The following is a 57,671-nucleotide window of genomic DNA, read 5'->3' as shown; positions in this document are numbered from 1 at the left end:
CAATCAAAAGTACACGTCCATACGTTCCCTTATGAGAATTAGCCTGACGTTTGGTAACAACTTGACGCGCTAACTGTTCATCAATAATCATGCTTTCACACTTCTAAGAGCTGATTGATAGGTTTGCTCCATAAGCATCGTAATTGTCATCGGTCCAACACCTCCAGGGACTGGAGTGATGAGACTAGCTACAGGTTCTACTTCATCGAATTTAACGTCACCAATTAACTTGCCATTTTCATCACGGTTCATGCCGACATCGATAACCACAGCACCTTCTTTGACAAATTCCTTAGTCACAAAATGTCCTTGCCCAATAGCCACAATCAAAACATCTGCTTGTTTGGTTACACGCGCTAAATCACGTGTTCGTGAGTGTGCTAAGGTTACTGTTGCATTTTTATCAAGCAACAACTGAGCCATTGGTTTTCCAACGATATTTGAGCGTCCGATGATAACTGCAGTTTTACCTTCTAAATCGACTTCATAAGCGCGCAACAACTCCATAATACCAGCTGGTGTACATGGCACCATCACAGGTCGACCATTCCAAAGATGACCAGTATTGATTGGATGGAAACCATCCACATCTTTTTTAGGATCAATTGCCAGAATCACACGTTTATCGTTGATATGAGCAGGAAGCGGCAATTGCACCAAAATACCGTGGAAACGATCATCGTTATTATATTGCTCAATAACTTGAATCAATTCTTCTTCACTTGTTGATTCAGACAAACGAACTGTTTCGCTCAAAAATCCAGCTTTCTTTGCCGAACGCTCCTTATTTCGTACATAAACTTGGCTAGCCGGATCATCACCAACCAAAATAACCACCAAACCAGGCACAATACCAGCTTCAGCTTTTAATTTTTCAACCTTCTCAACTAGTTCATTTTGCATTTTAGCAGCTAAAGCTTTTCCATCTATAAGTGTTGCCATGAAATTCTCCTGAAAATATATTTCTTTTATTATACCAGAAAGCGACTTCATAATAAAATATTTTTTAATGAATTATCAGAATATTCTATAAAAAATACAATAAAAAGAAATACCTGCTCAGCCGAGCAAGTATTCTTCTGTTATTTCATTTTCACACTTTTATGTTGGCTATCTTTTACAGGACAAGAACAATTGCAATCACCACAAGAGCCTTTACCCTTGATGAAACTACGTAAGCCCATAAAGACAGCAAATGCAATTAGCAATGCAATAATAATAGTCGCCATAAAAATTATTCTCCAACTTTTTCTAGATTATCTAATGTAATCACTTCTTCTTTTTCTTGTGCTGGTTTTCTAACGATAAAGTAAATAATCGCAATGAACAATGCCAAAGCAACAATTGTCCAGAAGTTCACACCTTTTCCATAGAAAAGAACAAGACCAAATTGATAGATAATCAAACTAACAACATAAGCAAGACCTGTTTGGAAACCAATAGCTCCAAGTGTCCACTTAGTATCACCCATTTCACGTTTGATTGCTCCCATTGCAGCAAAACATGGTGCGCAAAGGAGGTTGAAAATCAAGAATGAGAAGGCTGCAAGTGATGTATAATCCAATTGCAAAGCATGGTACAAACCATGAGTTGTACTATCATTATACAAAATACCAAAAGTACCGACAACAGCTTCTTTAGCAGCAAGACCTGTTGCTGCAGCAACTGTAGCCTTCCAGTTACCAAATCCAAGTGGTTCAAAGAGCCAAGAAATCAATTTACCAAGTGAAGCCAAGATAGAATGATCAGTATCAACCGCTTGGAAAGTGAAATTATATGTAGACATGAACCAAATAATAACTGTCAAACTAAAGATAACTGTACCTGCGCGTTTAACAAAGCTGAGAGCTTTTCCAAAAGCATAACGAAGAACACTCATCATTTTTGGCATGTGATAAGCTGGTAATTCCATGATAAACGGACTAACATAACTTCCAAGTAATTTTGTTTTCTTAAGAGCAATACCTGAAAGAATAATAGTAATAACGCCGATGAAGTATGTTGATGGCGCAACAAATGGATTATCTGGGAAGAAAGCACCTGCAATCAAGGCGATAATAGCTAATTTAGCAGAACATGGCATAAATGTCGCTGTCATGATTGTGATACGACGGTCACGTTCATTTTCAATGGTACGACTTGCCATAACCGCTGGCACACCACATCCAGTAGCAATCAACATTGGAATGAATGATTTACCTGACAAACCAAAACGTCTGAAGACACGGTCCATGACAAAAGCGATACGACTCATGTAACCAATATCTTCCAAAATTCCTAAACAGATGAATAAAACAAAGATTTGTGGCAAAAATCCAAGAACTGTACCAACACCAGCTACGATACCATCAATGATAAGAGATTCAAGCCAACCAGAAACATGAAGAGCATCAAGTCCAGATTGAACCCAACCAGGTACCAATTCACCAAAGAGCACATCATTAACCCAGTCAGTACCCATTGTACCAACAGTTTGAATTGAAAGATAGTAAACCAAGAACATAGCTACTGCAAAAATTGGCAAAGCCAAGATACGGTTTGTAACAATTCGGTCAATCTTATCAGAAGCTGTCATCTTGAAATCGCTAGTTTGGTTTTGAGCCATTTTAGCAACTTTTTCAATAAAGGCATAACGCTCATTGATAACGATAGATTCAGAATCCTCTGTAAAGATTTCTTCTGTAATCTTAATCACTTGGTTAATTTCACCTTTTTGGAAATCAGACAAAGTAATTTCTTCTTGTACCAAAGTGTCACGTTCAAATAATTTAATGGCATAAAAACGTGCTGAACGTTCTGGAACAACATCTCCCAGAATATCAATAATTTGTTTGATAGCAGCTTCAAACTGATTGCTGTAAGTTGGGAACTGAATAAGATCAGTACTAGCTTTTGTCGTATTAGCTGCTTTTTTGATAGCTTTATCAACACCAGTATTTTTAATCGCACTTGTTGAAATAACTGGCACACCCAATTGATAAGAAAGTTTATCAATGTTAATTGTTTTTCCTTGAGCTTTCAAAGTATCACTCATATTAAGAGCAACAGTTACAGGAATTCCTGTTTCAATCAATTGAGTAGTCAAGTAAAGATTACGTTCCAAGTTTGTCGCATCAACAACGTTAAGAATGCTGTCAGCATCATTACTCAATAAATAATCACGCGCAACTTTTTCTTCAGGCGTGTAAGGTGACATTGAATATATCCCTGGTAAATCTTGGACTTTCCAATCAGCGTGTTTTTTGACTGTTCCGCTTTTACGCTCAACCGTAACACCAGGCCAGTTACCAACACGTTGACTTGTTCCTGTCAATAAGTTAAATAGACTTGTTTTACCACTATTCGGATTACCGATTAAGGCTATCTCTGTCATTTTTCCTCCTCGCTATCTACTTTAACGACACTAATCATTTGCGCTTCAGACTTACGAAGTGTCAATTCGTAACCGCGTAAACTAATTTCAATTGGGTCTCCTAAAGGAGCAACTTTACGCAAGTAAACTTTTGTGTGACGTGTCAAGCCCATATCCATAAGGCGACGTTTAGCTTCATTCATTGCATAAATACCGTCAACGTAAGCATACTCACCAACTTTTAGTTCTGAAAGAGGAAGTGATAAAAGAGCACCTTCTTCTTCTGTGACATCAATTTGACTTAAAATCGATTGATCAAAAGCCAAACGGCTTGATTTAAGCATAACAATCGCACTAGTTGGCGTTTTAGAAATCACTTTAAGTGAGGCACCAACCTTTAGCCCCAAATCTGACAAGTGTCTAACACTCTCATCAGGTAAATTAATACTGACAATAGTGTAAGGAATACCAACTTTCGCATTCTGCAAAATCAAATTTCTTGACCTCCCCAATTTTTTTTGATAAAATATTTAATCTTCCGTCCGAATCATTATATCATAAAGATGAAAGAAAAAAAAACATAAAAATTAATTTTTTCTTTATTTATACACTAATTAGAATCATTCTAAATAAATATAATTATTATTTATAATCGTTATAATATAGCCGTTTTCACAACCTTTTCAACAACTTTCTAACTCTTAAAAATAACTAAAGCATAAAAATTAAGTGTACTTAATGTATAAAAATAGCCATAAAACTTTTATTTTTCTCTCATTTTTAAGAGGGGTTAATTTTATATTCTTTATAATCAAAAAACCTCAGCTGAGTTTTTAGACTCAACTGAGGTATTTTTTACTATAAAACTTTACTCAAGAAATCTTTTGTACGAGCTTCTTTGGTTTGTTCAAAAACTTCTTCTGGCGTTCCTTGTTCAACAATGACACCTCCGTCCATGAAGATAACACGGTCAGCTACTTCACGTGCAAATCCCATTTCATGGGTAACAATCGCCATTGTCATCCCAGATTTCGCCAAATCTTGCATAACACCAAGCACTTCACCAACCATTTCTGGGTCAAGCGCTGATGTAGGTTCGTCAAAGAGCAAGACATCTGGATCCATAGCAAGTCCACGCGCAATCGCAATACGTTGTTGTTGACCACCTGACAAACTAGCTGGATAAGCATTTGCTTTGTCGCGAAGCCCAACTTTATCTAGCAAATCATAGGCTTTTGCTTCTGCTTCTGCCTTAGCTATACCTTTTGTCTTAATTGGTGACAAAGTAATATTTTCAAGAACTGTCATATTTGGGAAAAGATTAAATTGTTGGAAAACCATTCCCATTTTTTCACGCATTTTGAAAATGTCGTTCTTCTTATCTGTAATATCAACACCTTCAAAGGTAATCACACCTTTCGTAGGTGTTTCAAGCAAATTCATTGTACGAAGGAAAGTTGATTTTCCTGATCCAGAAGGTCCGATGATAACAACAACTTCACCAGCTTTAATATCAAGATCAATTCCTTTTAATACTTCATTTTTACCGAAATACTTATGAAGTCCCTTAATTGAAATAAGTGTTTCTGACATTAGTTGTTACCTCCATTTCCCATACGTTTTTCAAGTCGTTTTACTAAAAATGACATTACAGTGGTTACCATGAGGTAATAGAAAGCAGCAAACAACAATGGCGTGATTGGTAGATAAGTAGCTGTTACGACTGATTGTGCACCATTCCACAATTCCATAACACCGATTGTTTGAAGAAGTGAACTATCTTTAATAATCGTGATAAACTCGTTACCAAGGGCAGGTAAGATATTTTTTAGTGCTTGTGGCAAGATAACGTAACGCATAGCATTTACAGGACGAATTCCTAGTGAATAAGCTGCTTCAAGTTGACCTTCTGGCACAGCTTCGATACCCGCACGAACAATTTCAGAAATATATGCACCACTGTTTAGTGAAATAATAATGATACCTGGAAGTAAACGTGAGAAGTCAAGATCCAAAACACCAAAACCAACAATTGGTGCATTACTAAAATGCATCCAAGCAAAGGCAATCATGATTTGAACAACCATCGGAGTCCCACGAAAGACCCAAACATAAAAACTTGCAATCCAATTTAAAATTTTAATATTTGTACGTTTAACTAAAGCAACCAAGATACCAATGATTGTCCCAAAAAAGACAACACATGCTGAAATCATAATGGTTACAAGGACACCATAGTTAAAATAAGCCCAATACTTTGGTAAAAATGAAAAATCCATTTGTGTCTCCTATAAGCAATAATCAATTAATTATAACATATGTTGAATAAAAATACCAACCATTCAAGAAGCTGTAAACTAGCGTAAAAGATTGATACAACAACATCTATGATACTTCGCTTAAAAGCAAATAAAAATAAAAAGCCTAGGAATACCTAGACTCTTATCAATTCAAAATAGCAATATAAGAAAGCATAGAAACCACACTTCAAAATAGGATGGAAAGGACTTTATATCTAACAATGTCCTTTGCCCTTATACTGTGTCTGAATTTTTCTTTATCTTAGTAAAGAAGGTCGTAAATTTCCATTGCGATCAAATCAATGCTGTCAAATGAGTAAGACTCACGTGCTTCAACATCACGCAAAGTGAAAACTGGACCATTTTCAGGGTCATTGCTGAAAGACACTTCTGCCACAACGACACCATCACGTTCAAAATTACGTTTAAGATTGCTACCATCAGTCGTCATTAATTCAAGACGGTTGATAATTCTCACCAAATGTGATTCCATGACTATTCTCCTCTTCGTTTATTGTCTTTACTATTTTAACATAATTTCTACTAAACAAACAACAATGGAGTGCATTTTCTCACATTTATAACAATTTCTCGTCAAAAAAGAACGCCTTTAAATTTCATTAAGAGAATTATACATGATAGCCTTGATAGAATGCATACGGTTTTCTGCTTCTTGGAAGATAACTGTGCTGTATTTTTGGAAGACTTCATCAGTAATTTCAAGTTCAGCTAAACCATATTTTTCATAGATTTCTTGACCAATTTCAGTATTCAAATCATGGAAAGCTGGTAAGCAATGCATGACAATAACATCTGGATTTCCTGTCTTTTCAACTAAATCAGCATTAATTTGATAAGGTAACAAAAGATCAATACGTTCTTTAAAATCAACTTTTTCACCCATTGACACCCAAACATCTGTATACAGCATATCAACACCTTTAACAGCATCAAGGTCATCCGTAATGGTCAACTCAGCTCCATTATTGTGTTGTTCAGCAATTTCGATGATTTCTTTTTCAGGTTGCAAACTGTTTGGAGCAATAATTTTAACATTAACACCAAGAATAGCTGACGTCACTAGCAAAGAGTTGGCCATATTGTTACGTCCATCACCGACATAAGCAATAGTAAGGCCTTCAAGTTTTCCAAAGACTTCTTTTAATGTCATAAAGTCAGCAATCATCTGAGTTGGATGCCAAGTATCAGTCAAGCCATTCCAGACAGGCACACCAGAGAATTCTGCCAAAGCTTCCACATCCTCTTGTTTGAAACCACGGTATTCAATACCATCAAACATTGAGCCTAGAACTTTTGCTGTATCAATAACTGATTCTTTTTTGCCAAGTTGAATTTCACTGCTACCAAGATAAGTTACATTCATTCCCAAATCTTGTCCAGCAACTGTAAAAGCAGAGCGTGTTCTTGTACTTGTCTTTTCAAAAATAAGTGCGATATTGAGATCTTCTAAATATTTATGAGTTATTTTTTTCTTTTTTAAATCTTTAAATTTCAATCCTAAATCAATTAGATTAACAAGCTCATCCTTAGTAAAATCAATCTCTTTCAAAAACGAATTATTAAAAACCATACGCTAATCCATCCTTTTCTCCTTGAATAATATACTTAATTTTAGCATAATTATACACTTTGTCAAGCCTATTTTGAATAAAAATAAATTTTATTTCTTATTGTGTCATTTATAATTGAAACGAAGAATTGGACGAATACCGTGAATAAGAGATTAACCGAATTGGAAATAAATTATTTATTTCTTTACTTCTCTTTGAATTTTTGGCAACGTTCTTAGCAATCTTATTCAGCGATAAAGGAACCGTACCTCTTCTGATTTACCTCTACTGCAATGCCTTTATCATTATCTTTGTCACGCCAATTCTTATCATGACAATGCTGACCAATAGAGACTTACAGGGACCTCTTGAAGTCCCTAGAGATAAGCTTGAGAAAGAGCGTCAAAAAGCTAAGAAAAAAGGCTGGCTTAGTGGAGTTATTTTTGCCATTTTTATGCTTGTTTTTAACATGTTTAGCAAATGGCAAGAAGGTGAAAATCCTTTTGAAATCTTGTTCAATCCTCTCTTCTTAAGTATCTTCATTTTTTCTGGTTTTATCTTTGGAGCTATTATGGGGTCTATGGCTGCTAGTCAAATTGACCCTGAAAAAAAATTAGCACTCTTTTTATAAGAGTGCTAATTTTTTAATGCTTTTTACTTGATTTCCTAATAGCTAGTGCTATAATGGAAGTATGAAATCTGACTATCTTTGACCTTTAGTCTTTTAGTCAGACATTACGAAAGGAGGGTATTTTATATGCTCTGTCAAAATTGTCATTTAAATGAATCTACCATTCACCTGTATACAAATGTCAATGGGCAGCAAAGACAAATTGATTTGTGCCAAAACTGCTATCAAATCATGAAAACTGACCCAAATAATGCTATCTTAGGAGGATTAGGAGGTAATCCTCAAACTTCTTCAAACCAAACTAACCAATCAACGAATCCTTTTGATGATTTCTTTAACAATCTTAGTGGCTTCCCAGCATTTGGTAGCCAAGGATTCCAAAATACTCCTCCAACTCAATCTGGTGGAGGCAATAATAACGGACGCGGTGGCAATGGCAACAACAATTTCCGCCCAAACGGACCAGCACAGCAAGAGCCTAAGGGCTTGCTAGAAGAATTTGGTATCAATGTTACTGATATCGCACGTCGTGGTGATATCGACCCTGTCATCGGACGTGATTCTGAAATTGTACGCGTTATCGAAATTCTTAACCGCCGTACAAAGAACAATCCTGTCCTTATCGGTGAACCTGGTGTCGGTAAAACTGCCGTTGTTGAAGGTTTGGCCCAAAAAATCGTTGACGGAAATGTTCCGCAAAAACTTCAAAATAAACAAGTTATCCGTCTCGATGTTGTCAGTCTTGTTCAAGGTACTGGAATTCGCGGACAATTCGAAGAACGTATGCAAAAACTCATGGAAGAAATCCGTGAACGTAAAGATGTTATCCTCTTCATCGATGAAATCCATGAAATCGTTGGTGCTGGTAACGCCGGAGATGGCAACATGGATGCCGGTAACATTTTGAAACCAGCTCTTGCTCGTGGAGAACTTCAATTAGTCGGTGCTACTACTCTTAACGAATACCGTATCATCGAAAAAGATGCTGCACTTGAACGCCGTATGCAACCCGTTAAAGTTGACGAACCAAGCGTTGAAGAAACAATCACTATTCTTCGCGGTATCCAAAAGAAATATGAAGATTACCATCACGTAAAATACAGCGACGATGCTATCGAAGCTGCAGCTAATCTGTCAAACCGTTACATCCAAGATCGTTTCCTTCCAGATAAAGCCATTGATTTACTAGATGAAGCCGGTTCTAAGATGAACTTGACACTCAACTTTGTTGATCCAAAAGAAATTGACAAACGTTTGGTTCAAGCCGAAAACCTAAAAACTCAAGCTACTCGTGAAGAAGATTATGAACGCGCAGCTTATTTCCGAGATCAAATTGCTAAATACAAGGAAATGCAAAAACAAACCATCAACGAAGATGACATTCCAGTAATTACTGAAAAAACCATTGAAGCTATCGTTGAAGAAAAAACAAATATTCCTGTTGGTGATTTGAAAGAAAAAGAACAATCACAATTAATTCACCTTGCTGATGACTTGAAAGAACACGTTATTGGTCAAGATGAAGCTGTCGATAAGATTGCTAAAGCTATCCGTCGTAACCGTGTTGGTCTTGGTACACCAAATCGACCAATTGGTTCATTCCTCTTTGTCGGACCAACTGGTGTTGGTAAAACAGAATTGTCTAAACAGCTAGCTATTGAACTTTTTGGTTCAGCAGATAGCATGATTCGCTTTGACATGTCTGAATACATGGAAAAACACGCTGTCGCTAAACTTGTTGGTGCCCCTCCAGGATATGTTGGTTACGAAGAAGCTGGTCAGTTGACTGAAAAAGTTCGTCGTAATCCATACTCACTCATTCTTCTTGACGAAGTTGAAAAAGCACATCCTGACGTTATGCACATGTTCTTGCAAGTTCTTGATGATGGTCGCTTGACTGACGGTCAAGGACGTACCGTAAGCTTTAAAGATACTATTATCATCATGACATCTAATGCTGGTACTGGTAAAACAGAAGCTTCAGTTGGTTTCGGTGCTGCACGCGAAGGACGTACTAATTCTGTTCTTGGACAACTTGGTGACTTCTTCAGTCCTGAATTCATGAACCGTTTTGATGGTATTATTGAATTTAAGGCATTAAGCAAAGATAACCTCCTTCATATCGTTAACCTTATGCTTGACGATGTCAATAACCGTTTAGCAACTAACGATATTCATCTTGAAGTAACTGATAAAGTTAAAGAAAAACTTGTCGACCTTGGTTACGATCCTAAGATGGGAGCTCGTCCATTACGTCGTACTATCCAAGATTATATCGAAGATGCTATTACCGACTTCTACCTTGAACACCCAACTGAAAAAGATTTGAAGGCAGTGATGACAAGTAACGGTAAAATTGTCATTAAATCAGCTAAAAAAGTTGAAAAAGAAGAAACTGTCTCAGCAGAATAATAAATTTAGCCTAGAAAATCAGATTTTCTAGGCTTTTTTATATCAACCAATTATCAAAATCAAAATATTCCGACAATTTTCTAGCAAAAGACAACTTTTTTTAGTATAATAACAACAATAGCCACTCTTACAAATCTACTTTAGAGATTAATCATTCCATCTCCACTCATTCGGACACTTGTTTTATAGGAGAATATTATGTCAAATCCAACTTTTGGTGAAAAACTTGATAATGTTGAATACAAGGCACGCTATGGAGTGTATGCTATCATTCCAAATGCGACTAAAGACCAAATCATTTTAGTTCAAGCCCCTAACGGCTCTTGGTTCCTACCAGGTGGAGAAATCGAGGCAGGTGAGGATCATTTTTCAGCTTTAAAACGAGAATTAATTGAAGAACTAGGCTTCTCTGCTGAACTAGGTTATTATTACGGACAAGCTGATGAGTACTTCTACTCACGCCACCGCAATACTTATTTTTATAATCCAGCTTATATTTATGAAGTAACTCATTTTGAAAAACTTGGTGACCCACTTGAAGATTTTAATAATTTAGCTTGGTTTTCAATTGATGAGGCCATCGTAAAATTAAAACGTGGTAGTCATAAATGGGGTGTTGATGCTTGGAAAAAAAATCATCATTAAAATTTCATATTCTAAGTTTTTCACCTAAAATAGTGTTATAATAATGGTAGAAAGTTCATAGGAGGAAATTTATGAGGTTAATCAACACAACAAGTAGTCATTCCGAGCTAGTCCGTAACCAGCTTCGTAACACGGACGCTAAACTCGTTGAGACCTACTCTGCAGGAAATACCGATGTTGTTTTCACACAAGCACCAAGTCACTACGAGCTGTTGATTTCAAACAAGTATCGTGCTATTAAAGACAGTGAAATTGAAGCCATTCGAGAATTTTTCCTCAAACGCAAAATTGACAAGTCAACCGTTCAATTAGATCAATTAAAAACACTACATACTGCTAATCTAATTGAAATTTCCTTCCCAACAGCTCTTTAATCAGGTTTTCATAACCTGATTTTTTATTTTCTTTACATACAAAAAACGAACTCAATATGAGTTCGTTTTTTATCATGCAAATTATGATATTATTTTGCTTTAACTTCAAAACCTTCTGCAACTGCTTCTGGGAAGTTTGCTTCAACGATTTCAGCACAGTGATCACAAATTGTAACACCGTATGAACGTTCTTTAGCTGTTGGATCAACACGACGGCAACGATCACAAACTTGTCCTTCAGCATGCGCTACTGTAAAGGCTACACCATCAAAGGCTACTGCATCGGCTGGTGCTGCTTCATCAGTAATAGTTAATTGTGATACGATCAACAATTGAGCAATATCGCTGTCAAGCGCTGTTAGAAGAGTTTTCACTTCTTCACCTGCGTAAATTGTCAAGTGAGCTTCTAATGATTTACCGATAACTTTAGCATTACGAGCTTCTTCCAATGCTTTTTGAGCTTGGTTACGAAGTGTCATGAAGGCATCCCATTCTTCAAGAATATTGTCTTGACCTTCAAAGACTTCAGCATCTGGTAATTCAGACAATTGAACAAATTCTTCTGGTTCAAATTCAAGGTATGACCAGATTTCTTCAGCTGTGTGTGGAAGAATTGGAGTCAACAATTTAGTGATTTTAACCAAGATATCGTAGAAGACTGTTTGCATTTGACGACGAGCAAGGTTATCTGCTGCTTCAATGTAAACAACATCTTTGGCAAAATCAAGATAGAAGGCTGACAAATCAACTGTGATGAAGTTAACAACTGCCTTGTAGATAGCCATGAAATCATAGTCTTCATAAGCTTTACGAATTGTTGCTACCAATTGGTTGAATTTAACAGTCATGTATTTATCAACTGAGCGCAAATCTTCGTAGGCAACAGCATCTTTATTTGGATTGAAATCTGTTGTGTTAGCAATCAAGAAACGAAGTGTGTTACGGATTTTACGGTAAGTTTCTGAAACTTGACCAAGAATTTCCATAGAAACACGAACGTCAGCGTCAGTATCCACTGAAGCTACCCACAAACGAAGGATTTCAGCACCGTATTGTTTAGCAACGTCGTTTGGTGAAATGATGTTACCTTTTGATTTAGACATTTTTTCACCTTTACCATCAAGAACGAATCCTTGAGAAAGCACTGCTTTGTAAGGAGCATGTCCATTGACAGCAACTGAAGTGATCAATGATGAGTTAAACCAACCACGGTATTGGTCAGAACCTTCAAGGTAAAGATCTGCTGGATATTCCAAACCTTCACGAGCATTCATAACACCGTTCCATGAAGAACCTGAATCGAACCATACGTCCATGATATCAGTTTCTTTAGTGAATTCACCATTTGGTGAACCTGGGTGAGTGAATCCTTCTGGAAGAAGATCTTTAGCATCACGTTCCCACCATACGATTGAACCAAATTCTTCGAACAAGTCAGCAACGTGGTCACTAACTTCTTTAGTCATGATTGCTGTACCATCTTCAGCGTAGAAGATTGGAAGTGGAACACCCCATGCACGTTGACGTGAGATAACCCAGTCACCACGGTCACGAATCATGTTGTAAAGACGAGTACGACCCCATTCAGGGTAGAATGTTGTACGATCAATTTCATCAAGGATATCTTGACGGAATTTAGAAACAGATGCAAACCATTGTGGAACTGCACGCCAGATGATAGGTTTTTTTGTACGCCAGTCAAATGGGTATGAGTGAGTGATAACTTCGCTAGCAAGCAAAAGATTACCAAGTTTTTCTTTAACAGTTGGAACTACTTTATCATAGAATTGACCTTGGAATTCAGGGCCAGCATTTTCCATCATGATACCGCGTTCGTCAACAGTAACGGCAACTTCAAGATTGTATTTAACACCTACGTTATAGTCATCTTCACCAAAACCAGGGGCAGTGTGGACAACACCAGTACCTGAATCAAGTGTAACGTGATCACCCAAGATAACAAGTTCATCTACTTCTGTATCCCATGGGTGTTCTGTAACGATGTATTCAAGTTCAGTACCTTTATGTTTTGCTACTACTTCAAATGATTCCCAACCGAATTTTTCAGCAAGACTATCCAAAAGTGCTTCAGCAACCACAAATTTACGATCATCGTTAGCAGGTTTAACAACAACATAATCCATATCAGGACCAACAGTCAAACCACGTGAAGCTGTTACTGTAAATGGAGTTGTTGTCCAAACAACGATGTATGTATCAGTATCAAGAACACCTTTACCATCTTTAACTTTGTTAGCATAGTAAAGTGATGTTGAATCAATATCGTGATATTCAATTTCTGCTTCGGCAAGGGCAGATTCAGATGACCATGACCAGTAGACAGGTTTTGCACCACGGTAGATGTATCCTTTATCAGCCATTGCACCAAATACGCGGATTTGTGCAGCTTCATATGCAGGAATAAGTGTTACATATGGATTTTCCCAATCCGCAGACACACCAAGACGTTTGAAGTCTTCACGTTGTTTATCTACTTGGCTAAGAGCATATTCACGACACATTTCAAGGTATTCAGTCAAAGGAATTTCTTTGCGTTTTACACCTTTTTTAGCCAATACTTGTTCAATTGGAAGTCCATGTGTATCCCAACCAGGAACATAAGGAGCACGGAAACCAGACATTGATTTTGAACGCACAATAATGTCTTTAGAAATTTTGTTCATGGCGTGACCAACGTGGATGTTACCATTAGCATATGGAGGTCCATCGTGGAGGTTAAATGAAGGTTTTCCTTCGTTTAATTGTTGACGTTTAGCATAGATGTCTGCTTCTTCCCATTCCTTTTGCCATTTAGGCTCTTTATTTGGGAGTCCAGCACGCATTGGAAAAGCAGTTTTTCCAAGATTAAGCGTTTCTTTTAATTTCATGACTACTCCTTATAGTAAATAATATTCAACTGCCTATGATGAATCATCGACAGAAAAATGACAATTTTTAAATGGTAAAACAAAACGAGCTCTCGCCTCAATAAGGACGAAAGCTCGTGGTACCACCTTAGTTTAGAAATTTAGCTACACTAAATAATAGGGTAGAAATCTAAATTTCCCTCTGTAACTCGTAAGGTGAGTTTATCCCTTTTATCCTACTTTATTCAGATAAAATCTTAGAAAAGGATAATTGATATCCCAGTGATTGCAGACCTCGCACCATCGTCCGCTCGCTGTAAATATAGCATATCAATCGCGTTTTTCTTATTCTTCAATATTTAGTTTAAATGTTTGTGTTTCGTTAAGGTTGATGTCGTCATCATCAATAACAGGAAGTTTTTGTGTTTCTTCAAGGTGTTTATTTCCTGCTTCAACACGGCGTTGCAATTCTTCCATTTCTTCTGGAGTGAATTGACGTGTAGCATCCATTGACAATTCGTCATCAGTTTCAGGCATTTCTTCTTCCAAAACTTTTTCAACAACTTCACGGAAAGCTGCATCAGAATTTTGGAGGTAAACAGCAGTTGGTTGCAACAACTCTGCCCATTCTGGTGAATTTGTCAAACCAAGTTGGCCTTCGATAGCAGCAACCAAACGTTGATGGAAGACACGTGTTTGACGTTTCAAATCTTCAGTTTCAACCGCAACACGTTTAGCTTCATCAGTTGCATCACGCAAAATTTGGTTTGCTTTTGATTTTGCTTCATCAATAAGATGTTGCGCATCGTAATTTGCTTTGCTAACAAGATTAGCAGCTTCATCATTAGCTGAAGTTTTTACTTTTTCAGCAGTTTCTTGAGCAAGAATAACAGATTGGCTCAAAGATTCTTTCATTTCATCGAAGTAAGCAAGCTTATCTTCCAAATCTTTAATTCTGTTTTCTTGTTCATGGTTACGACGAACCAAATCTTCGTAATCATCTACAACGATATCAAGAAATTCATTAACTTCTTCTTCGTCATATCCACGAAATTTTAATTTAAATGTTTTATCTTTAATATCAAGTGCTGTAAGTGCCATTGATTTCTCCTTATTTGTGTATCATCTTATCTACGGTCAATTTATATTTCCCATTCTTGGTAAGCCCATTCTCACTTAGAATTGAAAAACGACCAAATCCTCTAACACTAATCAAATCTCCAACTTGAAGCATTTCTGAAGTTCTATCAAGTGTTTGATAATTAAGTTTTACCTTCTCAGCATTAATAAGCTGAATCGCTTGACTTCGCGAAAGCTTCAAAACTGTTGCTAGAACTTTATCCAAACGCATACTTGAAACCATGATATCAAGTTGATGTGATTCTTTTTCACCAGTAATCAAATGATCAAGTGAAACTTCTTTTAGGCTCACGCTCGCTTTAGCAATCTTAGTCACATTAGCTCTAAAATAATCAACCATATTTTTAGTGACTAAGAGCTGTGCGTAGCCAGTTTCAACTAAAATATCTCCAATAATCGTACGCTTTACCCCAAGTTTGTGAAGTAAAGTTCCCATTATCTGAGCATGAGTCAATTGATTAAATTTGGAATTATAATTCACTTCTAGCAGTGCTAATTCAAAATCTTTCAAATCCAACTCATAATAATCAGGAGCAATCAGTATACGTGCGTACTCTGCTGGATAATAATCACTTGAAACAAAGTAGCGCGAATCTCGATTTCCAAGAATACTTTTAGCAATCTCAATTTGCCGAGGATTTAGAAAATCTGTTAATGAATAAGCGTATGTCTCTTCCACCCTCTGAGCAACATCATCCATTTTTTCAATGAACTCATACTCATCAGGTCTAAAATGTTGATAAATTCCTTTTTTCATCGAACTAATAACATAATGAGAATACGACTTAGTAGATTCAAGGCAATAACTGCAGCCCAAATCGTAAAGTCTAATCCCATAAATTGAAGATTTAAACGTTGGAAAGGTTTAATGACTGGTTCAACTACTTGAACCAGTAGACGACCCAAACCAGTGTTGTAGGCGCCTGGGAACCACGATAGAAGCGCATACGCAATTAGCAGATAAGAGTAAAATTGAATGGTTTTTAATAGTACAATTAATACAAAAATCATATATTAGCGTCTCTTCATGTCAAAGTCGAATCCGACATCTTGTCCTGCATTTGGGATTGGAAGTTCCTCGAGATTGACGATGACATTTGATGGAGTCAACAAATACATTGAACTACCAACTTTTTGAAGACTTCCATAAAGAACTTTACTTGCACCATCAATAAAATCAAGACAACGACGTGCTTGTGCATCAAGCATATATTGGAAATCAATCAAAATACATTCATTAACAATCAATAAATCAACGATTTCTTGAGCATCCTCGTATTTACGTGGGTATTTCAAAGCAATAGTCGTTGTCGTTTGATTGTTACGAACTTGCAATTGTTCTTCACGACGTTGATTCAATGAATGAACGTGTTGATTTTCATCAACTGCTCGTCTTTGTTGAGGTTGTACGCGTTGGCGAACAGCTCCACCAGCCTGAACTTGTTGAGCACGTGCAGACGAATATTGCTGCTCTACTCTTCTAGGGGCTTGCTGTGGCTTTGCCTCAACTTGTTGTTGAATTCGAGGTTGCTGAACCTCTTCCTCAACAGTTTCTTCAACATCACTTACCTCATCAGTATCGAAATAAGAGATTAGTTTGTCAAATTTATCTTTAAAAGCCATGTTTTTCTCCCGTTATTTAAAGAATGATGAACCAATTCTGACAAAAGTTGCCCCATTGCGAATAGCAATTGGGAAATCACCACTCATCCCCATACTTAATTCTGTAAAAGGCATATGAGGTAATTGTCGTGCATGCAATTCTTGTCTAAGCTGATCGGCTTTTCCAAAAATGTCATCAATTTCACCTTCAGAGGCATTCTTAGGCGCCATCGTCATCAATCCTACAATTTCCACTTTATCAAAGTCAGAGATTTTGGCTAAAGCTTCATCAATTTCTGAAACTTTAAAGCCATGTTTGCTCTCTTCTTCGGAAATATTAATCTGTAGGAAGCATTTAATGGGATGCTCTGCTCTTTTCTGGAATTCAGCAGCTAATTTAACAGAATCTAAAGCGTGAAAGTAATCAACATAATTAATTACATTTTTTACTTTACGACGCTGAAGTGTACCAATCAGGTGCCATGTTAAATTTCTATCTTTTAACGCTTCATACTTATCCAGAAACATATCGACCCTATTTTCACCAATATGTTCAATACCTGTGTCAATAAGACGAGCAGCAACACCACTATCAACATACTTCGTCACAGCAATAATTTTGACACTTTCTTGTGAACGATTGGCTGCTTTTGTTGCTTGCGCAACCTGTTCAAAAACAAGGTCTTTATTTTTTTGAAAATCGGTCATTAACGATTTTTAAAGAATGGTGGTGTTTCAAGTTCATCATCAGCATCTTCGTTTGCTGTGAATGTTGACATAGTTAATTTACTATCTAACTCACCTTCAGTTGGACGTGCGATGTTATCGCGACGAAGATCCCAATTTCCAAATGAATTATCTTTTTGTTGTGATTGGTTAGCTGTTGGTTGTTGTGAAGCTGGCATTGCGTGGTTTTCGCTCATATCGTAGTCAAAGTTTGAACGACGTTCAAATGTTGTTTGACTAGGTTGTTGAGCACGTTCTGAAGCATATTGTGCGCCTGCTGCTTGTTGTGCATTGTTTTTAGCAAATGAACGAGTTGGTTGTGTACGGAAACCAGCTGCTTGTTCAGCACGATCTTGATGAACACCAGTAGCAACTACAGTTACGCGGATTTCATCTTTCATTGTGTCATCAATAGATGTACCAAGCCAAATGTTAACGCCTTTACCAGCTGCTTGACTGATGATTTCTGAAGCTTCTTCTGCTTCAGTAAGAGTCATATCAAGACCACCAGTTACGTTAACGATAACATCTTCAGCACCATCGATTGTTGTTTCAAGAAGTGGAGAGAAGATTGCTTTACGAGCTGCTTCAGTAATACGTTCTTCACCAGAACCAATACCGATACCCATAAGAGCATTACCTTTATTAGCCATAACTGTTTTAACATCGGCAAAGTCAAGGTTGATAAGACCTGGATTTGTAATCAAATCAGTGATACCTTGAACACCTTGACGGAGAACGTTATCAGCTTCGCTAAGAGCTTCAAGAAGTGGAGTTTTCTTATCAACGATTTCAAGAAGGTTGTTGTTTGAGATGATAAGTAATGTATCAACTTGTTCACGAAGTTCTTGAATACCTTCTGCTGCAAAGTTCCCACGTTTGTTACCTTCAAAACCGAATGGACGTGTTACAACTGCAACTGTAAGAGCTCCTAGACTTTTTGCGATACGTGCGATAACTGGTGCAGCACCTGTACCAGATCCACCACCCATACCAGCAGTGATGAAGACCATATCAGCACCTGTAAGAGCTTCTGTCAATACTTCTTCGCTTTCTTCGGCAGCTTTACGACCAACCTCAGGTTGTCCTCCAGCACCGAGTCCACGAGTTAATTTAGGGCCTAACTGAATAACAGTTTCAGCTTTTGAAGAGCTCAATGCTTGGATATCAGTGTTTGCTGCGATAAATTCAACACCAGCAACACCTTCATCAATCATACGGTTGATGGCGTTACCTCCGCCACCACCGACACCAATAACTTTAATAACTGCACCTTGTACTGATGCTGTGTCAAATGAAAATGCCATTTTTATTCCTCACTTATTGTTTAGTCAAACATACTTCCGAAAATACCACGAACACGTTCACTAAGTTTTGATTTTGGTTCTTCGTGTCTTTGTACCGGTTGAACTGGAGCTGGTTGTGGTACCATGTTTTCGTTAACTGGCACAGCTGGTTCATTATTGTACGCAACTCGTGGTTGTACTTGTAGCTGTGGTTCGAAATCAACTGGCTTACGACGAAGCAATTCTTCACCAGATACCGCACGTTGAGCAATAACATCAACTTCACTCATTGTACCAACGTATTCAACTAAGCTAATAACGTTAGCAAACATTGGGTTACGGATACCAACTTGATTTGGAACATGGAGTTTGACAGTTGTTCCAAAGATTTCTTGAGCAACTTCAACCACACCTGGCATAATTGCTCCACCACCAACAAGAATAATTCCTCCAGGTAGGTCAAGTAGACGTCCACGTTCTAAATCTTGTTTAACACGATCTAGAATGTGACGAACGCGTGCAGAAATGATTTCTGACAAGTAGCGTTCACTAACTGAAATTGGTGATTCACTACCAACAACATCAACTTGAACAGTTTCTGAAAGGCTTGCTTCTTCTAAGTTTGCTTGACCAAAGTTAAATTTAAGGGCTTCAGCAATTTCCATAGAAGTTTTCAAGACTTTTGAAATGTCTTTAGTGACATATTCGCCACCTTCCGGGTAGATGTTTGTGTATTGTAATTCTTGTGCTCGCATAGAGGCAACAGTTGTTTGACCACCACCCATATCAATCACAGTAGCACCAAATTCACGTTCACCTTCGTTAAGCACTGATTTTGCTAAAGCAAGTGGTGAAATAATAACATTTTCAACACTGATACCAGCACGTTCTACTGTTTTACGAAGGTTATGAAGAATTGTTGTTGGTCCAGTATAAATCAAACCACGCATTTCCAAGCGAATCCCCATCATACCACGTGGATCACGAATACCTTGGAAACCATCAACGATAAATTCTTCTGGAATCAAAGAGATAACTTCACGTTCTGGAGTGATACTCTTTGTTAATGCTGATTTAACGACGCTATCAACGTCTTCATCTTTAATTTCCTTTGATTCACTAGGAACCGGAATCATACCTTGAGTCGGTTCGATTTGAAGCAAGTTTGCAGGAAGACCAACATTAATCTTATCGATTGTCATTCCGGCTTTTTCTTCTGCTTGTTCAACCGCTGTTTTGATTGCTTCTGCAGCTGCTTCAATATCTATAATAATACCGTCTTTTACTCCCGTACTGGGAACGTTACTCACACCAATCACGTTCATTTCGCCAGAAACAAATTCTGCTACTAGAACTTTAATCGAGCTTGTTCCTATATCCAATCCTGTAAAAAAGCCATTTCTAGCCATTCACTCGACCTCACTATCTTTCCAATCATTTACTATTCTAAAATCTGCATAAAATCAGAATTATTCAGAAAATATTATATCATAAAAAAACGTAAAATGTTATCATTTTACGTTTTTTGTTATAGAAACTTAATTTTATTGTTGAGCGGCTTGTTCAGCGGCTGGATCGTTATCTGTCTGTTCTTCGTTAATCGCTTCAGATGCTTGATTCTCACCGTTTTCAGGCTCAGTAGATTCAGTTACCGTGGCATCCTCACTTGATTCCATTTGAGAGTTCTGCTCTTCATCAGTTTTGTCATCTGATTCCGGTTTATTCTCGTTTTTAGCTTTTTCTTTGTCTGCCGCAACAGATGCTTCGATAGACTCAGAAGTTGCATAAATTCCAACTTCCATATCGACGATACTATTTTCAGGCAAGCCATCCTTAATTTTTAGATAATAAGGCAATTTTTTAGCTAATTCAGACAAAGGAACACGGATAACATTTCCGTCATGCATCTCCAATTTTAGCAAATCTGATGTTGTCGCAGAATCAGCTGAACTAACAATTTGAATTTGATTAACCAAATCTTTGTCCAACTTTGAAAAAGCTTTGACTAGTTTTTGAATATCTTTTTCTGATGATAGATTAATCGTTAGGAAACTATCTGGTAATTCAGAAGCCCCTACAAGACCGATTCGTGTCCCGTTTTCAAGGATTGGTTGGTAACCATCGTCGGTCTGAGCATAGGCAATAATATTATACTCTTTGACATCTATGTTTAGCTTATTTGGAAAACGATAAGCAAAACTAGCACTTTTCACCATTTTATTTTTAGTGATGATATTCTTTTCATAAGCTGAATGGTGGAAAATCAATGAGAAGAGGTAATTAGATGGTTTGATTCCTGAGTCTTTAATAACTTCTTCTTGACTGATAGTAGACGCCCCTGTAACAGTAATGATTTTCTTTTTACTAAATGGCGTTACCAAAAAAATCGATACCAACAAAAGCACGGCTGAAGTGATGATAACTGGTAATGCATGGTGAATAGCTTTTTGAAGAGGTGTTCTTTCTTTTTTAGCATCAAGTTTTTGTAGTTTTTTAGCTTCCTTAACCTTTTTCTTATCTTCAGCACTTAATGCTTTATCTTCTGCTTTTTCAGCCTCAGCAGATTTTGCATCTTTTTTAGTTTTTGGTGTACGTTCTAAACGCAATTTTTCTTGGCGTTTTTTCTTTTCCGCTTTTTCAGCTTCCTTTTTCTTTAGAAACTCAATATTGCGTTTTTGCCATTCCGTCAAGGCCGATTTTTTTTCTGATTTATCTTTTTGACCTTTTTTAGGCTCTTTCTTTTTTGTCATTTAAATTCCTTTTGCAGTCTTAGAAATATCTTGCTTAAGCAGATTATAAAACTCTTCTTGTGACTTGATTTCAGTGGAATTTTTCATTTGTGTGTGATAGCTATTTTCTTGTTCAAAAAGTTGTGTTAACTCTTCTTCTAAATTTGAAAATGTTAGCTCGTCTTCAGAAAGTTGGCGAGCATAGCCTTTTTTCTCAAAATAAGCAGCATTTTCCAGCTGGTCTCCTCGACTAGCTTCTTTTCCAAGAGGCACAATCAAGTGTAATTTATTCATGGCAACCAACTCAAAAATAGTATTTGAACCACCGCGTGTCACAACAACATCTGCCATGTCCATCAAAGGCTGATAAAGGTCTGTGACATAATCAACTCGATAGAGATTTTGACTCAATCCGTTTAAACTTTTATCTCCTGAAATATTGATAACATTGTAATGTTCAACCAATTCAGGGGTATTTGTAATAAAGTCATTAAAAACACGTGCCCCCGCAGAACCACCGATGAAAAGAAGTGTTTTCAAGTCAGGGTTAAAGTGTTTTTTAATATCTTCAATTTTGCTTTCATCATAAGCAACTTTACTACCAACTTTTGTAATCGCACCAACATGTTTTGCTTTCACCAAGCCTTCAGCTTGTTCAAATGTTGTGTACATTGTCGTCGCAAATTTATAAGCGATTTTATTAGCAAGTCCCATTGATAAGTCAGATTCATGGACAAAAACAGGAACACCTAGTGTTTTCGCTGCAATAACTGGTGGGACTGACACAAAGCCACCTTTTGAAAAGAGGGCTTGTGGACGAATTTTAGCAATAATAGCAATTGATTGAAGAATACCAAATGAAACTTTAAACACATCAAGCATATTTTGCCATGAGAAATAACGTCTTAGTTTTCCTGTTGCAATAGAATGGAAAGTGACATCTAGACCTGATTTTTCAATTTGTTCATGCTCGATTCCGTGTTTATCACCGATATAGTGAACTTCCCAACCATCTTTGATGAATTTCGGGATAAGAATCAAATTCAAGGTAACATGACCTACGGTACCACCACCGGTAAAGACAATTTTCTTAGCCATGCTTATTCTCCTTTAATGGCTTCAAAAGTTGCGATGAATTCATCACCACGAACTTCAAAACTCTTGTACATATCCCAGCTTGCGTTAGCAGGACTTAGGAGAACGACATCTCCAGCTTCAGCTTTACCATAAGCAATACGAGCTGCATCAGCAACGTCTTTAGCATCAACATAAGGAACATTAGCTTTATCTGCTGCACGTTTCACACGAGGTGCCGATTCACCAAGAATAACCATTAATTTAACGCCAGTAATATCTGGAACAAGTCCATCAAATTCGTTTCCGCGATCAAGTCCACCAGCAATCAAGATAACTTTTGAATTATCAAAACCAGAAAGAGCTTTTTGAGTAGCTAGAATGTTAGTTGATTTAGAATCGTTATAGAATTTAATACCATTAACTTCACCAAGGGATTGAAGACGGTGTTTAACACCACCAAAGTGAGCTAATGTTTCCTTAATGGCATCATTTGCAATTCCTGACAATTTAGCTACTGCAATTGTTGCCAAAGCATTTTCAACATTGTGGCTACCAGGAACTCCGATTTCTGAGGCTTTCATAATGACTTCGCCTTTAAAGTACAAAGTATCGCCATCAAGGTATGCACCATCAACTTTTTCAGTTGTAGAAAACGGCACCACTTGCGCTGCTGTTTTTTGAGCCAATTCTTTTGCCAAATCTTGGTTAAAATTAAGCACTACAAAATCATCAGCAGTCATGTTTTTTTGAATATTCCATTTTGCTGCAACGTAGTCTTCAAAAGTACCGTGATAATCAATATGAGTTGGCATAAGGTTCGTGATAACAGCGATATGTGGGTGGAAAGTATCAGTTCCCATTAATTGGAAAGAAGACAATTCCATAACCAAAGTATCTTTATCTGTCGCTGTTTGAGCCACTTCAGAAGCAGGAAAACCAATATTTCCTGAAAGAAGACCTGATTTACCACCATTATTAAGTGTTTCAGCAATCATAGTTGTTGTTGTTGTTTTTCCATTTGAACCTGTAATCCCAATAATTGGAGCATCAGAAATCATATAGGCTAATTCAACTTCTGTGATGACTGGAATATTTTTTTCAATCGCACGAGCTACCATCGGATTGTCGTAACGAATACCTGGGTTTTTAACCATTAATTCGAAATTTTCATCCAAAAGTTCCAATGGGTGGCTACCGCAAATAACTTTAATTCCTTCTTCAAGAAGTGATTGTGCAGCTGGATTTTCATCAAATGGTTTACCATCATTAACGGTAACAATGGCACCCAATTTTTCAAGGAGTCGCGCTGCAGCTTCTCCAGATTTTGCTAAACCAAGAACTAAGACTTTTTTATTTTCAAATGTTTCAATTTTTTTCATAATATATCCATTCTAACATTGCAAATATAATATTATTCTACCTTTATTTAAGGCGTTTTTCAATCATTCTACGGCATTTAAGACAATCTTAGTGTCGCAATGTCTGATAGAGTGTTTATGACAAAAAAAGCTGAGTAAATACTCAGCCTCTTTCGCTATATTGCTCTTTTTCATTTTTCTTAACAGGTAAGCGATAGACGTCCCTTAATGCGAAAAATCCCAAGGCAACCATAGCAAGTGCAAGAAAAATTTCTGGTGGTGATTGCATGATTCTAACAAAGCTCATTACCGCTAATACAAGTAGCATAGCTACTAAGCCAACCAAGCCAATCATTCCAAGAGTATTACGAATTGTTTTAGGAGCCATGAAAATATAATATGAAATAATTAAGATTGCAATAATTAAATAAAACATTTCATGATTCCTTTCTTTTTAACAATTCTTTTCTATTAGCTTCCAAGTTCGGACCTAAAGCAGTCCTCTGGACTTCTTCGCTTATTTATTTTTAGGCTCAGACCTAAAACAGCCCTCCGGACTGTTTTACTCCTCTGCAGATTTTTTCTTTTTAGCCGCTTTTGCACGTAAGTTTTTATCAAGGATTTGTTTACGCAAGCGGATTGATTCTGGGGTAACTTCCATGTATTCATCATCATTCAAGAATTCAAGTGATTCTTCAAGAGTCAAGATACGTGGAGTTTTGATAACAGCTGTTTGGTCTTTAGTAGCTGAACGAACGTTTGTCATTTGTTTAGCTTTAGTGATATTAACTGTCAAATCGTTTTCACGTGAATTTTCACCGATAATCATACCTTCGTATACTTCAGTACCTGGGTTAACGAAGATTGTACCGCGTTCTTCAACAGACATGATTGAGTATGTTGTTGCTTTACCTGTATCGATAGATACAAGAGCACCACGACGACGTCCACCGATTTCAGCATTGATTACTGGCATGTATTGGTCGAATGTGTGGTTCATGATACCGTAACCGTGAGTCATTGAAAGGAACTCAGTTGGGTAACCGATAAGTCCACGAGCTGGTGCCAAGAAGACAAGACGTGTTTGACCATTACCAGTTGATTGCATGTCAATCATTTCACCTTTACGTTCTGACAATGATTGAATTACTGAACCTTGGTATTCTTCTGGTGTGTCGATTTGAACACGTTCGAATGGTTCGCATTTCACGCCATCAATTTCTTTAATGATTACTTCTGGACGTGATACTTGAAGTTCGTATCCTTCACGACGCATTGTTTCGATAAGGATTGACAAGTGCAATTCACCACGACCTGAAACAGTCCATTTATCAGGTGAATCAGTTGCTTCAACACGAAGTGATACGTCAGTTTGCAATTCAGCAAGCAAACGTTCTTCAACTTTACGAGATGTAACGTATTTACCTTCACGACCAGCAAATGGTGAGTTATTTGCCAAGAATGTCATTTGAAGAGTCGGTTCATCAATGTGAAGGATTGGAAGTGGTTCAACACAATCAGTCGGAGTGATTGTTTCACCAACGAAGATATCTTCCATACCTGAGATAGCAATCAAATCACCGGCTTTAGCTTCTTGGATTTCACGACGTTCAAGCCCGAAGAAACCAAACAATTTAGTAACACGGAAGTTTTTAGTTGAGCCATCAAGTTTAGAAAGTGTAACTTGGTCACCAACTTTAACAGTACCGCGGAAGATACGTCCGATACCGATACGTCCAACGAAGTCGTTATAGTCAAGAAGTGACACTTGGAATTGAAGTGGTTCTTCTGAGTTATCAACCGGAGCTGGAATATGGTCAATGATTGTATCAAAGACTGGAGCCATTGTGTGTTCTTGATCAGCTGGATCATCAGAAAGTGATGAAGTACCGTTGATAGCTGATGCGTAAACAACTGGGAATTCTAATTGATCATCGTCTGCACCAAGTTCGATGAAGAGTTCAAGAACTTCGTCAACAACTTCTGCTGGGCGAGCTGATGGTTTATCAATTTTGTTAACAACAACGATTGGTGTTAAGTTTTGTTCAAGAGCTTTTTTCAACACAAAACGTGTTTGAGGCATAGTACCTTCGTAAGCATCGACAACAAGCACAACACCATCAACCATTTTCATGATACGTTCAACTTCTCCACCGAAGTCCGCGTGTCCTGGCGTGTCCATGATATTGATACGAACACCATTGTAAGCAACTGCAGTATTTTTAGCAAGGATTGTAATTCCACGTTCTTTTTCAAGATCGTTTGAGTCCATTGCACGTTCTTGCAATTCTTTACGTTCGTCAAGTGTGTGTGATTGTTTCAATAATTCATCAACAAGGGTTGTTTTCCCGTGGTCAACGTGGGCGATAATCGCCACGTTACGAATATCTTCTCTTAATTTAGTCATGATTCCTCGATTTATTTTTAATTTATTCTAACTTTTGAATTATACCACAAATCCTATGAAAAAACAGCGATAAAACAAGTGTAAATGTTTTCAGACATGGATTTAGCTTCTATAGTATGTAAAAAGATGGGAACCACATCCCATCTTTTGTTATGCTTTAACTATTTCAGCATTGTCTTATTCGACATAAGCGGTGCTGACAACGCTCCAATTGGTTGCTTCGAGTGTTCCTTGTTCAAGATAGCCGTCTGCGTTAACACGATATAAGGCTAAACGTGTTTTTGAATCGCTGTTTTTACGGACACTAGCATAAACCAAATTGTCATCATATGCTTTGACATTTACAAAATAATTCTCTTTATCTTCATCAGATAATTGATTTTGCGAAGCATAAATGGCAAGAACCCAAGCTTCCACTTGCTCAGTCGTTAAATTTTTAGTATCAATGGCCTCAGCAACAGCTGCTTTGTCGGTTGGTACTAATTTGAGATTAGTGTTTAACGAATAAGTGAATTTGCTAGAGGTTGTTGTCCAGAATTGTGGATAAATATAGCCATTTTTGACATAAATTCCCGAAGCAAATTTTGGTGTTGTTTGGTAACTACCACCGATACCACCAAAAATAAGTGCCCCGATGGCTTCACTACCACTTCCATCAGCAGGATAAAAACGATAAACACCTTGCGCCACTTCCTCATAACCAGAAACACGCTCTGTAACAATATAATTAGACTGATTTTTGGTCATTGTGCCATCTTCACTGATTGTCAGAATAACTCCGTCATAATCAGCTGTTTTCCAATTCCCAACAAGCTCCACAGGGACACCTTGTTTTATCGTTGAAGAGGTCTTGGTCTCGCTCGTGCTTGATGAACTTGAAGAACTTGATGTACTTGTTGACGTAGCCGTTGTAGATGGCGACCATTCCGCCTTATTATTGGCGGTTGTTTCGCGATTGAAAGCTGTGACGAGATACAAAATAATCAGAGCCAAGAAAACCAATGGACTGATTAAAAGAATCCTGATTAAACGACGTTTCTTGTTTTCTTGCAGCTTCTCGACATAAACATTGCGTAACGCTTCAAGTTTCTTTTTCTCATCTTCGTCTGTTACTTGGCTTAATTCCAAATCCAATTGAAAAATCTGATTTTTGAGGTATTTTGATTTCAGGGTATCCTTACTCTCATCGTTTTTTCTCTTTAAATTTTCTTTTTCAAATTCCATATTTTGGTAAATGATTAACTTTCTTTAACTTTTCCTGTCCAGTAGTCAAAGCCGTCTTTAAGGACGTAAAGATTTGTGTAACCAGCTTTTTTAAGTGTTTTTATAACACGTGGAAGAGCAGTACTTCTACTGCTGTCGTATAAAAGAACTGGTTTGTCTTTACGAATAGCTGAATATGACATTTGAATTTGACTAGCTGGGAGATTACGTGCTCCCATAATATGTTTTGTTTTAAAAGCAGCCGCTTCACGAACGTCAATTAATTGACTAGTGTGAATCATGCTTTCAAACTCTGCGTTATCAATGAATTTTGCTGCGCGACGTACACTAATGTATGTCCATGCGAACCACCCTACGATAACGACTAGAGCAATTAGAAAAACTATCCAGTTCATTTTTTGCCTCTTATTAATCTACGAATTGACTTGCAAGACTTGCAGCACCGATGATACCTGCATCGTTACCAAGTTCAGCGATTTTCACTTTAGTTGTTTTACGAACTTGTGGGAATGCGTAAGTAACGAAGTATTTTTCAACACGGCTACGCAAGAATTCACCTGCAGCAGATACACCACCACCGATAACAACTGAATCTGGGTTCAAGATGTTTGCGATGTTAGCAGTTGCTTGTCCAAGGTAGAAACCAACTTTTTCAACAACTGAATCTGCGAAGTGATCACCAGCTTCAGCAGCTACAAAGATATCTTTACTTGTTACAACATCACCATTGTCAATAGCTGCTTTAATTTTTGAATCACCTTCATATTCTTCAGCCAAGTGACGAGCTACACGGACAACACCTGTTGCTGAAGCAACTGTTTCAAGACATCCTTTGTTACCACATGTACATTCGAAACCATCGACTGGTTCAACATTCATGTGACCAATTTCTCCACCAGCACCAGCAACACCGTGGATAAGGTTACCGTCAGCGATAACACCACCACCAACACCAGTTCCAAGTGTTACGAAAACAACATCAGGGTTGTTAGCACCAGCACCTGTCCAACGTTCACCAAGTGCGGCAACGTTAGCATCGTTATCGATGGCAAATGGAATACCAAGTTCACGTTCAATAACTGAACCAACTTCTTCAGTGTGTGCCCAGTTCAAGTTGAATGCACCTGTAACAGTTTTATTTTCACGATCAACAGCACCTGGTGACCCCATACCGATACCTGCAAAATCATCTTTTGTCAAACCATAAAGATTCAAACGGTGTTTGATTGACTCAACGATGTCAGGAACGATGTGTTTACCATCTTCAAGTGTATTTGTATCGATTGCCCATTTTTCTTGAACTTCACCTTCAAGAGTTAGGATACCGAATTTAATCGTTGTTCCACCTAGGTCAATCCCTAAAAGTTTTTTAGTCATTATTTTCTTTCTCCATTTCTAAACGGTGCTCGCGACGCAAAATTAATTCTGCATTCAGGTAGTCAGCCTTGTCAATCAACCCATTTTCATACAATTTCTCAAGCTCAAGTTTCATGACCTCTATATCATAAAGACGTTTACCGATATAGACAAAAATACCGAACCGTTTTAACAGTTGCTGCACGTCAAATAAAGTTTTCATACGAAGCATTTTATCAAAAATAAGACGTTTTTTCAATAGGACATGCAATCGTTTTCTTTATTTTCACGTTTTCATTTGTTTTCATGAAAAAATAGCGGACCAATCAGCCCGCTATTTGCTATTTTTTAGAAAATTATTTGATTCCAGGAGCTTGTCCACGTTCTGCTTGCAACATCCAGATTGTTTTTTCAGCATCAGCTTTTGCTGCTGTGAAAATGTCATTTGATGGAGCATCGCCTTCTTCATCAGTCACGTCTAGACCAACTTGATAAAGAGCTGAAAGATAAGTGTAAACTTCAACCAAACGAGCCAAATTTTCATCCATTGTCTTGTCAAATGAACCTTTAGTTTCTTCTAACTTGGAATTGTCATCGAATTCTTTAAGAGTTGAGTATGGTGCTCCACCGATTGTAATCAAACGTTCGCTGATTTCATCCAAGTTAGCGTTAAGAGCATCCATCAATTCGTCCATTTTTGGATGAAGATAGAAGAATCCTGCACCACGCATGTACCAGTGAATTTGGTGAACAATAGAAGCAGCTTTTGAAAGGTCTGCTACTGCTTGATTAAGCACAGCTTTTGTTTTAGCATTTTTTGCATTTTGTGAAATGTTATGTGTTACAGATGCATAAATTGTTTCAGTCATTGTTTGAGTCATAAGCGACCTCCTCTAAAAAATAAAATCAATGGTTTTAGGAAACATTTCCTTTTCTTTACGATTATATTTTAGAATAATTCTAAATAAGTAGCAACTAATATGCTCATAACTTTTAAAATTTTTTTCGAATAATAAGGTATGGACACTTTATTATTCTTTTTTCTTGGGGCATCGCTTGCTTCATTTATTGGTTTAGTCGTTGATCGTTTTCCTGAAGAATCCATTTTATTTCCAGCTAGTCATTGTAATGCTTGCGGGAAACAACTGAGACCAGTAGATTTAATTCCAGTCGTTTCTCAGATTTTAAACCGTTCACGCTGTCATTTTTGCAAGGCTAAAATTCCTTTATGGTACGGATTTTTTGAATTTGCCTGCGGATTAGCTACCGCTTTTTGTTACCACGGCATTGTCGCTTTATCAACTCTTTTTATTTTCTTCTTTAGTTTAACCCTTAGCTTATATGATTTTAAGCACCAATCCTTTCCACTATTAATATGGTTAATTCCTAGTTCACTACTTCTCTTTTTTCTCCCTATTAATAAACTAACCATTATTCTTCTTTTACTTGGAATCATAGCTTATCTTTTTGACATAAAAATGGGAAGCGGTGATTTTTTCTATCTTGCAACTTTGAGTCTCTTTTTTGACTTACAAGGTGTTTTATGGATTATTGAATTTGGATCATTGGCTGGCATTCTTTTTTGTATCTTTTATAAAAATAGACGTATTCCCTTTGTTCCCTTTCTATTTTTAGGATATGTTTTGTTTGTATTTTTAAGCACACTTAATTTTTTTATTAAATATAGTTAAAAATACTTCATTTTTAAAATTCTTCTGCTATAATAGGCCTTGAATAAGAGTTTTAGAAAAGAGGGCTGCCTTTGGAAACTACTGTCAATTCTCAAAAATCACTTAGCGAGGTCAATCAAAGTATTGCTGTTCCAAAAAATGCCTCATTTTGGCGAACACTTCGAGCTTTTATCGGACCAGGAGCTTTAGTGGCTGTTGGTTATATGGATCCAGGTAACTGGATTACTAGTGTTGTTGGTGGAGCTACTTATAAATATCTACTTTTATCAGTTGTTTTAATCTCATCTTTAATTGCTATGCAATTGCAGCAGATGGCAGGAAAACTAGGTATTGTGACTCAAAAGGATTTAGCGCAAGCAACTGCTGCTCATTTGCCAAAAAAGTTACGTTACTTTTTATTTGTTGTCATTGAATTAGCCTTGATGGCGACTGATTTGGCAGAAGTTATTGGATCTGGGATTGCGCTTCATTTATTATTTGGATGGCCGTTACTGTTTTCCATTTTGATAACTATTTTAGATGTTTTTATTCTCTTATCCTTGATGAAGCTTGGCTTTCGTAAAATTGAAGCTTTGGTTTCAACCTTGATTGCAACGATTTTGATTATCTTCTTATATTTAGTCTTGTTATCAAAACCAAGTTTCTCAGGTATCTTACATGGCTATATTCCTCAGCCGTCTATCATAGATTTGCATCAAAGTGGCGTTAATAGTAAATTGACACTTGCTTTAGGGATTATTGGTGCAACCGTAATGCCACATAATCTCTATCTTCACTCATCCATTTCACAAACACGTAAAGTTGATTATTCCAGTCAAGCCTCGGTAAAACAAGCGGTACGTTTTATGACTTGGGATTCCAATATTCAATTAACGATTGCTTTTGTGGTCAACTCACTTCTTCTTATCTTAGGAGCATCACTCTTTTATGGACACGCTAATGACATTAACGCTTTTTCACAAATGTATGATGCCCTTCAAGATTCAAATATTGCAGGAGCTGTTGCTAGTGCTGCTTTGTCAACTCTATTTGCTATTGCGCTTTTAGCCAGCGGACAAAACTCTACCATCACTGGAACTCTAACTGGACAAATTGTCATGGAAGGTTTCTTAAAACTACGATTACCTCAATGGTTAATCCGACTAGTCACGCGTTTAGTTGCCTTAGCTCCAGTCTTGATTATCGCACTTCTTTACGGTAGTCAAGAAAGTGTCCTTGATCAGTTGATTGTTTACTCACAAGTCTTCCTATCACTTGCGCTTCCTTTCTCTATTTTTCCTTTGGTGTATTTCACATCAAATCGCAAGATTATGGGAGACTTCGTCAATAGCAAATGGAATTCTATTTTAGGCTACTTAGTAGCAATCATTTTAACTGTCTTAAACTTAAAATTAATTATTGATTTGTTTTAAACCCAAAAAAACCACTCATTGAGTGGTTTTCTTTTATTTTTGATAAGATGAACCGTATTTAACAAATTCTGCAACGTCTGCAGTCTTTCCTTCGTGTAAATCTCGAACGATTTTAGTTCCGACAATAACGCCGTCAGATACTTTATTAAAGCGTTCAATATCAGCTTTTGTTGACACTCCAAATCCTGTTAATACTGGAATATCAGCTACTGCTTCTAGGTTCGTCAAATGTTTATCCAAATCATCTCGGTAATTACCTGTTTTACCAGTAACACCGTTAATAGCTACTGCATAGATGAAGCCTTCTGCTCCTTGGCACAATGTTTTTTGACGTTCAATACCAGTTGTCAAACTAACAAGTGGAACAAGCGCAATATCTGTATTGTCAAGATATGGTTTAATCATATCTTCATGTTCATGTGGCAAATCAGGAATAATCAAGCCTTTAACAGACGTATTTTTTAAATCATGGATAAATTTTTCGATGCCGTATTGGTAAACAGGGTTAATATAAGTCATGATCACCAAAGGCACATCGACAGTTTGTTCTTGCAATTTTTTAACAATTGCTGTCAAATTCACACCTTTAGCCAAACTGCGTTGTCCTGCTAGTTCAATGACTGGCCCATCAGCAACAGGATCAGACCAAGAAATACCTACTTCAATTGCAGAAGCTCCGCTATTTTCCAAAAAAGTAATGGTATCAAATAAACCGTCTAAAGCTTTGTCATGGTCACCTGCCATGATATAAGGAACAAAAATTCCTTTGCCGCTGGCTTTAATCTCATTTAGATGTTTTGTAAGTGTCTTTGTCATAATTATTTCCCTTCTGCTTCCAAACGTTCTTTAACTTGAACAACATCCTTGTCCCCGCGTCCTGATAGGCAAACGATAATTGACTTGTCTGGTCCAAGTTCTTTAGCTACTTTTTGGGTAAGAGCGACGGCGTGACTTGACTCAAGGGCTGGGATAATTCCTTCCAAGCGTGAAAGGAGCATAAATGCTTCAAGCGCTTCTTCATCCGTAATAGAATCGTATGTTGCACGACCAATATCTTTAAAGTGACAATGTTCTGGCCCAACACCTGGATAATCAAGCCCAGCTGAAATAGAGAAAGCTTCCATGATTTGTCCATGACGGTCTTGAAGAACGTTCATCAAAGCACCGTGCAAAATACCTGGACGACCTTTGGCAAAAGTAGCAGCATGTTCTTCGGTATCAAGGCCATGTCCGGCTGCTTCTGCACCATAAAGGGCAACTGATTCATCTTCAACAAATGGATAGAATAAGCCAATAGCATTTGAGCCACCACCAATACAAGCTAGAACAGCATCTGGCAATTTTCCGCCTGAAATCTCAGCATATTGTTTCTTAGCTTCTTTACCGATTACTGATTGAAAATCACGTACAATTTCTGGGAAAGGTGCAGGACCAAGTGCTGAGCCCATAATATAATGTGTGTCTTCAATATTAGCTACCCAAGAACGAAGAGCAGCATTAACAGCGTCTTTCAAAACACGTGAACCATCTGTTACAGCATGAACTTTAGCACCAAGCAATTCCATACGGAAAACATTGAGTGCTTGACGTTTGACATCTTCTTCACCCATATAAATGGTACATTCCATATCAAACAGCGCTGCTGCTGTGGCTGTTGCTACACCGTGCTGACCAGCACCAGTTTCAGCAATGATTTTCTTTTTCCCCATACGTTTAGCCAAAAGAACTTGACCAAGAGCATTATTGATTTTGTGCGCCCCTGTATGGTTGAGGTCTTCACGTTTGAGGTAGATTTTTGCACCACCGATATGTTTGGTTAAACGTTCTGCGTAATAAAGAGGTGTTTCACGTCCAACATAATTTTTAAGTAATTCATCAAGTTCTGCTTGAAAACTTGGGTCTGCTTTTGCTTCACGATAAGCCTTATCAAGCTCAATCACAGCAGTCATCAATGTTTCTGGGACAAATTGCCCACCAAATTTTCCGTAAAATCCCTTAGTATCTGGTTGGTTATAGCTCATTTTTTCACACTTTCTATAAATCTTGTAATCTTCAATAAATCTTTTTTACCATCCGTCTCAACACCAGAAGAAACATCAACAGCGTAGGGTCGAAAGAAAGTTATAGCTTGTCCGACATTATCGACAGTCAATCCACCTGCTAAAAAATATGACTTCGCTATCTTTTTATCCTTTAGCAGTTCCCAATCAAATGTCTTTCCGGAACCAGCTAGGGGGGCGTCAAATAATAGAAAATCCGCTTTAGTGTGAATTTCTTCCAGTGTTTTTTGGACAGGAATGGCACGAATACTTGGAACTCCAATTTTTTCAAAGTCCTCATCAGCAAACTCACCATGAATTTGCACAAGATCAAGAGGCACTTTAGTTATGGCTTCTTGAAGCTCCAAGAGGGTCGGACTTACAAAAACACCAACTTTTTGGACAGTTTCTGGAATAAACTGAGCTAAATGACTAGCTTGTTTTATGCCGACTTGTCGTTTACTTTTGGCAAAGACAAAGCCAATGTAATCAGCTCCGCTTTTTACCGCTTGTTCGACAGCTTCTTTAGTTGAAAGTCCGCAAATTTTAACCTTTGTCAACTTGCAACTCCTTCACTTTTTCAGCAACATTATCAGCTTTCATAAGTGCTGTTCCTACTAAAATCCCATTGAAAAATGGAGCAACAAGGCTAGCATCTTCTTTGGTAAAAATAGCTGATTCTGAAATATAAACAGCATCTGATTTAAAATGCGCTGATAATTCTAAGCTTGTATTGATATCTGTTTCAAAGGTCACTAGATTACGGTTGTTAACTCCAATAATCTTAGCTCCAATACGATGAGCGACTTCTAACTCTGCTAAGTTATGTGTCTCAAGCAAAACTTCCAGGCCAAGACCAGTTGCAAAATCGTAAAGTTCTTTTAAACGCGCTTCAGAAAGAGCCGCCACAATTAATAGAACAGCAGTCGCTCCTGCATTACGGCTTCGAATAATTTGTTTTTCATCAATGATAAAATCTTTAGCTAAAGTTGGAATCTTAACTTGACTTGAAATCTGACGCAAATAATCAATATTCCCCTTGAAGAAAAAGGGATCAGTCAAAACAGAAATCATCACCGCGCCGCTATCTTGATAAGTCTTAGCTTGTTTAACAATATCAACATCGAGATTAATATCACCTAGACTTGGACTGGCTTTTTTTACCTCAGCAATAACTTGAAGATTATTAGCGTTATTTTTAAGATAGTCATATAATTTATAAGTCTCACGAAGAGGTTGTAATGGTTCAAGTTCTAGACTTTCAACTTCCTTAGCTTTTTGTTTCAAGATGGTTGGTAAAAATTCTTTACTCATACTTGTACCTCTTGCAGTTGACGAAGCTTAGCAAGTGCTGAACCATCAGCAATTAATTGACGAGCAAGATCAACACCAGCCGCTAGACTATCAACTTTACCATTAGCATAAAAACCAAGTCCCGCATTAAGTACGGTTGTTTCAAGATATGGACTAGCCTGATTTTCCAAAACACTCATCAGAATTTCAGCATTTTGTTTGGCATCACCACCAACAATGTCATCTAGTTCAACTTTTGGCATACCTAAATCTTTATAGGTAAAGCGATGTTGGCTGATTTTTCCATCATCAAGCAAAGTATAAGTATTTTCACCATAAAGCGCTGCTTCGTCCATATTATTTGGGCCAGTGACGATAATGGCACGTTTACGACCAAGTTTTTGCATCACTTGTGCTGCTGTTTCTTGTAAATCTGCACGATACAAGCCCATTAACTGCGTTTCAAGGTCAAGTGGATTTGCTAAAGGACCAACAATATTCATGATAGTTGGAATACCAAGTGTTTTGCGAGCTGGACCGATAAAGCGCATAGCTGGATGCATGGTTTGCGCAAAGATAAAAGCAAGTCCTACTTCATCAAGTGCTTTTGATAATGTGGCTGGTGAAGCAGCAATATTGATCCCTAAAGCTTCAAGAACATCAGCTGAACCAGATTTTGAGGATACCGAACGATTACCACCTTTTGCGATGCGAATACCACCAGCTGCTAAAATAAAGCAAGCTGTTGTTGAAATATTAAAACTGTAAGATTGGTCACCACCTGTACCGCAATTACACATAGCATCTGTAAAATCTTCTGGTAAATCAACGGCATGACTTTTCAGAGCACGGACAATACCAGTAATTTCAGAAGGTGTTTCACCTTTTACTTTAAGTCCCATTAGAAAAGCGGCAATTTCACTTTCTGAAATAGTATTATTTAGAATACTATCAAATAATGCTTCGACTTGTTCTTCTGATAAATCTTCTCTGTTAGCAATTTGATTAAAGAGTTCTTTCATTATCTTTCCCTCACTTTACTTTTCAACAACTAATCGTACAAAGTTTTCAATCATCTTAAGACCATCTGGTGACCCAATACTTTCTGGGTGAAATTGAAGGCCGTAAATTGGTAACTGTTTATGCTGGATAGCCATGATTTCTTGGTCATCAGTCGTTTTTGCAGTAACCTCAAAATCTTCTGGCATATCTGTCACCACGATTGAATGGTAACGCATGATAGGCATTTTCTTAGCTAAGCTTGCAAAAACTGGTGTTTGTGTCAGTACTTCAATCTCACTTTGTTTACCATGCATAACATTTTTAGCTAAACCAAGTTTGCCACCAAAGCTCTCTGCAATAGCTTGATGCCCAAGACAAATGCCTAACATTGGCTTTTGACCCGCAAAAGCTTGAATCATATCTTCCATCTTTCCTGCATCTGCAGGCCAACCTGGACCTGGTGATAGAATAATGGCATCTGCTTCTTGAGCAGTTTTTTCAAGTGTCTCATCATCATTTCGTAGAACTTTTACCTCTGCAAATGTCCCAAGGTACTGTGCCAGGTTATAGGTAAAAGAATCGTAATTATCAATTAATAAAATCATTTGCTATCCCCTATTCGTGTCATGGCTTTGGCTTTATTGATGGTCTCGTAAAATTCATTTTCTGGAACGCTGTCATAAACAATTCCTGCACCTGCTTGCACATATGCTTTTTGATTTTTAAGAATCATTGTTCGAATCGCAATGGCAAAATCCATGTCCCCAGTTGCCGAAAGATAACCAATCGCTCCCGCATAAACGCCACGCTTTTCTTCTGCCAATTCATAGATGCGTTTCATGGCACGAATTTTCGGTGCCCCTGATACGGTACCAGCTGGCAATGTTGTTTTTAAGGCATCAATACTTTGAACACCTGGTAACAGTTGCCCTTTAACCACACTGGTTAAGTGCATGACATAACGGAAATACTCTACTTCCATGTATTTGGTTACTTTGACTGTGCCGTTTTGAGAAATCCTTCCAATATCATTTCGCCCTAAATCAACTAACATGCGATGTTCAGCTGTTTCTTTGATATCAGATTGCAAGTCTTTAGCTAGCGCAGCATCTTCAGCATCATCAGCACCTCTTGGACGAGTTCCAGCAATTGGATTCGTTGTTACTTCACCATTTTTCACAGAAACCAAACTTTCAGGACTAGCTCCGATAATTTGATAATCCCCAAAGTCATAGAAATAAAGATAATTTGACGGATTAGTCACGCGCAAATTACGATAATAATCAAGTGGATCACCAGCAAATGGGCTTGAAAAACGTTGACTCAACACACATTGGAACATATCTCCTTGTCGAATCAATTGCTTGGCTGTATCAACCATGCTTTCAAATTTTTCTTTTTCAATGTGGTGTTTAAACTCAAGAGAATGCAATTCCTGTGGTGAAAATTCGTTTGGCGCTTGCGTCTGCAAATCTTTCACTACCTTACCAAGTGCTTGACGTGTCGCATCGTTGTCACGATGGCTGTAGATGTTATCTTCAACCACGTAAACTTTTTCAGTTTTATGGTCAAAAATCAAATAAGATTCATAAACAAAGAAATGCATATCTGGCGTTCCAATAGTATCTTCTGGAATCTCACCGATATTTTCATAAAGACTAATCATGTCATAACCAACAAAACCAATCGCGCCACCACCAAACGGTAGATCACTACTTGCTCCTTTAACCGTCAGCTGATTAAGATAGTCTAGTGGATCACCAGCAATCACTTGACCATTTTCTGTTAGTTGTCCATTTTCATATTTGATTTCAAAGACTGGGTTATATGCCACGATTGAAAACCGCGCATTTTCTTTTTCTCGTGGAATTGATTCAAGAATAACTTTGTGCTCACCCTGAACTCGCATATAAGCAAGAATAGGGGTTAAAGTATCAGCAGTTAGAATTTTTCGCATGTCATGTCCTCTCTACATGAATTTTTAATAGTGATTAATTTTTTAATTCTAGCAGCTACTTCGCCAGCCTTTATCTCTTCTTCTCATGATTTCCTCCCAATTAAACAAAAAACCCCACACAGAAAAAACTTCTGTGTGAGGGCGTCTAAAGCTAGTTAGCGCGGTGCCACCTCAATTAACGAAAAATATTTCGTCATCTCTATCTCCTCTAACAAGGAGCTGCACGATAAGGAGTGCTTCCCTGAGACTTACCATCACTCACGATGTTTATCTCACTTGTATCTTGAAATCTTCTTCAGTATTATATCAATCACCGAATCTAAACAAAAAACCTCACACAGAAAAAAATTCTGTGTGAGGACGTCTAATGTATAGCGCGGTGCCACCTCAGTTTAACGGAAATCTCATCTTCCGTCATCTCTATCTCCTCTAACAAGGAGTTGCACGATAAGGGGTGCCTACCTGAAAAATATTTCTTATCTTCAACAATATACCATCAGCCCAATTTCACAACCACCTGCTACTCGTTCACAGTAACCACGAGCTCCCTGTAAGCAAATCCTTGCTACTTTCTGATTGATTAACATTATAAACACCTAATTTTATCTTGTCAAGTATTTTTGTGAATTTTCTAAAAAATTAAACATTTTTCATGTTTTTGTTGATTTATTTAAAAAATCCCCAAGTTATCTTAGCGACAATCCGCTAAAATAGCTTAGAGATTCAATCATTATTCCAATGTTACAGTCATTACCTTCGTTTCAGGAAGCAATAAGGCTTCTAAGTGAGTGATTAAGCGAATCAACCAGGCAAAAGCTAGCATGAAGGCACTCAATTCAAAAGCCGTCAATGACAAATAATGCACCACTTGAAAAGCTATTTCTAGACCAACCAACATACCACCGATAGCATATGACATGACTAAGAAATCACGTGTTACTTCTGGTAACAACCATTTCACACTGATAATCAAAGCAATGATAATCAAGACTAAATAACCTGCTACCCTTGTGTGTAAAAGGTGAGAACTCGCATCATTTGGGAAAAAGCCAACTGCTCCTAAATCAATTCCCAAAATGGTTAACATGACACGAATCGCCGTTAATTTCCAATTCGTACCATATTTTTCACCAAGAGCGACAAATAAATAATCAACCAAGGCAACTAAGATCAAGGCTGACAAAATCAAGGTTAAGTTAAATTGCCAACTTGCCTTAGCTGCTTGTGTGCCTAAAAAGCTAAGATTAAAATGCCACCACTGCAATGTACGATTACTTGCCATTGCGACAAAGACACCACTCACCATAATAATCGTAAAGACAGTTGTTAACCAAGTCGCCCTAATCTGCTCTGCAATTTGTCCCCAAAAAAGACTAACCACATAAACAGAAACTCCCAAAATCAAACTGGAAGTCAACTTATCAAAGGATGCTCCTGTAAAAATCTGCTCCAGCAGCCAACCAAAACCCAGCAATGCTAACAATAAAATCACTGCAAATGACGCCACAATAACGGGAAGCATCCGCCAAAACACACGCGCCTTAATACCACCAAGAAAGACCGTTCGATTACGAATAAGCGTCGTGGTAAAGATGGTCATTCCCAGAATCCCACCAAATCCTATCAAAAAAGTAATGATAGAATAATCACCAACTAATAAAATCTGGTCCATCTTCTCGATGGAACTAGCTGCGTAAAACAAGCAACACAAAACGATAGTTGATATAATTAGAACCCAACTTGATAAGCGTCCTTGCTTAGGAGACTCCTCCTTTTGCAAAACTAATTTATCGTTATATAATTCAGCTTTTAATTGCTGCCCTTTATCAAGATCTAGTTGATCAATAATGGCTTGATCAAGCACAATACTCACTTTTTTATTTTCCATAATTATCATTATAGTATGCTAATGACTACTTGTAAAACGCAAACAGTAATAAACTATCAAAAAACTGAAATAGATTTTATAAAATAAAATGGTCTGAAATAAATCATCTTATTCCAGACACATTTTCTTTTATAACCAGCCTTTATCTTCAGCAATTCTGACTGCCTCAGTACGATTATTAGCAGATAATTTATTAAAAATAGATGACGTGTAATTTCGTACAGTGCCATTTGACAGATAAAGCGTGTCAGCAATTTCCTGATTCTTCTTACCAAGTGCTACTAATTTTAAGATACGTTTTTCTTGTTGGCTAAGCGGATTATCTTGAATCATCATGTTTTCCATAAGCTCTGGCGAATATTCTTTTTTCCCAGCAAGCACTGTATGAATCGTTGTCATTAATTCAGAAGTCGAACGATCTTTCAAAACATAAGCATCAACACCAGCTTTTACGGCACGCTCAAAATAACCAACTCGTTTAAAGGTTGTCACAATGATAACCTTCATCTCTTTGTTTTTTCGAATCCACTCCAAAACATCAAGGCCTGATTTTTGTGGCATTTCCACATCAAGAATCGCTACATCGACATTTTCCATTTGCAAGATACCAATAGCTTGCGCGCCATCACTGGCTTGTAAAACCTCATCGACATCATCTTCCATGAGCAACAATTGGCACAAAGCATCTCGCAGCATGGATTGATCTTCAGCAACTAATAATTTCATCCTATTTCTCCTTTAATCCCAATTCAACTTGGATAAGTGTCGGTTGAGCTTGTGACAGAATCTGAATTTTTCCATCAACTAAGAGAAGTCTGTCACGAATAGATTGGAGTTCATTCCCTGTTAATTTTTCAAAACCAACACCATTGTCTTCTACTCTGACAAATACCTTTCCTTCTTTTTCAAATAAATGAAAACGGCATTGATTAGCCTGACTATGCTTAATGACGTTATTGCTTAGTTCTCGCAAAATCATGCACAAAGTCGATTGCAAGACAGGCGCCATAGTTTCTAAATTCAAATCATTTTTCAACTGATAATCAATCTCCGTCATAGCAAAGAAATGCTCCAACTGCTCAATCTCTTCTTCCAGTGTTCTAAACTTGAGGTTATTGATAATATTTCTAACATCATGCATCGAAGAGTGGCTAGCTTGATTTAAGTCTTCTAATTGCTTTCTGACAAGGTCGTATTTTCCTTTCTCTAATTGCTTAAGTGCTAACTCTGTTTTTAAGGTCATGGCAGCAAAGACATGGCCCAAGGTGTCATGCAAATCACGTCCAATACGGTTTCGCTCATTTTCAGCTAATAACAAATTAATGGTACGATTCTTTTCCATGATAGCTTTTTCTTGCGCTTCATTTTTTCGAGCATTCATCCAGTGAAATAAAATGGCATAATTCACAATAGGAACAAGAAAAATCATCACACGAGTCGTTATGTCCTCTGCCAAAGTCATTCCTACAAACATCATCAAAAGCATGGCTAAATCATAGGAAATAAAACGAAATGAGAGATAATCATCTTGAAATTGAAAAATAAGCAAACTATTAAAATAAAAAGTAAACCACATCATGCCACCGTCAACACAAAGTGTCATGTAGATAATATAAGATAGCATGAGTAACCAGCAAGGATTGGTTAGGGTATTTTCTTCAAAATTGACAAGAAAAAGGTAACCAAGCAAAAAAGCTGCCGTTATTCCCAATGTCCAAACTGGATAGCCTAAAAAGAAAACGCCCAAAACAGGAAAAGCTAAGAAAGCTAAGGGCATATAAAATAAGGGATGAACATTCCTAATCCTTTTCAACATCATTTAACCTCAGTTTTATTCTTAATCATAAGCGCTAACGCTGCTATTATTATGGCATAGCCAAGCACGATAATCAAGGACTGCCAGTTTAATTGAGCATTTTTAGCGAAGTCTGTCACCAAGGTATTCACATGATAAATCGGTGTTACTTTGGATAACTTTTGCATCCAATCTGGAAAAGTCTCAATTGGCATCCAAGAACCACCGACAATCGCTAAGCCAAGAAAGGCAATATCACCGACAATTGTCATTAACTGCTGTGACTTAATTTGTGAAATCAATAGCCCGAAAGCTAAAAATAGCAAACTTGACAATAGCAATAAAGCTGCTGAGCCCAACCAGCGGCTAAGCGACATTGTCACCCCACGAAAAATCGCACCAAATAAAAACGTTGCTAAAATAGACAATAAAAAGCAAACCAAAACTCGAATCACTTTTGATAGATAATACTGCCAAATTGAAACCGAAGAATGTTCATTATAAGTCAACCAATAGCTAGTCTTATCTTCCACAAGCATAGCTGGAAATGAGAAGAAGCCAAAGCTTGACATTGAAAATGCTGTCATGGTTAACATATAACTCATCACCAGCATCTTCTGCTCTTTTAAATCTGGAGAGAGTTCCATCCCAGAAAAGAACAAGAAAAAGAAAACCGGCATTCCAATAGATAATACAAAGGTTATCCAAGTACGTTTCGTTTTAATCCATTCAACTTTTAATAATGCAATCATTTTCATTCTCCTGTGTTTGGTCAAATAATGTGTTCAATAGCGTTTTGTTTTGAATCTCAATGTCAGAAATCTGGCAACCTTGTTTCTGTAATTTCTGCCAGACACTCTCAATCTCTTTCGTCATAAAAGTCACTGAATCATTCTTTACTTTAATGCTGTAACCATTTACTAAACTATTAACAAACGGTAAATATGTTTTTGGCAAGGTCACTTGTTTTTCATGTTCATCTTCTCTCATGGCATATGGAGTCGTATCACGCAGCAATTTTCCACGATGCAAGACTAAAATGCGTTCTGCCGTGTGCTCCACTTCTTCAATGTAATGACTCGAATAAAAAATCGTTACACCTTTTTCTTTCAGGCTTTGGATAATTTGCCAAAAATGTTGTCGTGTTGAAGTATCCATTGCTGCTGTTGGTTCGTCTAAGAAAAGAATTTTGGGTTGGCTAATAAGGCACAAAGTAAAAGCCAACAAGCGCTTTTGACCACCCGATAATTTCTCAGTTAGCTGATTTTTTTGTTCCTTGCTAAATTGCAAAATGTAATCAATCTCTTTATCAGTTAAAGGGGTCTTGCTAATCGCTTTAAAAAATGCAATTAATTCACATACTCTCAATTTTTCTGGCAAGCGATTTTCTTGTGGTAAAACAGCTACTGAATCTTTTAATCGCTGACTATTTGGGGCTAAACCATTGATGACAATCTTTCCTTTACTAATTTTCAAATCTCCTAACAAGCATGACATCAAAGTGGTTTTCCCGGCACCATTTGGACCAATCAGAGCCACACAATCTCCGTCAGCCACTTCAAACGAGATGTCCTGTAAAATAGTTTTTCCTTTAATGGTCTTTGAGATATTTTCAACCGTAATCATTTCATAAGCTCCATTTTTCTCTTTATTTGATGATTTTATTTTAGAAAAAAATAGCTGAGCTTTTTAGCTGATAATGTCATGACATCACATGACTTTTGTCATGTTTTTGGTAACAAAAAACCAATCTGCTCTTTAGCAAATTGGTTATCAGTTTAATTTTCCATCATACCTGCTTGCAGTTGATACATACGATGGTAAGTTCCTTTCAAACTTAGCAATTCATCATGAGTTCCTGACTCAATAATCTTACCTTTGTCTAGGACATAGATACAGTCAGCATCTTGAATGGTTGATAAGCGGTGAGCAATGGCAATGGTTGTACGACCTTGACGCATTTTCTTCAAAGACTCTTGAACAGTGTTTTCCGTTTCTGAATCAATGTTTGCTGTCGCTTCATCCAAAATTAAAATCTTCGGCTGACTAGCTACGGTTCTTGCAAATGCCAAAAGTTGACGTTGACCTGTTGAAAAACTTGAACCACGTTCTGTCACTTTTGTCTCATATTTATCAGGTAATTTTTGAATGAACTGATCAGCATCCACAAAGGCTGCGGCAGCTTGAACAGCATCATCAGAAATATCCTGATACATTTTAATATTAGATTTCACAGTACCATGATACAAGAATGGTTCTTGCAGTACCAAACCAACATTTTTATGCAAAGCTTTTTTAGAATAATCACGAATATCTTTACCATCCAGTAAAACTTGGCCTGATTGGAACTCGTAAAACCTCATAAAGACATTAATAATTGATGACTTTCCTGATCCAGTCGATCCTACAAAGGCAATCGTCTCACCTTGATTAACCTTAAAGGAAATATTGTCTAAAATCCGGCGTTTTCCATCATAAGAAAAACTCACATTTTTAAACTCAATATTGCCATCTTGCACAAAATCTAACACACCATTTTGTTCAGGTTCATATTGCTGTTCATCAATCAAATCAAACACCCGTCCAGCTGAAACCATTGAGGTTTGCAAAGTTGAAAAATTCTGAGTCACTTCAATCAAAGGATCAAAAAGACGATTAACGTATTGGATAAAGGCATACATCAAACCAGCAGAAATACCAATTTCCATTCCACGAAAACCAAAATATGCCATTAAAATAGCATATGCTAATAACTTCAGAAGTGACATAGCAGGGCGCAAGAAAAGACTATCTAATGCCATCGAACGATTAGCATAAAATACATGTTCTTCATTGATAGCTTCAAATTCATCTTTCAAACGCTCTTCTTGACTAAAGGATTGAATAATTCGGATCCCTTCGATGCTCTCAGACAATTTACTGTTAATATCTGACAACAATGCACGTGTTTTTTCAATCACGCTTACCGATTTTTTGCGATAAAGATTAACCAAAACAAAGATAAATGGCAAGAAAATCACAACCCAAGCTGTCAATGTCGCATTCAATTTCAACATGGTTAACAGAGTTACTGAAAAGATAAAAATAGCCGAAATAAAGCTTGATAAAAGGCCTGAAAACATATCACTGATAGCTTCAGTATCATTTGTAATACGAGAGACAATAGAACCCGCGGGAGTTTTGTCAAAGTAAGCCATACCAAGTTTTTCCATGTTTGCAAAGGCATCTCTTCGAATATCTCTAACAATGCTATAAGACACACGCGCAAAGAAGAAATTTCCAAAATACTGGATAAGCGTCTGCAAGACATACATGAGGTAATAACCAACTAAAATCAGCATGGCAGTCTGATTCATATCCGTCAAAAAATGATCAATAAAGTAAGAAGCAATCAGTGGAATCAGACTCTTAACAACCGTTGTTAGTAGTAAAAGACCTAGAGCTAAGGCGGTTAAGAATTTATAAGGTTTGAGATAGCTCATGAGGCGCTTAAATACACGCCACTGATTTGCATTATTCTTCATCACTATCTCCTTCCATTTCTAATTGCTGAGCTTCATAAGTATCTGCATACCAGCCACCTTGCTTAATAAGATCCTCATGACGCCCTCGTTCAATGATATGCCCATCTTGCAAGACTAAGATTAAATCAGCATGAACCACCGCACTCAAACGATGTGCTGTGATAATTGTCGATTTATGTTGACGAGTTTGCTTAAGATTCTCAATAATAGCATGTTCTGTCTTAGCATCTACTGCTGACAAAGAATCGTCCAAAATCAAAATTTCAGGATCAAGAATCATGGCACGACTCATAGCAATCCGCTGTTTTTGACCACCAGAAAGACTAACCCCTTTCTCACCAATCAAAGTTTCAAAGCCATCTGGTGTTACCATAATGTCATCATAAACTCGAGATAACTTCGTTGCTGCTTCAACCTTTTCTAAAGAGGCACCAGGATTTCCAAAACGAATATTTTCTAAAATACTAGTGGCAAATAAGAATTGATCCTGTGGGACATAACCAATCAAACGGCGTAAATCAGATAACTTGTAATCCTTGATATTGTTGCCATCAAGCATAATCCGACCATCAGTCAAATCATATTCACGTAACAACAAACGAATCAAGGTAGTCTTACCAGAACCGGTCTGCCCAACTAATCCCAGCGTTTGCCCCTGTTCTAGAGCAAAATGAATATCTGATAACGTCTCCTCATTTTCATAATGAAACGAATCAATATCATAAACCAAAGTACCATTCTGAATAGTCTGCAAAGGCTGTTTACTTTCTTGGACATCAGATGTTTCTTTCAAAAGATGATTAATACGATTATAAGAGACAGAACCGCGTTGAATCATATTAAAAAGAAAACCAATTGCCATTAAGGGCCAAACTAGCATATCTAAGTAAGTGATAAAGGTTACTAAATTACCAACCGTCACTTGACCGGCTGATACCATAAAAGCTCCCATCAACAATGACAAAACATAACTTGCCCCGATAAATAAAAGCACTAAAGGATCAAACATGACATCATATTTCATGGTTTTCATGTTCTTAACAAAAGTCATGTCATTGATTTCTTGAAAAGACTGAAGTTCATCTTCTTGATACCCAAATGACTTGGTTACTTTGATACCTGACACGGACTCCTGAACCTTATTATTTAATTCTGAAAAGGCAGCTTGAGATTTTCCAAACGCTTGGTGAGTCTTTCGTCCTAAACGACTTGTTGCATATGCCATAAATGGCAAAGGAATCACCGCTACCAAGGTCATTTGCCAAGAAATACTAAAAGCCATTGTCACCAAAGTCACAAAAGCCGTAATTGTCGCATCTACTGCTGACATAACTCCAGCGCCTGCTAAACGTGTCAGCGCATTAATATCATTAGTAGCATGCGCCATCAAATCACCCGTACGATGTTTTTGATAAAAACTAGGTGACATTTTTGTAAAATGATCAAATAAGCGAAAACGCATAATCTGACCAAGACGATACGACGTTCCCAAGATATACATTCGCCAAATATAACGTAAAAAATACATAGCAAAAGCTGATAAAACCAACAAGAATAAGCTCATCAGCAATTGCCCTTGTGTTAACTCACCAGATGTCACTCGATCAATAACTCCGCCCATAACTTTTGGAGGGACAAGGTTTAAAATTGCCACCAAAATAAGAGCAAGAATTCCAATAATATACCGTTTTTTCTCCAGCCTAAAAAACCACCAGAGATCCTTTATAATTTTCATTAAAACCTGCTTTCTAGCTGATATTATACACCCTTGAGTAGACTCTAAGTCAAGTTTCCTGCCCTAAGCTTCTCATATGAAAAAGGTCAGGAGTTTTTCCTGACCTATAATAACTACTTGTGATATTTTTTGTAAATAACTGTGTAAAGCCCCAAAGCTAGTAAGCCACCTAATGAATTAGTCCAAAGATCATCAATTTCAAAGACCCGATTAGCATTATAGAGTAAGTCTACAAGCAACTGAGTCGTTTCAATCACTAGACTCACTCCAAAAGCAAATAGCCAAGCTCTCTTCCAATGACGTAGTTTGGGAAACAGCCAAATCAAGCCAAACATCAATGGAAAAACAAGAAACATATTGGTGACATTTTGTGCAAAGACCCAAAATAATTCAAAGGCACTATCCAACTGCCCAATTCCAATCAAGCTGTTAAATGGAACCAGCAAAAGACGCAGACGTCCATAATAAATGATATTGGGTGTCTCAACCCCATCGATTTTAAATGGTTGCGGACTAAAACACAAGAAGCAAAGGGCAAGGATGTAAATCCCCACCAAAGTTATTGCCACCTTACGCCCTATGCTTGTCAACTCAAGTTCTTCATCACATAGCTTTCTCATTTTACCTTCTTATTTTGCTTTAGCAGCTTTTTGGCGGTCACGTTTCATTGTATTTGAACGCAATTGACCACAAGCGGCATCAATATCAGTTCCATGTTCTTGACGAACGACACAGTTGACACCATTTTTCTTAAGAACATCGTAAAAGGCTGCAACGTTTTCTTTACTTGAACGACGGTATTGATCGTGTTCAGAAACTGGGTTATATGGAATCAAGTTGATGTAAGACAATTTGCGGATTTTTTTCGTCAAATCAGCCAATTCTTGTGCGTTTTCTGGTGAGTCATTAACATCATTTAACATGATATACTCAAATGTCACACGACGGTTAGTTGTTTCAACGTAGTATTCAATCGCAGCAAAAAGTTTTTCAACTGGGAATGAACGGTTAACACGCATGATTTGTGAACGCAATTCATTATTTGGCGCGTGAAGAGAAACAGCAAGGTTAACTTGCAAGCTTTCATGAGCAAATTCACGAATTTTATGTGCCAAACCAGATGTTGAAATAGTGATGTGACGAGCACCAATTGCCAAACCATTGTCGTTGTTAATGGTACGTACAAAACGAAGAACATTGTCGTAGTTATCAAATGGTTCACCAATCCCCATAACAACGACGTGACTCACGCGCTCATCTTGACCACGTTCATCAAAGTATTTTTGTACCATCATGATTTGTGAAGTGATTTCACCACTTGTCAAATCACGTTGTTTTTTAATCAAACCGCTGGCACAGAATGAACATCCCATATTACAACCAACTTGTGATGTTACACAGACTGACAAACCATAGTGTTGGCGCATCAAAACTGTTTCAATCAGCATACCATCTGGCAACTCAAATAGGTATTTGACCGTTCCATCTGACGCTTCTTGGACAACACGTTGTTTCAATGGGTTAACGCAGAAATTTTCGTTTAAAATAGCGATAAAATCTTTTGAGATATTAGTCATCTCTTCAAAAGATTGGACACGTTTACGGTAAAGCCAATCCCAAATTTGTGTTGCACGGAATTTCTTTTCACCGTGTTCGATTGCCCATTCGATAAGTTCATCACGTGTTAAACCGTAAATAGAGGGCTTCATGTCCTTAGTTTCTGTTTGCATTCTGTAAATTTATTTCCTTCCTATTTCTCTTTGCGGCGAATGACAAATTGTTTAGCCGACTGAATTTCTTTTTGCTGTTCACGTTTTTGGTGGCGTTCATTGCGTCCTTTACTTTCTTTACGTTTTTGACTAGTAAAGTGTTGATTGCCGGAGCGCTCTGCTTTTTTCTTACCAGAAGAACGTTTTTGTGATTTATGACGTCTTGCTTGTTTTTCTTCTTCAGATTTCACAGAACGTGGTTCTTTATTTTCAAGTACAAAATAAGCACAGCCAAAGTTACAATATTCTTTAAGGTAATCATCTAAACGTGAAATACGATTAGCCTTTTTAACGTCTCGGTCATCTTTGTAAAAACCTTTTAGACGTAGTTGCTCATTTCCCCAATCTCCGACGATATAGTCATACTTAAGCAAGATATCTGAAAAGCGTTGACTAAAAACAGTTGCATCAAATGCATCTTTTTCATTAGCCAAAATCAACAATTCAATATCATCGCTTTTGACACGATCAGAAAATGCCACAAACTGTGGACCAGGGAATTTATTGTAATTGTACATTTCAGGAGAGATATCTTTTCTCATCGGTCTCCTCTCTTCATCCATCGTAAAACTTATTCTTTATATTTAAGGTAGTCTTCTACCAGTTCTCGAAGCAATTCAGGAAAAAGCAGCTCCGCTTGATGCGATTTTATGCTTTCAAAATAGCGAGCAAAATAATATTGATCAACCAAGACTAGACTGACAGTGTCCTTTTCATTCGTAACCTTTTTATTATACACTATTTTTCCGTTTTTGTAAGCAAAGCCACTTGTTAAAACGGTCCCAAATTTCTTACCACGAAATCCCATTCCTCGGATTTGTTGTCTAGCTAATAATTCTGCTTGCGAATAAACATCCTGACAAATTTCTGCTAACTCAGCAGTCGTAATTTCTAACCTTGCTAATCGCATTTGGTGCGGAAGCGAATGGTGCAAGGTATCTTTGGTTATTTTCTTAGTAAATGGTTCGACAACTAAACCTGAATTTATCATAGCAATATCAGCATGAGCATAGTCTTTCATAGCATCCATAACTAGCTGACAAGAAGACTCTAAAGTCAAGTCTTCATCAAATTGCTTAATTTCTTCTCCATCTAAAAGCTGACGTCCATCTGAAACAATATTTTCTACCCACTCTTTATCACCAGGTTTGCTAGCCATATGACTAGTTTCGTGCGCGTGAATGGTGATGTCTGTTAATTCATGATTATCAAAACTTAAATTAATTTCACCAACGAACTGACCGTACTTTCCTGCTGCAGCCATATAAGTGCCGTTAAGGCACGCCCCATCTTCAAAGACATGGTGTGTATGTGCTCCTATAATAAGATCTATCTCTGGGCATTTTGTAGTAATCTTCTCATCCCAAGGAAGTCCAAGGTGACTAAGCAATATCCTAAAATCAGCTTCTTGTACTTCCTTGATTGCAAGATCTCTTTTTAAACACTCTAAGGGATCAAGAACTGTCCAACCACCTGGTTTATAAGTTAAATAATAAGGAAAAGTATAGGCTAAAAAAGCAATTTTAGTTCCTGCTTTGGTCTCATAAATTTTATAAGGTACTGCCCAGTCGGGGCGACCATTATCGTCTTCTAAGTTTCCTAAAATAACATCAAAGTCAGCCTCTTGGTAAACTTGATTTAACCAGTTTTTAGCTAAACCAATACCTTCATTATTTCCAATCGTCGCAAAATCAATCTTTAAATCATTTAGCAACTGAACATTACATTTTCCTTTACTAATATCCGTCATTGGGTGCCAGCGGTCAATATTATCACCAATATCAAGACGAATCACCTCATCTGTCTCAGGATATTCTTGAAAATAACGTTTGATTTTTGGATAGGTCTCAAAATGAGAGTGCCAATCATTCAGATGTAAAATCGTTAGCTTTTCTGTCATAAAAATATTATAGCATTTTCAACCACAATAGTGATATTTCAGTGGTTTTACAAATCGATGATCAATAAAAACAGCTAGATGACTCACCTAGCTGTTACATATAATACGACACTCAGTGAGTGCTCTAGTGCTTTTTAGCTAATTTCACATGCTTAACAAACATATAAGCAATTCCCTGGAACATCCATAACGAAGCATAGCAAAGCAGCCAAATAGAGAAAGTTATCCATTTCATCCCTAGTGTCTGGTAAATGCCGTTCCCGTTAACTGACCTGATAAAGATTAACAAACTAACATCTAAAAAAATAAATAAGGCTGCAACATTAAAGCCTATAATAAAACGTTTCTGCCAGTTTGTCATATGCCCCTCCAATCTTCTGAATTTGTTTCTTCCGCTCCATTTTAAATCATTGTAATCAATAAAGCTTAAGAAAACATTAACTGATTGGAAAAATATAAAAACTCCCCTCCTCTAGACTAAATAGAGGGAGGAGTTTCATAATTAATTTGTACTTCTCAAATAATCGATTGCCTCTTGAACCGTTGTTACCGGAACAATTTTCATATCTGTATCAAGATCTTTTGCTGCTTCTTTGGCTTCTTCGTAATTTGTTTTAGCATCAGGATCTTTTTTCAATATTTCTTTATCAACAGGATTATTTGGAACAAAGAAAATATCCGCACCAGACTTAGCAGCCGATACAACTTTCAGACCAGCGCCGCCAATATCACCTACAGAACCATCTGATTCAATCGTACCAGTACCTGCAATTTTACGACCTTTACGAAGGTCTTCGTTATTAACTTGATCATAAATATCAAGGGTAAACATCAAACCTGCACTTGGTCCACCAACACCACTCGTATCAAAATCTACATCAACATCAGATAACACTTTGGTATGGTCAACCAAGCCAATTCCAATACCATTTTTACCATTTGGCAATTCAATGATTTTACCAGAAACCTCTTTTGTTTTACCGTTTGAAATTTCTTGAACAGTGACTTTAGAACCAAGATCTAAATCAGCAACATAAGCCATGAGCTCTTGCGAACTCTCAAAAGTCTTACCATTCACACCAGTCACAGTATCGGCCAGATGCAAAAGCCCTTTGAAGGTCGAATTTTTGGTCACGTTTAAAACATAAACCCCTTCATAATTCAACTTAACATCTTTTCCTGCTAAAGTTAGAGCTTGATAAGTCGCTGTATTTTGTGACGTTTCCATATAATACTGATTAATACGCATATAATCTTCATTACTGTAGCCACCTGTTGTCGCTGCCGCAGTTGAAATTTCTGTATGCGGTGTTAACCAAGCGTAAACTAGTTGAGCTAATGTTGCTTGACTCACACTTACAGCTACAAAATTATAAGACCCTTTATCCTTATCAGCTTTATTATTAACCGTTAAAACACTACGAACATCGTAGGCACCACCAGGCATTTCAATATAATAATCAAGTGGATAGAATAGACTAAAGATGAGAAAAATTGTTCCCACGGCTCCTAAAATCCACCATTTTAAGCGGTATAAAATACGACCTAACTTTTTCAAAATCCCTTTAAATGCGTTTAAGATTGTCATATTTTTCCTCCACTTTTTTCACAACACTGTCTGGAACAAATGCTGAGATATCAGAATGAAAATGCATCAATTCGCGTACACGACTAGATGACACATAATGCCATTCAGGTGAGGTAAGTAAATAAACACTCTCAATATCATTAGCTAAGTGATGATTGAAGAAATCCATACTTGCCTCATATTCCAAATCTTTAGCATCTCGAATTCCTCTAACCAAATAGCCAGCCTTTAACTCTCTTGCCACGTCAACAGCTAAAGAATCCTGTGCTGTCACTACTTTCACGTTAGAATAAGGCTCTACTGCCTCTTCTAGCATCTGCTTTCTCTCAGCAATCGTAAACAGACCAGATTTATTTCTATTATATAAAATCCCCACATAAAGCGTGTCAAAGAGTCTACTTGCACGAGCAATGATATCAAGATGCCCTTTTGTCACAGGATCAAAGGACCCAGTCACCAAACCAATTTTAGCCATACTGCCTCCATTAGTGATTAAATCATACTGGTTTATCTAACATAAACCGTCACCTTACTAATTCCATACGTTTTTTGCTTCCAGATACCAAAGTTTGAAATTTCTTCTGGCAAATCAACCGATTTATCTGTCTCACAGACAATCATAACATCTTCAGATAAAAGACCATTTTCTTCCAACGTTGTAATATTTTTAACAATTTCTTCCTTAGCATAAGGTGGATCCAAAAGTACTAAATCAAATTTTCCACTAACAACATCCAAAGCCTTATTAGCATCCATCTTCATTAGGTGAAATTGCTTTTCAGCCTTAGTCATTTTGATATTTTCTGTGATAATAGCTTGCGCTTGACGATTACGTTCGACCATAACCGCCTCATCCATTCCACGCGAAATAGCTTCAATAGCCAAACTACCACTACCAGAAAACAAATCCAAAACACGTCCACCGTCAAAGAATGGACCTATCATATTAAAAATAGCGCCCTTAACCTTATCGGTAGTTGGACGAGTAATTTTTCCATCGAGCGTCTTCAAAGGACGCCCACCAAAATTTCCTGCTACAACTCTCATAAGAACCATTATAGCAAAATTCGTGCAAAATGCCTTAAAAAATTCTCAAGCACCTTTACAGCAAAAATGTGATTTGATATGATTAGTAAGATAATTTCAATCATCAAAGTTTTTAGGATAAAGGAGTTATGATGGATTTAAAAAAATTCTTTAAAGACAAGAAGAATCTTGCAATCACAATCTTGTCAGTTTTATTGATTGGTAGTTTCTCTGCTCAAGGAAATAAAAGTCAAGAACTTACCCAAGCTGAAACTAAAATTGAGCAGCTCAGTCAAGAAGTAGACAATGCTAAATCAGATTTAATTGATAGTCAAGATAAACTCAGCGATTTCAAGGAAGAAAACGCTAAATATATTGAACTTGGTAAAAAAGAATACCAAAAAGTTAAAGCTATCGAAAATGAGGCTGAAGCTGCTGTCAAGAAATTAGAAAATGACCAAACACAAGCTAATCTCGATGCAGCTACAACCAAAGTCAACGCTGTTGATGATACAAAGATTAAAGAAAAACTCCAAAAGCGTATTGCAACTGTCAAAACGGCTATTGAAACTAAGAAACAACAAGAAGCTATTAACTCTGCTGAAACTGCTGTTAAAAAACTTGAAAATGATCAAAAACGTGAGAACGTTGATGACGCTAAAAATAAAGTTAACGCAGTAACTGATTCAGCTAAAAAAGAAGCCTTCAATAACCGTATCAACGCAGTCGTTTCAGCAATTGATACCAAAGAAGCTGAAGCTGCTCGTCAAGCTGAGGAAGCAAGAAAAGCTGAAGAAGCTAGACAAGCACAAGAGCAAGCTGCCGCTGAAGCTGCTCGTCAAGCACAGGAACAAGCCGCTGCTGCCGCTCAACAAGCGCAACAACAAGAACAAGCCGCTGGTGGATATAAAAGAGATTATCGCGGTAGATGGCATCGCCCAAATGGACAATATGCTTCAAAAGCAGAAATTGCAGCTGCAGGTCTACCTTGGTAGCCAGCAATCTTAAAGTCGTTAGAAATTTTTCTAGCGATTTTTTTCTTTGCTATATTTACAGAACTATTTCAAAGTGATATCCTTCTAGTGTAAACTTTTATAGTTCAAATTATTTGGAGGATACAATGAAAAAGAAACTAAAACTTGCCCTATTATTGATGACCGCCCTTGTTCTTGGCACATCTCAAGACCTAGGAGTTTTAACCCCTGCGTCATTTGGAAACAATCATGTCGTTTTAGCTGATACTAAGACTAAAAGTAAATCAGTTAAAAAAGACGACAAAGCAATCAAAGCTGCTAAAAAAGCTGTCAAAAAACTTGAAAAAGATCAAACCCAAGAAAATCTTGATTTAGCTACAAAAAAAGTTAAATCTGTCAAAAATAAAAAAGTAAAAAAACAACTTAAAAAGCGCATCGTAACTGTTAAAGCTGCCATCGAAGCTAAAAAACAAGAACAGGCAGCTCAAACTGCAGCCGAAGCCGCCGTTGCAAACTTAGAAGCTAATCAAACCCGTGAAAACGTTGATGACGCTAAAAATAAAGTAAACGCGGTATCTGATTCAGCTAAAAAGGATGCCTTTAACAACCGTATCAATGCTGTCGTTTCAGCTATCGATGCCAAAGAAGCTGAAGCTGCTAGACAAGCCGAAGAGGCTCGAAAAGCTGAAGAAGCTAGACAAGCTCAAGAACAAGCTGCTGAAGCTGCACGTCAAGCCCAAGAGCAAGCTGCCGCTGCTGCCGCTCAACAAGCGCAACAACAAGAACAAGCCGCTGGTGGATATAAAAGAGATTATCGCGGTAGATGGCACCGCCCAAATGGACAATACGCTTCAAAAGCAGAAATTGCAGCTGCAGGTCTACCTTGGTAGCCAGCAATCTTAAAGTCGTTAGAAGTTTTCTAGCGATTTTTTTATAATCAAAAAGCCGACTGAGTATCAGCCGACCTTTTTTAGTCCTTAAATTAAGTTTCTTCTACTAAAGAATGTTTTCGTAAGTGTCACGAACTTCTTTTGGCCAAACACTTGATTGCACTTCACCAATGTGTTTTTTACGAAGCAAGAACATTGCCATACGTGATTGACCGATACCACCACCGATTGTAAGTGGGAAGAGACCATTGAGAAGAGCTTTATGCCATTCTAATTGCAAACGATCTTCATCGCCAGTAATTTTAACTTGACGTTTAAGAGCTTCTTCGTCAACACGAATACCCATCGAAGACAATTCAAATGCAGAACCCAAAGCTTCATTCCAAACAATGATATCACCGTTAAGACCATGGTAACCATTTTCTGATTCAGAAGTCCAGTCATCGTAGTCAGGTGCACGACCATCATGGCGTTGACCATCAGGCAAAATACCACCGATACCAATAAGGAAAATAGCTCCGAATTCTTTAGCGGCAGCATTTTCACGTTCTTTTGGTGTCAAATCTGGATAACGTTCTACCAATTCTTCTGTGTGAATGAAAGTGATTTTCTTAGGCAAAACAGCTTCAATATCAAAACGTGCTTCTACTGCTAGTTCTGTCAACCGAATAGCTTTATAAACTTGTTCAACAGTTTCTTTCAAGTATTCGATGTTGCGACGACCATTTGGAATAACTTTTTCCCAATCCCATTGGTCGACATAAATTGAGTGGATTGGGTCTAATTCTTCTTCATCTGGACGGAGAGCTTTCATGTGTACGAAAAGCCCTTCTCCTTCATTGAAGCCGAAACGTGCTAAGGTATGACGTTTCCACTTAGCAAGTGAATGAACAACTTCATATTCAGCATCAGGAATACGTTTAACGTGCACAGATACAGGATGTTCAACGCCGTTCAAATTATCTTGCATACCATCCCCGACCTGACTAAGAATAGGTCCTTGCACTTCAACAATGCCAAGTTTATCAATCAAATATTGAGTAAAAGTATTCTTGACAAAAGAAATCTCCTGCTGTTGATGAATAAAGCTTTTCTTCATATGCTCCTCCTTAAAAATTTTTTAAATTTGAAATACCAAAATGATAATGATCGATAGTGAGGTATATTTTGTATTTCGTGATCGCTTTACAACGATAGAGCTATTATACACCTATGTTTTTAAAAAATAAACACTTTTTTGCAAATTTTCGCAATATTTTTGAATTTTATGTTAGATAATCTGACAAGGAATGGTAAAACAGCTATTTATAGCCATTTTTTAACTCAAAAATTAACTTGAATGATTAAAAAAATTGAAACTCCAAACAAAAAACGACTTAATTTTTTCTAATAATCAAGTCGTTGTCGAAATAGTATTTAAATATAGACAGTTATCCATTACTTTGTAATAACCTCAAGAAAATAAGGCTCAGTATCATAACAGAAATGCCAAGATAGAGAAGATTTCCAGGATTGCTTGGACTAAAAATGATTGTAAAAAGAGCTGTTCCAAGGGGCATAAATAAAATAGCAACCGTAAAAACAATTCCTAATACTCGTCCCAAATATTCACTAGCGACTTCTCTTTGAACTAAAGAAAAAGAATGAATGTTAAATAAGGTCATAAAAATCCCAGAACCAACAGGCGATAAAACCATTAAGAAAAGCTCTGCTTTCACAAAATAAAGTACAGGAGCAAGTGCGACAAAACCACCAAAGACAAATAACATAGCCATTAATTGACCAGTTGATAATTTTCGTCTCATTTTTCCACTAACCACCGCTCCAATCACTCCGCCAATAGCTTCTGCAGTTAAAAAAGTAGCATAAATATCTCCAGTGACTTTGGGAAACATTTGATTACCATAAGGAAGTAGAAGGCTGTAACCTGCCATGAAAAAATTGACTCCAGCTGATAGAGCAATCAAGAGATAAATCTGACGATTTTTCGCTACATAGTGAAACCCACTAACCAAATCCTCTAAAATTATCTTAACTGAAAATTTATCTGTTTTACTGGCTTCTTCTAAAATCGGTTGAACAAAAGCTACAATCAACGCTGATAACAAAAACGACAAGCCATCTAGAATCA

At 37.3% G+C, this 57,671-nt stretch carries 58 protein-coding genes and 1 pseudogene (1 of these 59 running past the window's edge); 8 read left to right on the top strand and 51 right to left on the bottom strand.

Features of this window, described 5'->3' with window-relative positions:
* From B4D49_RS08060 to argF, 9 genes are all read right to left on the bottom strand, one after another.
* A protein-coding gene (locus tag B4D49_RS08060) for an NAD(P)H-hydrate dehydratase (protein ID WP_132869642.1) crosses the window boundary here: on the bottom strand, positions 1-91 show its 5' end (the start). The gene continues 743 nt to the left of window position 1, outside the view; the window shows 91 of its 834 coding nt (coding positions 1-91); the start codon lies at positions 89-91; its stop codon lies off the left edge, out of view.
* Complete coding sequence (locus B4D49_RS08055; protein WP_074964852.1) at positions 88-942, bottom strand: bifunctional methylenetetrahydrofolate dehydrogenase/methenyltetrahydrofolate cyclohydrolase; 855 nt, start codon at positions 940-942, stop codon at positions 88-90. The genes B4D49_RS08060 and B4D49_RS08055 overlap by 4 nt, the downstream gene beginning before the upstream one ends.
* Before the next feature lie 140 nt (positions 943-1,082).
* Positions 1,083-1,229 (bottom strand): FeoB-associated Cys-rich membrane protein, encoded by a 147-nt coding sequence (locus B4D49_RS08050; protein WP_074563280.1) that lies wholly within the window; start codon positions 1,227-1,229, stop codon positions 1,083-1,085.
* A 5-nt stretch (positions 1,230-1,234) separates the two neighbouring features.
* Positions 1,235-3,373: a ferrous iron transport protein B gene (feoB, locus tag B4D49_RS08045; protein ID WP_286784066.1), complete on the bottom strand. Its 2,139-nt coding sequence runs from the start codon at positions 3,371-3,373 to the stop codon at positions 1,235-1,237.
* Positions 3,370-3,846: a FeoA family protein gene (locus B4D49_RS08040; RefSeq protein WP_014334426.1), complete on the bottom strand. Its 477-nt coding sequence runs from the start codon at positions 3,844-3,846 to the stop codon at positions 3,370-3,372. Before B4D49_RS08040 ends, feoB begins: the two co-directional genes overlap by 4 nt.
* A 364-nt stretch (positions 3,847-4,210) precedes the next feature.
* On the bottom strand, positions 4,211-4,945 hold the full coding sequence (locus tag B4D49_RS08035) for an amino acid ABC transporter ATP-binding protein (protein ID WP_132870000.1): 735 nt from the start codon (positions 4,943-4,945) through the stop codon (positions 4,211-4,213).
* Entirely contained in the window at positions 4,945-5,631 is a 687-nt protein-coding gene (locus B4D49_RS08030; RefSeq protein WP_286784065.1) for an amino acid ABC transporter permease, read from the bottom strand. Before B4D49_RS08030 ends, B4D49_RS08035 begins: the two co-directional genes overlap by 1 nt.
* A gap of 283 nt (positions 5,632-5,914) precedes the next feature.
* Complete coding sequence (locus tag B4D49_RS08025; protein WP_004230761.1) at positions 5,915-6,145, bottom strand: DUF1797 family protein; 231 nt, start codon at positions 6,143-6,145, stop codon at positions 5,915-5,917.
* Positions 6,146-6,262: 117 nt separating this feature from the next.
* Positions 6,263-7,243: an ornithine carbamoyltransferase gene (gene argF, locus B4D49_RS08020; RefSeq protein WP_286784064.1), complete on the bottom strand. Its 981-nt coding sequence runs from the start codon at positions 7,241-7,243 to the stop codon at positions 6,263-6,265.
* 203 nt (positions 7,244-7,446) lie between these two features.
* Between argF and B4D49_RS08015 the strand changes: the two genes are divergently transcribed.
* The 4 genes from B4D49_RS08015 to B4D49_RS08000 all read left to right on the top strand — a co-directional run bounded on the left by B4D49_RS08015 (position 7,447) and on the right by B4D49_RS08000 (position 11,285).
* The gene (locus B4D49_RS08015; RefSeq protein WP_246454335.1) at positions 7,447-7,854 is read left to right on the top strand and encodes a hypothetical protein; all 408 of its coding nucleotides are present in this window, start codon (positions 7,447-7,449) and stop codon (positions 7,852-7,854) included.
* 126 nt (positions 7,855-7,980) lie between these two features.
* A complete protein-coding gene (locus B4D49_RS08010; protein ID WP_286784063.1) occupies positions 7,981-10,266 on the top strand; it encodes an ATP-dependent Clp protease ATP-binding subunit in 2,286 nt (761 codons plus the stop codon).
* 198 nt (positions 10,267-10,464) lie between these two features.
* A complete protein-coding gene (locus tag B4D49_RS08005; RefSeq protein WP_286784062.1) occupies positions 10,465-10,911 on the top strand; it encodes an NUDIX hydrolase in 447 nt (148 codons plus the stop codon).
* A 71-nt stretch (positions 10,912-10,982) separates the two neighbouring features.
* Positions 10,983-11,285 carry a DUF1827 family protein gene (locus tag B4D49_RS08000; RefSeq protein ID WP_132869679.1) on the top strand — a complete coding sequence of 101 codons (303 nt, stop codon included), beginning with the start codon at positions 10,983-10,985 and terminating at the stop codon, positions 11,283-11,285.
* Positions 11,286-11,374: 89 nt separating this feature from the next.
* On the opposite strand, the gene ileS is transcribed toward B4D49_RS08000, so the two are convergent.
* From ileS to B4D49_RS07910, 18 genes are all read right to left on the bottom strand, one after another.
* Positions 11,375-14,173 carry an isoleucine--tRNA ligase gene (gene ileS, locus B4D49_RS07995; RefSeq protein ID WP_286784061.1) on the bottom strand — a complete coding sequence of 933 codons (2,799 nt, stop codon included), beginning with the start codon at positions 14,171-14,173 and terminating at the stop codon, positions 11,375-11,377.
* A gap of 324 nt (positions 14,174-14,497) precedes the next feature.
* Positions 14,498-15,253, bottom strand: coding sequence for a DivIVA domain-containing protein (locus B4D49_RS07990; protein ID WP_199544435.1), 756 nt, complete (start codon positions 15,251-15,253; stop codon positions 14,498-14,500).
* Positions 15,254-15,263: 10 nt separating this feature from the next.
* On the bottom strand, positions 15,264-16,049 hold the full coding sequence (locus tag B4D49_RS07985; protein ID WP_286784060.1) for an RNA-binding protein: 786 nt from the start codon (positions 16,047-16,049) through the stop codon (positions 15,264-15,266).
* A complete protein-coding gene (locus B4D49_RS07980) occupies positions 16,046-16,303 on the bottom strand; it encodes a YggT family protein (RefSeq protein ID WP_132869290.1) in 258 nt (85 codons plus the stop codon). The genes B4D49_RS07985 and B4D49_RS07980 overlap by 4 nt, the downstream gene beginning before the upstream one ends.
* A 3-nt stretch (positions 16,304-16,306) precedes the next feature.
* On the bottom strand, positions 16,307-16,915 hold the full coding sequence (locus B4D49_RS07975; protein WP_132869289.1) for a cell division protein SepF: 609 nt from the start codon (positions 16,913-16,915) through the stop codon (positions 16,307-16,309).
* A 12-nt stretch (positions 16,916-16,927) separates the two neighbouring features.
* Positions 16,928-17,602 (bottom strand): YggS family pyridoxal phosphate-dependent enzyme, encoded by a 675-nt coding sequence (locus B4D49_RS07970; protein ID WP_286784059.1) that lies wholly within the window; start codon positions 17,600-17,602, stop codon positions 16,928-16,930.
* Positions 17,602-18,927, bottom strand: a complete 1,326-nt coding sequence (gene ftsZ / locus B4D49_RS07965; protein ID WP_132869287.1) for a cell division protein FtsZ — start codon at positions 18,925-18,927, stop codon at positions 17,602-17,604. The genes B4D49_RS07970 and ftsZ overlap by 1 nt, the downstream gene beginning before the upstream one ends.
* Positions 18,928-18,947: 20 nt before the next feature.
* Entirely contained in the window at positions 18,948-20,315 is a 1,368-nt protein-coding gene (gene ftsA, locus B4D49_RS07960; RefSeq protein WP_199544442.1) for a cell division protein FtsA, read from the bottom strand.
* 135 nt (positions 20,316-20,450) lie between these two features.
* A complete protein-coding gene (locus tag B4D49_RS07955; protein WP_199544444.1) occupies positions 20,451-21,656 on the bottom strand; it encodes a cell division protein FtsQ/DivIB in 1,206 nt (401 codons plus the stop codon).
* A complete protein-coding gene (locus B4D49_RS07950) occupies positions 21,657-22,733 on the bottom strand; it encodes a UDP-N-acetylglucosamine--N-acetylmuramyl-(pentapeptide) pyrophosphoryl-undecaprenol N-acetylglucosamine transferase (RefSeq protein ID WP_286784058.1) in 1,077 nt (358 codons plus the stop codon).
* A gap of 2 nt (positions 22,734-22,735) precedes the next feature.
* Positions 22,736-24,091 (bottom strand): UDP-N-acetylmuramoyl-L-alanine--D-glutamate ligase, encoded by a 1,356-nt coding sequence (murD, locus tag B4D49_RS07945; RefSeq protein ID WP_286784057.1) that lies wholly within the window; start codon positions 24,089-24,091, stop codon positions 22,736-22,738.
* Positions 24,092-24,233: 142 nt separating this feature from the next.
* Entirely contained in the window at positions 24,234-24,506 is a 273-nt protein-coding gene (locus tag B4D49_RS07940; RefSeq protein ID WP_132869552.1) for a DUF3165 family protein, read from the bottom strand.
* A gap of 126 nt (positions 24,507-24,632) precedes the next feature.
* On the bottom strand, positions 24,633-26,477 hold the full coding sequence (gene typA, locus B4D49_RS07935; protein WP_199544457.1) for a translational GTPase TypA: 1,845 nt from the start codon (positions 26,475-26,477) through the stop codon (positions 24,633-24,635).
* 177 nt (positions 26,478-26,654) lie between these two features.
* A complete protein-coding gene (locus B4D49_RS07930; protein WP_286784056.1) occupies positions 26,655-27,701 on the bottom strand; it encodes a hypothetical protein in 1,047 nt (348 codons plus the stop codon).
* A gap of 14 nt (positions 27,702-27,715) precedes the next feature.
* Positions 27,716-28,096 carry a rhodanese-like domain-containing protein gene (locus B4D49_RS07925; protein ID WP_252526660.1) on the bottom strand — a complete coding sequence of 127 codons (381 nt, stop codon included), beginning with the start codon at positions 28,094-28,096 and terminating at the stop codon, positions 27,716-27,718.
* A 13-nt stretch (positions 28,097-28,109) separates the two neighbouring features.
* The gene (locus B4D49_RS07920; RefSeq protein WP_039697292.1) at positions 28,110-29,078 is read right to left on the bottom strand and encodes an ROK family glucokinase; all 969 of its coding nucleotides are present in this window, start codon (positions 29,076-29,078) and stop codon (positions 28,110-28,112) included.
* Positions 29,071-29,280: a YqgQ family protein gene (locus B4D49_RS07915; RefSeq protein WP_006531568.1), complete on the bottom strand. Its 210-nt coding sequence runs from the start codon at positions 29,278-29,280 to the stop codon at positions 29,071-29,073. Before B4D49_RS07915 ends, B4D49_RS07920 begins: the two co-directional genes overlap by 8 nt.
* A gap of 133 nt (positions 29,281-29,413) precedes the next feature.
* Positions 29,414-29,938 carry a Dps family protein gene (locus B4D49_RS07910; protein ID WP_132869548.1) on the bottom strand — a complete coding sequence of 175 codons (525 nt, stop codon included), beginning with the start codon at positions 29,936-29,938 and terminating at the stop codon, positions 29,414-29,416.
* Between the two features lie 138 nt (positions 29,939-30,076).
* Here B4D49_RS07910 and B4D49_RS07905 point away from each other — a divergent pair, with 138 nt between their 5' ends.
* On the top strand, positions 30,077-30,748 hold the full coding sequence (locus B4D49_RS07905; RefSeq protein WP_286784055.1) for a prepilin peptidase: 672 nt from the start codon (positions 30,077-30,079) through the stop codon (positions 30,746-30,748).
* Positions 30,749-30,819: 71 nt separating this feature from the next.
* Positions 30,820-32,160: an Nramp family divalent metal transporter gene (locus tag B4D49_RS07900; RefSeq protein WP_286784054.1), complete on the top strand. Its 1,341-nt coding sequence runs from the start codon at positions 30,820-30,822 to the stop codon at positions 32,158-32,160.
* Between the two features lie 33 nt (positions 32,161-32,193).
* On the opposite strand, the gene trpA is transcribed toward B4D49_RS07900, so the two are convergent.
* The 22 genes from trpA to rsmD form a co-directional block, all read right to left on the bottom strand.
* On the bottom strand, positions 32,194-32,976 hold the full coding sequence (trpA, locus tag B4D49_RS07895; RefSeq protein ID WP_286784053.1) for a tryptophan synthase subunit alpha: 783 nt from the start codon (positions 32,974-32,976) through the stop codon (positions 32,194-32,196).
* Positions 32,977-32,978: 2 nt separating this feature from the next.
* On the bottom strand, positions 32,979-34,181 hold the full coding sequence (trpB, locus tag B4D49_RS07890; RefSeq protein ID WP_286784052.1) for a tryptophan synthase subunit beta: 1,203 nt from the start codon (positions 34,179-34,181) through the stop codon (positions 32,979-32,981).
* Positions 34,178-34,759 (bottom strand): phosphoribosylanthranilate isomerase, encoded by a 582-nt coding sequence (locus tag B4D49_RS07885; protein ID WP_286784051.1) that lies wholly within the window; start codon positions 34,757-34,759, stop codon positions 34,178-34,180. Before B4D49_RS07885 ends, trpB begins: the two co-directional genes overlap by 4 nt.
* Positions 34,746-35,513, bottom strand: a complete 768-nt coding sequence (gene trpC, locus B4D49_RS07880) for an indole-3-glycerol phosphate synthase TrpC (RefSeq protein ID WP_286784050.1) — start codon at positions 35,511-35,513, stop codon at positions 34,746-34,748. The genes B4D49_RS07885 and trpC overlap by 14 nt, the downstream gene beginning before the upstream one ends.
* Positions 35,510-36,514, bottom strand: a complete 1,005-nt coding sequence (gene trpD / locus B4D49_RS07875) for an anthranilate phosphoribosyltransferase (protein WP_286784049.1) — start codon at positions 36,512-36,514, stop codon at positions 35,510-35,512. Before trpD ends, trpC begins: the two co-directional genes overlap by 4 nt.
* A 15-nt stretch (positions 36,515-36,529) precedes the next feature.
* The gene (locus tag B4D49_RS07870) at positions 36,530-37,099 is read right to left on the bottom strand and encodes an aminodeoxychorismate/anthranilate synthase component II (RefSeq protein ID WP_286784048.1); all 570 of its coding nucleotides are present in this window, start codon (positions 37,097-37,099) and stop codon (positions 36,530-36,532) included.
* Positions 37,096-38,451 (bottom strand): anthranilate synthase component I, encoded by a 1,356-nt coding sequence (gene trpE, locus B4D49_RS07865; RefSeq protein WP_286784047.1) that lies wholly within the window; start codon positions 38,449-38,451, stop codon positions 37,096-37,098. The genes B4D49_RS07870 and trpE overlap by 4 nt, the downstream gene beginning before the upstream one ends.
* Before the next feature lie 730 nt (positions 38,452-39,181).
* Positions 39,182-40,339 carry a permease gene (locus B4D49_RS07860; protein ID WP_286784046.1) on the bottom strand — a complete coding sequence of 386 codons (1,158 nt, stop codon included), beginning with the start codon at positions 40,337-40,339 and terminating at the stop codon, positions 39,182-39,184.
* A gap of 129 nt (positions 40,340-40,468) precedes the next feature.
* Entirely contained in the window at positions 40,469-41,065 is a 597-nt protein-coding gene (locus tag B4D49_RS07855) for a response regulator transcription factor (protein ID WP_132869787.1), read from the bottom strand.
* 1 nt (position 41,066) lies between these two features.
* Complete coding sequence (locus B4D49_RS07850) at positions 41,067-42,158, bottom strand: sensor histidine kinase (protein WP_206282057.1); 1,092 nt, start codon at positions 42,156-42,158, stop codon at positions 41,067-41,069.
* Positions 42,155-42,886 (bottom strand): ABC transporter permease, encoded by a 732-nt coding sequence (locus B4D49_RS07845; protein WP_132869786.1) that lies wholly within the window; start codon positions 42,884-42,886, stop codon positions 42,155-42,157. The genes B4D49_RS07850 and B4D49_RS07845 overlap by 4 nt, the downstream gene beginning before the upstream one ends.
* Positions 42,864-43,760 (bottom strand): ABC transporter ATP-binding protein, encoded by an 897-nt coding sequence (locus tag B4D49_RS07840; protein WP_132869785.1) that lies wholly within the window; start codon positions 43,758-43,760, stop codon positions 42,864-42,866. The genes B4D49_RS07845 and B4D49_RS07840 overlap by 23 nt, the downstream gene beginning before the upstream one ends.
* A 152-nt stretch (positions 43,761-43,912) precedes the next feature.
* The gene (locus tag B4D49_RS07835) at positions 43,913-45,658 is read right to left on the bottom strand and encodes an ABC transporter ATP-binding protein (RefSeq protein ID WP_132869407.1); all 1,746 of its coding nucleotides are present in this window, start codon (positions 45,656-45,658) and stop codon (positions 43,913-43,915) included.
* Positions 45,648-47,393 (bottom strand): ABC transporter ATP-binding protein, encoded by a 1,746-nt coding sequence (locus tag B4D49_RS07830; RefSeq protein ID WP_286784045.1) that lies wholly within the window; start codon positions 47,391-47,393, stop codon positions 45,648-45,650. The genes B4D49_RS07835 and B4D49_RS07830 overlap by 11 nt, the downstream gene beginning before the upstream one ends.
* Before the next feature lie 113 nt (positions 47,394-47,506).
* Positions 47,507-48,013, bottom strand: coding sequence for a VanZ family protein (locus tag B4D49_RS07825; RefSeq protein WP_132869405.1), 507 nt, complete (start codon positions 48,011-48,013; stop codon positions 47,507-47,509).
* Positions 48,014-48,022: 9 nt separating this feature from the next.
* Positions 48,023-49,123, bottom strand: coding sequence for a 23S rRNA (adenine(2503)-C(2))-methyltransferase RlmN (gene rlmN / locus B4D49_RS07820; RefSeq protein WP_286784044.1), 1,101 nt, complete (start codon positions 49,121-49,123; stop codon positions 48,023-48,025).
* 20 nt (positions 49,124-49,143) lie between these two features.
* Positions 49,144-49,704, bottom strand: coding sequence for a YutD family protein (locus B4D49_RS07815; protein ID WP_132869403.1), 561 nt, complete (start codon positions 49,702-49,704; stop codon positions 49,144-49,146).
* 29 nt (positions 49,705-49,733) lie between these two features.
* Positions 49,734-51,062, bottom strand: coding sequence for a bifunctional metallophosphatase/5'-nucleotidase (locus B4D49_RS07810; RefSeq protein WP_132869402.1), 1,329 nt, complete (start codon positions 51,060-51,062; stop codon positions 49,734-49,736).
* 124 nt (positions 51,063-51,186) lie between these two features.
* Positions 51,187-51,423, bottom strand: coding sequence for a DUF3923 family protein (locus B4D49_RS07805; RefSeq protein ID WP_286784043.1), 237 nt, complete (start codon positions 51,421-51,423; stop codon positions 51,187-51,189).
* Between the two features lie 141 nt (positions 51,424-51,564).
* Complete coding sequence (locus tag B4D49_RS07800) at positions 51,565-52,650, bottom strand: SepM family pheromone-processing serine protease (RefSeq protein ID WP_199544490.1); 1,086 nt, start codon at positions 52,648-52,650, stop codon at positions 51,565-51,567.
* Entirely contained in the window at positions 52,628-53,125 is a 498-nt protein-coding gene (gene coaD, locus B4D49_RS07795) for a pantetheine-phosphate adenylyltransferase (RefSeq protein ID WP_132869924.1), read from the bottom strand. Before coaD ends, B4D49_RS07800 begins: the two co-directional genes overlap by 23 nt.
* Positions 53,126-53,157: 32 nt before the next feature.
* Positions 53,158-53,697 carry a 16S rRNA (guanine(966)-N(2))-methyltransferase RsmD gene (rsmD, locus tag B4D49_RS07790; protein WP_199544494.1) on the bottom strand — a complete coding sequence of 180 codons (540 nt, stop codon included), beginning with the start codon at positions 53,695-53,697 and terminating at the stop codon, positions 53,158-53,160.
* Between the two features lie 131 nt (positions 53,698-53,828).
* On the opposite strand from rsmD, the gene B4D49_RS07785 reads away from it, so the two are divergent.
* Both B4D49_RS07785 and B4D49_RS07780 read left to right on the top strand, forming a co-directional pair.
* Positions 53,829-54,671: a hypothetical protein gene (locus tag B4D49_RS07785; RefSeq protein WP_199544495.1), complete on the top strand. Its 843-nt coding sequence runs from the start codon at positions 53,829-53,831 to the stop codon at positions 54,669-54,671.
* Between the two features lie 125 nt (positions 54,672-54,796).
* Positions 54,797-55,540: a hypothetical protein gene (locus B4D49_RS07780; RefSeq protein WP_199544498.1), complete on the top strand. Its 744-nt coding sequence runs from the start codon at positions 54,797-54,799 to the stop codon at positions 55,538-55,540.
* A 106-nt stretch (positions 55,541-55,646) separates the two neighbouring features.
* On the opposite strand, the gene asnA is transcribed toward B4D49_RS07780, so the two are convergent.
* On the bottom strand, positions 55,647-56,639 hold the full coding sequence (asnA, locus tag B4D49_RS07775; protein ID WP_199544499.1) for an aspartate--ammonia ligase: 993 nt from the start codon (positions 56,637-56,639) through the stop codon (positions 55,647-55,649).
* A 331-nt stretch (positions 56,640-56,970) separates the two neighbouring features.
* Positions 56,971-57,671: pseudogene (locus tag B4D49_RS07770) on the bottom strand (MFS transporter); the annotation flags it as partial.

The sequence above is a fragment of the Streptococcus sp. UBA4344 genome (assembly GCF_002393675.1).
GTDB classification, from domain to species: Bacteria; Bacillota; Bacilli; order Lactobacillales; family Streptococcaceae; genus Streptococcus; species Streptococcus vicugnae.
This window is presented reverse-complemented; position numbering and strand designations above follow the sequence as displayed.

What these genes read in the sequence shown, in the direction of transcription:
- B4D49_RS08055 (WP_074964852.1), bottom strand. Translation starts at nt 942, where the DNA reads ATGGCAACACTTATAGATGGAAAAGCTTTAGCTGCTAAAATGCAAAAT.
- B4D49_RS08050 (WP_074563280.1), bottom strand. Translation starts at nt 1,229, where the DNA reads ATGGCGACTATTATTATTGCATTGCTAATTGCATTTGCTGTCTTTATG.
- feoB (WP_286784066.1), bottom strand. Translation starts at nt 3,373, where the DNA reads ATGACAGAGATAGCCTTAATCGGTAATCCGAATAGTGGTAAAACAAGT.
- B4D49_RS08035 (WP_132870000.1), bottom strand. Translation starts at nt 4,945, where the DNA reads ATGTCAGAAACACTTATTTCAATTAAGGGACTTCATAAGTATTTCGGT.
- B4D49_RS08030 (WP_286784065.1), bottom strand. Translation starts at nt 5,631, where the DNA reads ATGGATTTTTCATTTTTACCAAAGTATTGGGCTTATTTTAACTATGGT.
- B4D49_RS08025 (WP_004230761.1), bottom strand. Translation starts at nt 6,145, where the DNA reads ATGGAATCACATTTGGTGAGAATTATCAACCGTCTTGAATTAATGACG.
- argF (WP_286784064.1), bottom strand. Translation starts at nt 7,243, where the DNA reads ATGGTTTTTAATAATTCGTTTTTGAAAGAGATTGATTTTACTAAGGAT.
- B4D49_RS08010 (WP_286784063.1), top strand. Translation starts at nt 7,981, where the DNA reads ATGCTCTGTCAAAATTGTCATTTAAATGAATCTACCATTCACCTGTAT.
- B4D49_RS08005 (WP_286784062.1), top strand. Translation starts at nt 10,465, where the DNA reads ATGTCAAATCCAACTTTTGGTGAAAAACTTGATAATGTTGAATACAAG.
- B4D49_RS08000 (WP_132869679.1), top strand. Translation starts at nt 10,983, where the DNA reads ATGAGGTTAATCAACACAACAAGTAGTCATTCCGAGCTAGTCCGTAAC.
- ileS (WP_286784061.1), bottom strand. Translation starts at nt 14,173, where the DNA reads ATGAAATTAAAAGAAACGCTTAATCTTGGAAAAACTGCTTTTCCAATG.
- B4D49_RS07990 (WP_199544435.1), bottom strand. Translation starts at nt 15,253, where the DNA reads ATGGCACTTACAGCACTTGATATTAAAGATAAAACATTTAAATTAAAA.
- B4D49_RS07985 (WP_286784060.1), bottom strand. Translation starts at nt 16,049, where the DNA reads ATGAAAAAAGGAATTTATCAACATTTTAGACCTGATGAGTATGAGTTC.
- B4D49_RS07980 (WP_132869290.1), bottom strand. Translation starts at nt 16,303, where the DNA reads ATGATTTTTGTATTAATTGTACTATTAAAAACCATTCAATTTTACTCT.
- B4D49_RS07975 (WP_132869289.1), bottom strand. Translation starts at nt 16,915, where the DNA reads ATGGCTTTTAAAGATAAATTTGACAAACTAATCTCTTATTTCGATACT.
- B4D49_RS07970 (WP_286784059.1), bottom strand. Translation starts at nt 17,602, where the DNA reads ATGACCGATTTTCAAAAAAATAAAGACCTTGTTTTTGAACAGGTTGCG.
- ftsZ (WP_132869287.1), bottom strand. Translation starts at nt 18,927, where the DNA reads ATGGCATTTTCATTTGACACAGCATCAGTACAAGGTGCAGTTATTAAA.
- ftsA (WP_199544442.1), bottom strand. Translation starts at nt 20,315, where the DNA reads ATGGCTAGAAATGGCTTTTTTACAGGATTGGATATAGGAACAAGCTCG.
- B4D49_RS07955 (WP_199544444.1), bottom strand. Translation starts at nt 21,656, where the DNA reads ATGACAAAAAAGAAAGAGCCTAAAAAAGGTCAAAAAGATAAATCAGAA.
- B4D49_RS07950 (WP_286784058.1), bottom strand. Translation starts at nt 22,733, where the DNA reads ATGGCTAAGAAAATTGTCTTTACCGGTGGTGGTACCGTAGGTCATGTT.
- murD (WP_286784057.1), bottom strand. Translation starts at nt 24,091, where the DNA reads ATGAAAAAAATTGAAACATTTGAAAATAAAAAAGTCTTAGTTCTTGGT.
- B4D49_RS07940 (WP_132869552.1), bottom strand. Translation starts at nt 24,506, where the DNA reads ATGTTTTATTTAATTATTGCAATCTTAATTATTTCATATTATATTTTC.
- typA (WP_199544457.1), bottom strand. Translation starts at nt 26,477, where the DNA reads ATGACTAAATTAAGAGAAGATATTCGTAACGTGGCGATTATCGCCCAC.
- B4D49_RS07930 (WP_286784056.1), bottom strand. Translation starts at nt 27,701, where the DNA reads ATGGAATTTGAAAAAGAAAATTTAAAGAGAAAAAACGATGAGAGTAAG.
- B4D49_RS07925 (WP_252526660.1), bottom strand. Translation starts at nt 28,096, where the DNA reads ATGAACTGGATAGTTTTTCTAATTGCTCTAGTCGTTATCGTAGGGTGG.
- B4D49_RS07920 (WP_039697292.1), bottom strand. Translation starts at nt 29,078, where the DNA reads ATGACTAAAAAACTTTTAGGGATTGACCTAGGTGGAACAACGATTAAA.
- B4D49_RS07915 (WP_006531568.1), bottom strand. Translation starts at nt 29,280, where the DNA reads ATGAAAACTTTATTTGACGTGCAGCAACTGTTAAAACGGTTCGGTATT.
- B4D49_RS07910 (WP_132869548.1), bottom strand. Translation starts at nt 29,938, where the DNA reads ATGACTCAAACAATGACTGAAACAATTTATGCATCTGTAACACATAAC.
- B4D49_RS07905 (WP_286784055.1), top strand. Translation starts at nt 30,077, where the DNA reads ATGGACACTTTATTATTCTTTTTTCTTGGGGCATCGCTTGCTTCATTT.
- trpA (WP_286784053.1), bottom strand. Translation starts at nt 32,976, where the DNA reads ATGACAAAGACACTTACAAAACATCTAAATGAGATTAAAGCCAGCGGC.
- trpB (WP_286784052.1), bottom strand. Translation starts at nt 34,181, where the DNA reads ATGAGCTATAACCAACCAGATACTAAGGGATTTTACGGAAAATTTGGT.
- trpC (WP_286784050.1), bottom strand. Translation starts at nt 35,513, where the DNA reads ATGAGTAAAGAATTTTTACCAACCATCTTGAAACAAAAAGCTAAGGAA.
- trpD (WP_286784049.1), bottom strand. Translation starts at nt 36,514, where the DNA reads ATGAAAGAACTCTTTAATCAAATTGCTAACAGAGAAGATTTATCAGAA.
- B4D49_RS07870 (WP_286784048.1), bottom strand. Translation starts at nt 37,099, where the DNA reads ATGATTTTATTAATTGATAATTACGATTCTTTTACCTATAACCTGGCA.
- trpE (WP_286784047.1), bottom strand. Translation starts at nt 38,451, where the DNA reads ATGCGAAAAATTCTAACTGCTGATACTTTAACCCCTATTCTTGCTTAT.
- B4D49_RS07860 (WP_286784046.1), bottom strand. Translation starts at nt 40,339, where the DNA reads ATGGAAAATAAAAAAGTGAGTATTGTGCTTGATCAAGCCATTATTGAT.
- B4D49_RS07855 (WP_132869787.1), bottom strand. Translation starts at nt 41,065, where the DNA reads ATGAAATTATTAGTTGCTGAAGATCAATCCATGCTGCGAGATGCTTTG.
- B4D49_RS07850 (WP_206282057.1), bottom strand. Translation starts at nt 42,158, where the DNA reads ATGATGTTGAAAAGGATTAGGAATGTTCATCCCTTATTTTATATGCCC.
- B4D49_RS07845 (WP_132869786.1), bottom strand. Translation starts at nt 42,886, where the DNA reads ATGATTGCATTATTAAAAGTTGAATGGATTAAAACGAAACGTACTTGG.
- B4D49_RS07840 (WP_132869785.1), bottom strand. Translation starts at nt 43,760, where the DNA reads ATGATTACGGTTGAAAATATCTCAAAGACCATTAAAGGAAAAACTATT.
- B4D49_RS07835 (WP_132869407.1), bottom strand. Translation starts at nt 45,658, where the DNA reads ATGAAGAATAATGCAAATCAGTGGCGTGTATTTAAGCGCCTCATGAGC.
- B4D49_RS07830 (WP_286784045.1), bottom strand. Translation starts at nt 47,393, where the DNA reads ATGAAAATTATAAAGGATCTCTGGTGGTTTTTTAGGCTGGAGAAAAAA.
- B4D49_RS07825 (WP_132869405.1), bottom strand. Translation starts at nt 48,013, where the DNA reads ATGAGAAAGCTATGTGATGAAGAACTTGAGTTGACAAGCATAGGGCGT.
- rlmN (WP_286784044.1), bottom strand. Translation starts at nt 49,123, where the DNA reads ATGCAAACAGAAACTAAGGACATGAAGCCCTCTATTTACGGTTTAACA.
- B4D49_RS07815 (WP_132869403.1), bottom strand. Translation starts at nt 49,704, where the DNA reads ATGAGAAAAGATATCTCTCCTGAAATGTACAATTACAATAAATTCCCT.
- B4D49_RS07810 (WP_132869402.1), bottom strand. Translation starts at nt 51,062, where the DNA reads ATGACAGAAAAGCTAACGATTTTACATCTGAATGATTGGCACTCTCAT.
- B4D49_RS07805 (WP_286784043.1), bottom strand. Translation starts at nt 51,423, where the DNA reads ATGACAAACTGGCAGAAACGTTTTATTATAGGCTTTAATGTTGCAGCC.
- B4D49_RS07800 (WP_199544490.1), bottom strand. Translation starts at nt 52,650, where the DNA reads ATGACAATCTTAAACGCATTTAAAGGGATTTTGAAAAAGTTAGGTCGT.
- coaD (WP_132869924.1), bottom strand. Translation starts at nt 53,125, where the DNA reads ATGGCTAAAATTGGTTTGGTGACTGGGTCCTTTGATCCTGTGACAAAA.
- rsmD (WP_199544494.1), bottom strand. Translation starts at nt 53,697, where the DNA reads ATGAGAGTTGTAGCAGGAAATTTTGGTGGGCGTCCTTTGAAGACGCTC.
- B4D49_RS07785 (WP_199544495.1), top strand. Translation starts at nt 53,829, where the DNA reads ATGGATTTAAAAAAATTCTTTAAAGACAAGAAGAATCTTGCAATCACA.
- B4D49_RS07780 (WP_199544498.1), top strand. Translation starts at nt 54,797, where the DNA reads ATGAAAAAGAAACTAAAACTTGCCCTATTATTGATGACCGCCCTTGTT.
- asnA (WP_199544499.1), bottom strand. Translation starts at nt 56,639, where the DNA reads ATGAAGAAAAGCTTTATTCATCAACAGCAGGAGATTTCTTTTGTCAAG.